This is a genomic window from Sphaerotilus microaerophilus, assembly GCF_023734135.1.
Classification (GTDB): Bacteria; Pseudomonadota; Gammaproteobacteria; order Burkholderiales; family Burkholderiaceae_C; genus Sphaerotilus; species Sphaerotilus microaerophilus.
In genome coordinates this window covers 281,091-335,573 of the sequence record NZ_AP025730.1, presented here as the reverse complement: position 1 = coordinate 335,573, position 54,483 = coordinate 281,091, and the positions used below count along the sequence as shown (strand labels likewise).

56 protein-coding genes (2 of these 56 running past the window's edge) are annotated in these 54,483 nt (G+C 71.5%); 35 read left to right on the top strand and 21 right to left on the bottom strand.

What is annotated here, in order from left to right:
* Positions 1-179 carry the 5' end (the start) of a serine/threonine-protein kinase gene (locus tag NGK70_RS01540; RefSeq protein WP_251971628.1) on the bottom strand. The gene continues 1,156 nt to the left of window position 1, outside the view, so 179 of the gene's 1,335 nt are visible here — the first part of the coding sequence; it begins with the start codon at positions 177-179; its stop codon lies off the left edge, out of view.
* A gap of 103 nt (positions 180-282) precedes the next feature.
* Here NGK70_RS01540 and argS point away from each other — a divergent pair, with 103 nt between their 5' ends.
* From argS to NGK70_RS01505, 7 genes are all read left to right on the top strand, one after another.
* A complete protein-coding gene (gene argS, locus NGK70_RS01535; protein WP_251971627.1) occupies positions 283-1,968 on the top strand; it encodes an arginine--tRNA ligase in 1,686 nt (561 codons plus the stop codon).
* A 53-nt stretch (positions 1,969-2,021) separates the two neighbouring features.
* On the top strand, positions 2,022-2,678 hold the full coding sequence (locus NGK70_RS01530; RefSeq protein ID WP_251971626.1) for an SPOR domain-containing protein: 657 nt from the start codon (positions 2,022-2,024) through the stop codon (positions 2,676-2,678).
* An 86-nt stretch (positions 2,679-2,764) separates the two neighbouring features.
* The gene (locus NGK70_RS01525; RefSeq protein ID WP_251971625.1) at positions 2,765-3,439 is read left to right on the top strand and encodes a thiol:disulfide interchange protein DsbA/DsbL; all 675 of its coding nucleotides are present in this window, start codon (positions 2,765-2,767) and stop codon (positions 3,437-3,439) included.
* A gap of 114 nt (positions 3,440-3,553) precedes the next feature.
* A complete protein-coding gene (lptA, locus tag NGK70_RS01520; RefSeq protein ID WP_251971624.1) occupies positions 3,554-4,135 on the top strand; it encodes a lipopolysaccharide transport periplasmic protein LptA in 582 nt (193 codons plus the stop codon).
* 53 nt (positions 4,136-4,188) lie between these two features.
* Positions 4,189-4,947 carry an LPS export ABC transporter ATP-binding protein gene (gene lptB, locus NGK70_RS01515; protein WP_428985599.1) on the top strand — a complete coding sequence of 253 codons (759 nt, stop codon included), beginning with the start codon at positions 4,189-4,191 and terminating at the stop codon, positions 4,945-4,947.
* Between the two features lie 54 nt (positions 4,948-5,001).
* A complete protein-coding gene (locus NGK70_RS01510) occupies positions 5,002-6,630 on the top strand; it encodes an RNA polymerase factor sigma-54 (RefSeq protein ID WP_251971623.1) in 1,629 nt (542 codons plus the stop codon).
* A gap of 158 nt (positions 6,631-6,788) precedes the next feature.
* Positions 6,789-7,103: a hypothetical protein gene (locus tag NGK70_RS01505; RefSeq protein WP_251971622.1), complete on the top strand. Its 315-nt coding sequence runs from the start codon at positions 6,789-6,791 to the stop codon at positions 7,101-7,103.
* A gap of 60 nt (positions 7,104-7,163) precedes the next feature.
* On the opposite strand, the gene hpaR is transcribed toward NGK70_RS01505, so the two are convergent.
* A complete protein-coding gene (gene hpaR, locus NGK70_RS01500; protein WP_251971621.1) occupies positions 7,164-7,706 on the bottom strand; it encodes a homoprotocatechuate degradation operon regulator HpaR in 543 nt (180 codons plus the stop codon).
* A gap of 50 nt (positions 7,707-7,756) precedes the next feature.
* Here hpaR and NGK70_RS01495 point away from each other — a divergent pair, with 50 nt between their 5' ends.
* The 9 genes from NGK70_RS01495 (at position 7,757) to NGK70_RS01455 (ending at position 15,879) form a co-directional block, all read left to right on the top strand.
* Positions 7,757-8,515 (top strand): fumarylacetoacetate hydrolase family protein, encoded by a 759-nt coding sequence (locus tag NGK70_RS01495; protein ID WP_251971620.1) that lies wholly within the window; start codon positions 7,757-7,759, stop codon positions 8,513-8,515.
* Entirely contained in the window at positions 8,512-9,291 is a 780-nt protein-coding gene (locus tag NGK70_RS01490; RefSeq protein ID WP_251971619.1) for a fumarylacetoacetate hydrolase family protein, read from the top strand. Before NGK70_RS01495 ends, NGK70_RS01490 begins: the two co-directional genes overlap by 4 nt.
* A 13-nt stretch (positions 9,292-9,304) precedes the next feature.
* Positions 9,305-10,774, top strand: coding sequence for a 5-carboxymethyl-2-hydroxymuconate semialdehyde dehydrogenase (hpaE, locus tag NGK70_RS01485; protein WP_251971618.1), 1,470 nt, complete (start codon positions 9,305-9,307; stop codon positions 10,772-10,774).
* A 151-nt stretch (positions 10,775-10,925) separates the two neighbouring features.
* Positions 10,926-11,849, top strand: a complete 924-nt coding sequence (gene hpaD, locus NGK70_RS01480; RefSeq protein WP_251971617.1) for a 3,4-dihydroxyphenylacetate 2,3-dioxygenase — start codon at positions 10,926-10,928, stop codon at positions 11,847-11,849.
* 34 nt (positions 11,850-11,883) lie between these two features.
* On the top strand, positions 11,884-12,330 hold the full coding sequence (locus NGK70_RS01475; RefSeq protein WP_251971616.1) for a 5-carboxymethyl-2-hydroxymuconate Delta-isomerase: 447 nt from the start codon (positions 11,884-11,886) through the stop codon (positions 12,328-12,330).
* Between the two features lie 54 nt (positions 12,331-12,384).
* Positions 12,385-13,188, top strand: a complete 804-nt coding sequence (gene hpaH / locus NGK70_RS01470; RefSeq protein WP_251971615.1) for a 2-oxo-hept-4-ene-1,7-dioate hydratase — start codon at positions 12,385-12,387, stop codon at positions 13,186-13,188.
* Positions 13,189-13,202: 14 nt separating this feature from the next.
* Positions 13,203-13,973, top strand: a complete 771-nt coding sequence (gene hpaI, locus NGK70_RS01465) for a 4-hydroxy-2-oxoheptanedioate aldolase (protein ID WP_251971614.1) — start codon at positions 13,203-13,205, stop codon at positions 13,971-13,973.
* A gap of 45 nt (positions 13,974-14,018) precedes the next feature.
* On the top strand, positions 14,019-14,792 hold the full coding sequence (locus NGK70_RS01460; protein ID WP_251971613.1) for a class II aldolase/adducin family protein: 774 nt from the start codon (positions 14,019-14,021) through the stop codon (positions 14,790-14,792).
* Position 14,793: 1 nt separating this feature from the next.
* Complete coding sequence (locus NGK70_RS01455; RefSeq protein ID WP_251971612.1) at positions 14,794-15,879, top strand: 2-dehydropantoate 2-reductase; 1,086 nt, start codon at positions 14,794-14,796, stop codon at positions 15,877-15,879.
* 19 nt (positions 15,880-15,898) lie between these two features.
* On the opposite strand, the gene NGK70_RS01450 is transcribed toward NGK70_RS01455, so the two are convergent.
* Both NGK70_RS01450 and NGK70_RS01445 read right to left on the bottom strand, forming a co-directional pair.
* Entirely contained in the window at positions 15,899-16,318 is a 420-nt protein-coding gene (locus NGK70_RS01450; protein ID WP_251971611.1) for a magnetosome magnetite crystal formation protein family, read from the bottom strand.
* Between the two features lie 76 nt (positions 16,319-16,394).
* Positions 16,395-17,183, bottom strand: a complete 789-nt coding sequence (locus NGK70_RS01445; RefSeq protein WP_251971610.1) for a 2-keto-4-pentenoate hydratase — start codon at positions 17,181-17,183, stop codon at positions 16,395-16,397.
* Positions 17,184-17,361: 178 nt separating this feature from the next.
* Between NGK70_RS01445 and NGK70_RS01440 the strand changes: the two genes are divergently transcribed.
* From NGK70_RS01440 to NGK70_RS01430, 3 genes are all read left to right on the top strand, one after another.
* Positions 17,362-17,940 carry a DUF3455 domain-containing protein gene (locus tag NGK70_RS01440; protein WP_251971609.1) on the top strand — a complete coding sequence of 193 codons (579 nt, stop codon included), beginning with the start codon at positions 17,362-17,364 and terminating at the stop codon, positions 17,938-17,940.
* A 95-nt stretch (positions 17,941-18,035) separates the two neighbouring features.
* Positions 18,036-18,593: a sigma-70 family RNA polymerase sigma factor gene (locus tag NGK70_RS01435; RefSeq protein ID WP_251971608.1), complete on the top strand. Its 558-nt coding sequence runs from the start codon at positions 18,036-18,038 to the stop codon at positions 18,591-18,593.
* Positions 18,590-19,330 carry an anti-sigma factor gene (locus NGK70_RS01430; RefSeq protein WP_251971607.1) on the top strand — a complete coding sequence of 247 codons (741 nt, stop codon included), beginning with the start codon at positions 18,590-18,592 and terminating at the stop codon, positions 19,328-19,330. Before NGK70_RS01435 ends, NGK70_RS01430 begins: the two co-directional genes overlap by 4 nt.
* A gap of 36 nt (positions 19,331-19,366) precedes the next feature.
* Here the strand turns inward: NGK70_RS01430 and NGK70_RS01425 are convergent, their stop codons facing one another.
* The 6 genes from NGK70_RS01425 to NGK70_RS01400 all read right to left on the bottom strand — a co-directional run bounded on the left by NGK70_RS01425 (position 19,367) and on the right by NGK70_RS01400 (position 26,867).
* Complete coding sequence (locus NGK70_RS01425) at positions 19,367-19,846, bottom strand: DUF4411 family protein (RefSeq protein WP_251971606.1); 480 nt, start codon at positions 19,844-19,846, stop codon at positions 19,367-19,369.
* Positions 19,833-20,981: an ImmA/IrrE family metallo-endopeptidase gene (locus NGK70_RS01420; RefSeq protein ID WP_251971605.1), complete on the bottom strand. Its 1,149-nt coding sequence runs from the start codon at positions 20,979-20,981 to the stop codon at positions 19,833-19,835. The genes NGK70_RS01425 and NGK70_RS01420 overlap by 14 nt, the downstream gene beginning before the upstream one ends.
* 149 nt (positions 20,982-21,130) lie before the next feature.
* Positions 21,131-22,198 carry a toll/interleukin-1 receptor domain-containing protein gene (locus NGK70_RS01415; protein WP_251971604.1) on the bottom strand — a complete coding sequence of 356 codons (1,068 nt, stop codon included), beginning with the start codon at positions 22,196-22,198 and terminating at the stop codon, positions 21,131-21,133.
* Entirely contained in the window at positions 22,195-24,261 is a 2,067-nt protein-coding gene (locus tag NGK70_RS01410) for a tetratricopeptide repeat protein (protein ID WP_251971603.1), read from the bottom strand. Before NGK70_RS01410 ends, NGK70_RS01415 begins: the two co-directional genes overlap by 4 nt.
* 197 nt (positions 24,262-24,458) lie before the next feature.
* Positions 24,459-26,339, bottom strand: a complete 1,881-nt coding sequence (locus NGK70_RS01405) for a tetratricopeptide repeat protein (RefSeq protein WP_251971602.1) — start codon at positions 26,337-26,339, stop codon at positions 24,459-24,461.
* Between the two features lie 96 nt (positions 26,340-26,435).
* Positions 26,436-26,867: a DUF1810 domain-containing protein gene (locus tag NGK70_RS01400; RefSeq protein ID WP_251971601.1), complete on the bottom strand. Its 432-nt coding sequence runs from the start codon at positions 26,865-26,867 to the stop codon at positions 26,436-26,438.
* A gap of 61 nt (positions 26,868-26,928) precedes the next feature.
* On the opposite strand from NGK70_RS01400, the gene NGK70_RS01395 reads away from it, so the two are divergent.
* Together NGK70_RS01395 and NGK70_RS01390 are read left to right on the top strand one after the other, a co-directional pair.
* The gene (locus NGK70_RS01395; protein ID WP_251971600.1) at positions 26,929-28,281 is read left to right on the top strand and encodes a class I SAM-dependent methyltransferase; all 1,353 of its coding nucleotides are present in this window, start codon (positions 26,929-26,931) and stop codon (positions 28,279-28,281) included.
* 70 nt (positions 28,282-28,351) lie between these two features.
* Entirely contained in the window at positions 28,352-29,461 is a 1,110-nt protein-coding gene (locus NGK70_RS01390) for a calcium:cation antiporter (protein WP_251971599.1), read from the top strand.
* Positions 29,462-29,495: 34 nt separating this feature from the next.
* On the opposite strand, the gene NGK70_RS01385 is transcribed toward NGK70_RS01390, so the two are convergent.
* The 4 genes from NGK70_RS01385 to NGK70_RS01370 form a co-directional block, all read right to left on the bottom strand.
* Positions 29,496-30,599 (bottom strand): thioredoxin family protein, encoded by a 1,104-nt coding sequence (locus tag NGK70_RS01385; RefSeq protein WP_251971598.1) that lies wholly within the window; start codon positions 30,597-30,599, stop codon positions 29,496-29,498.
* A gap of 61 nt (positions 30,600-30,660) precedes the next feature.
* On the bottom strand, positions 30,661-31,215 hold the full coding sequence (locus NGK70_RS01380; RefSeq protein WP_251971597.1) for a methyltransferase family protein: 555 nt from the start codon (positions 31,213-31,215) through the stop codon (positions 30,661-30,663).
* Between the two features lie 192 nt (positions 31,216-31,407).
* Positions 31,408-32,583, bottom strand: coding sequence for a GGDEF domain-containing protein (locus NGK70_RS01375; RefSeq protein ID WP_251971596.1), 1,176 nt, complete (start codon positions 32,581-32,583; stop codon positions 31,408-31,410).
* A gap of 89 nt (positions 32,584-32,672) precedes the next feature.
* Positions 32,673-33,704: a Gfo/Idh/MocA family protein gene (locus NGK70_RS01370; RefSeq protein ID WP_251971595.1), complete on the bottom strand. Its 1,032-nt coding sequence runs from the start codon at positions 33,702-33,704 to the stop codon at positions 32,673-32,675.
* 219 nt (positions 33,705-33,923) lie between these two features.
* Between NGK70_RS01370 and NGK70_RS01365 the strand changes: the two genes are divergently transcribed.
* Entirely contained in the window at positions 33,924-34,499 is a 576-nt protein-coding gene (locus tag NGK70_RS01365; RefSeq protein WP_251971594.1) for a superoxide dismutase family protein, read from the top strand.
* 17 nt (positions 34,500-34,516) lie between these two features.
* On the opposite strand, the gene NGK70_RS01360 is transcribed toward NGK70_RS01365, so the two are convergent.
* Positions 34,517-35,221 (bottom strand): dienelactone hydrolase family protein, encoded by a 705-nt coding sequence (locus tag NGK70_RS01360; protein ID WP_251971593.1) that lies wholly within the window; start codon positions 35,219-35,221, stop codon positions 34,517-34,519.
* A 151-nt stretch (positions 35,222-35,372) separates the two neighbouring features.
* Between NGK70_RS01360 and NGK70_RS01355 the strand changes: the two genes are divergently transcribed.
* A complete protein-coding gene (locus NGK70_RS01355; RefSeq protein WP_251971592.1) occupies positions 35,373-35,813 on the top strand; it encodes a hypothetical protein in 441 nt (146 codons plus the stop codon).
* Positions 35,814-35,834: 21 nt separating this feature from the next.
* Here NGK70_RS01355 and NGK70_RS01350 read toward each other — a convergent pair whose 3' ends face one another.
* From NGK70_RS01350 to NGK70_RS01340, 3 genes are read right to left on the bottom strand one after another with little or no spacing between them, the layout of a single operon-like run.
* Complete coding sequence (locus tag NGK70_RS01350) at positions 35,835-36,110, bottom strand: hypothetical protein (protein WP_251971591.1); 276 nt, start codon at positions 36,108-36,110, stop codon at positions 35,835-35,837.
* Entirely contained in the window at positions 36,107-36,856 is a 750-nt protein-coding gene (locus NGK70_RS01345; RefSeq protein ID WP_256490737.1) for a 3'-5' exonuclease, read from the bottom strand. Before NGK70_RS01345 ends, NGK70_RS01350 begins: the two co-directional genes overlap by 4 nt.
* The gene (locus NGK70_RS01340; RefSeq protein ID WP_251971590.1) at positions 36,853-40,329 is read right to left on the bottom strand and encodes an SNF2-related protein; all 3,477 of its coding nucleotides are present in this window, start codon (positions 40,327-40,329) and stop codon (positions 36,853-36,855) included. The genes NGK70_RS01345 and NGK70_RS01340 overlap by 4 nt, the downstream gene beginning before the upstream one ends.
* Positions 40,330-40,486: 157 nt before the next feature.
* On the opposite strand from NGK70_RS01340, the gene NGK70_RS01335 reads away from it, so the two are divergent.
* The gene (locus NGK70_RS01335) at positions 40,487-41,140 is read left to right on the top strand and encodes a hypothetical protein (protein ID WP_251971589.1); all 654 of its coding nucleotides are present in this window, start codon (positions 40,487-40,489) and stop codon (positions 41,138-41,140) included.
* A 13-nt stretch (positions 41,141-41,153) separates the two neighbouring features.
* On the opposite strand, the gene NGK70_RS01330 is transcribed toward NGK70_RS01335, so the two are convergent.
* Complete coding sequence (locus NGK70_RS01330; RefSeq protein WP_251971588.1) at positions 41,154-43,370, bottom strand: diguanylate cyclase; 2,217 nt, start codon at positions 43,368-43,370, stop codon at positions 41,154-41,156.
* A gap of 155 nt (positions 43,371-43,525) precedes the next feature.
* Here NGK70_RS01330 and NGK70_RS01325 point away from each other — a divergent pair, with 155 nt between their 5' ends.
* The 10 genes from NGK70_RS01325 (at position 43,526) to NGK70_RS01280 (ending at position 52,915) form a co-directional block, all read left to right on the top strand.
* Positions 43,526-43,876 (top strand): antibiotic biosynthesis monooxygenase family protein, encoded by a 351-nt coding sequence (locus NGK70_RS01325; RefSeq protein WP_251971587.1) that lies wholly within the window; start codon positions 43,526-43,528, stop codon positions 43,874-43,876.
* 133 nt (positions 43,877-44,009) lie between these two features.
* Positions 44,010-44,753: a phosphate/phosphite/phosphonate ABC transporter substrate-binding protein gene (locus NGK70_RS01320; protein WP_251971586.1), complete on the top strand. Its 744-nt coding sequence runs from the start codon at positions 44,010-44,012 to the stop codon at positions 44,751-44,753.
* 292 nt (positions 44,754-45,045) lie between these two features.
* Complete coding sequence (locus tag NGK70_RS01315; RefSeq protein ID WP_251971585.1) at positions 45,046-46,293, top strand: substrate-binding domain-containing protein; 1,248 nt, start codon at positions 45,046-45,048, stop codon at positions 46,291-46,293.
* A gap of 73 nt (positions 46,294-46,366) precedes the next feature.
* Positions 46,367-47,158, top strand: a complete 792-nt coding sequence (locus NGK70_RS01310) for an ABC transporter ATP-binding protein (RefSeq protein WP_251971584.1) — start codon at positions 46,367-46,369, stop codon at positions 47,156-47,158.
* On the top strand, positions 47,155-47,892 hold the full coding sequence (locus NGK70_RS01305) for an ABC transporter ATP-binding protein (protein WP_251971583.1): 738 nt from the start codon (positions 47,155-47,157) through the stop codon (positions 47,890-47,892). The genes NGK70_RS01310 and NGK70_RS01305 overlap by 4 nt, the downstream gene beginning before the upstream one ends.
* Positions 47,889-48,989 (top strand): branched-chain amino acid ABC transporter permease, encoded by a 1,101-nt coding sequence (locus NGK70_RS01300; RefSeq protein ID WP_251971582.1) that lies wholly within the window; start codon positions 47,889-47,891, stop codon positions 48,987-48,989. The genes NGK70_RS01305 and NGK70_RS01300 overlap by 4 nt, the downstream gene beginning before the upstream one ends.
* Positions 48,990-48,999: 10 nt before the next feature.
* Entirely contained in the window at positions 49,000-50,073 is a 1,074-nt protein-coding gene (locus NGK70_RS01295) for a branched-chain amino acid ABC transporter permease (protein ID WP_251971581.1), read from the top strand.
* 60 nt (positions 50,074-50,133) lie between these two features.
* Positions 50,134-50,970, top strand: coding sequence for an alpha/beta fold hydrolase (locus NGK70_RS01290; RefSeq protein WP_251971580.1), 837 nt, complete (start codon positions 50,134-50,136; stop codon positions 50,968-50,970).
* Positions 50,971-51,049: 79 nt separating this feature from the next.
* The gene (locus NGK70_RS01285; RefSeq protein WP_251971579.1) at positions 51,050-52,030 is read left to right on the top strand and encodes a Bug family tripartite tricarboxylate transporter substrate binding protein; all 981 of its coding nucleotides are present in this window, start codon (positions 51,050-51,052) and stop codon (positions 52,028-52,030) included.
* 186 nt (positions 52,031-52,216) lie between these two features.
* The gene (locus tag NGK70_RS01280; RefSeq protein WP_251971578.1) at positions 52,217-52,915 is read left to right on the top strand and encodes a class I SAM-dependent methyltransferase; all 699 of its coding nucleotides are present in this window, start codon (positions 52,217-52,219) and stop codon (positions 52,913-52,915) included.
* Here NGK70_RS01280 and NGK70_RS01275 read toward each other — a convergent pair.
* Entirely contained in the window at positions 52,903-53,310 is a 408-nt protein-coding gene (locus NGK70_RS01275; protein ID WP_251971577.1) for a PIN domain-containing protein, read from the bottom strand. The two genes, NGK70_RS01280 and NGK70_RS01275, sit on opposite strands and share 13 nt — an antisense overlap.
* Positions 53,307-53,564: an antitoxin gene (locus tag NGK70_RS01270; protein ID WP_251971576.1), complete on the bottom strand. Its 258-nt coding sequence runs from the start codon at positions 53,562-53,564 to the stop codon at positions 53,307-53,309. Before NGK70_RS01270 ends, NGK70_RS01275 begins: the two co-directional genes overlap by 4 nt.
* Positions 53,565-53,781: 217 nt before the next feature.
* Here NGK70_RS01270 and uvrA point away from each other — a divergent pair, with 217 nt between their 5' ends.
* Positions 53,782-54,483 carry the 5' end (the start) of an excinuclease ABC subunit UvrA gene (gene uvrA / locus NGK70_RS01265; protein ID WP_251971575.1) on the top strand. Its footprint extends 5,217 nt past the window's final position, so only the first 702 of its 5,919 coding nucleotides appear in the window; the start codon lies at positions 53,782-53,784; its stop codon lies beyond the right edge, outside the window.

Below are 54,483 nucleotides of genomic sequence, written 5' to 3'. Positions count from 1 at the left end.
ACGTGGCCGTCCACGGTGTCGGCCAGCGCCTGGGCGCGCACGCGCTTGACGGCCACCGACCGGTCATGGAACTCGTCGTGGCAGAGGAAGACCTCGGCCGTCGTGCCCTCCCCCAGCCGGCGCACGACGCGGTACTTGCCGATGCGCTCGGGCAGCACGGGAACGGTGGGATCGAACATGCCGGCATCGTAGCCTCGTGCGGGGCGTTTTCGGCTTCGGTTTCAATTGAAGCCATTGCCGTGGCGGCGCGGTCGTGGAATACCCCCCCTTTAGAATCGCCAGATGATCCAAGCCAAAAACGAGTTGCTGGGCGCGCTGGGTGACGCGCTGGCCGAGCTGGTGCCGGGCACGACCCTCCAGGCGGTGTTCGAGAGCCCCAAGCAGGCGGCGCATGGCGACCTCGCCTGCACCGCGGCGATGCAGCTCGCCCGCCCGCTGAAGAAGAACCCGCGCGAGCTGGCGCAGGCGCTGGTCGAGGCGCTCGGGCGCCGCGAGGCGGTGCAGCGCTGGGTCGATGCGATGGAGATCGCCGGCCCGGGCTTCATCAACTTCCGCCTCAAGCCGGCGGCCAAGCAGGCCGTCGTGGCCGAGGTGCTGGCCGGTGCCGAGCGTTTCGGCCGCCAGGCCGCCAACGGCCGCAAGCTGATGGTGGAGTTCGTCTCCGCCAACCCCACCGGCCCGTTGCATGTGGGTCACGCCCGTCAAGGGGCGCTGGGCGACAGCCTGTGCCATCTGTTCGAGACGCAGGGCTTCGAGGTCCTGCGCGAGTTCTATTACAACGACGCCGGCGTGCAGATCGCCACGCTGGCCAACTCGACCCAGTGCCGCCTCCGGGGCCTCAAGCCCGGTGATGCCGACTGGCCGGAGACCGCCTACAACGGCGACTACATCGCCGACATCGCGGCCGACTTCCTGGCGAAGAAGACCGTCAAGTCCGACGACCGCGAGTTCACCGCCAGCGGCGACCCGGACGACCTCGACGGCATCCGCCAGTTCGCGGTGGCCTACCTGCGCCACGAGCAGGACCTGGACCTGCAGGCCTTCGGCGTGCAGTTCGACAGCTACTACCTCGAGTCCAGCCTGTACACCTCCGGGCGGGTCGAGCAGACGGTGCAGCGGCTGGTCGACGCGGGCAAGACCTACGAGAACGAAGGCGCGCTGTGGCTGAAGTCGACCGACTACGGCGACGACAAGGACCGCGTGATGCGCAAGTCCGACGGCAGCTTCACCTACTTCGTGCCGGACGTGGCGTACCACATCGCCAAGTGGGAGCGTGGCTATGGCAAGGTCATCAACTGCCAGGGTACCGACCACCACGGCACCATCGCCCGCGTGCGCGCCGGCCTCCAGGCAGCCAATGTCGGCATCCCGTCCGGCTACCCGGACTACGTGCTCAACACGATGGTGCGGGTGGTGCGCGACGGCGCCGAGGTCAAGATCAGCAAGCGCGCTGGCAGCTACGTGACGCTGCGCGACCTGATCGAGTGGACCAGCCGCGACGCGGTGCGCTTCTTCCTCATCAGCCGCAAGGCCGACACCGAGTTCACCTTCGACGTCGACCTGGCCCTGAAGCAGAACGACGAGAACCCGGTCTTCTACGTGCAGTACGCCCACGCGCGCATCTGCTCGGTGCTGGACACCTACGCGGGCGAACGTGGCGGTGACCTCTCCACGCTCGGCGGGGCCGACCTGGCGCCGCTGGTGGCGCCCACCGAGCTGGCGCTGATGCTGCGGCTGGCCGACTACCCGGCGATGCTGGCCGACGCGGCCCGCGACCTGGCGCCGCACGACGTGGCCTTCTATCTGCGCGACCTGGCGGCGTCCTTCCACAGCTACTACGCGGCCGAGCGCTTCCTGGTCGACGACGCGGCGCTGATGCGTGCGCGCATGGCCCTGCTGGCGGCCACCGCCCAGGTGCTGCGCAACGCGCTGGCGTTGCTCGGCGTGGGCGCACCGCGCAAGATGTGAGCGCCGAGCGGACGTTCCCGACCCCATTTCCCAGGTAATCAGGAGTGACCTCGATGGTGGCAACCCCCAATCGCAGGCAGCGCGGCGGTTTCGCGCTGGGCTTGATCGTGGGCCTGCTGGTCGGGCTGGCCCTGGCGCTCGGCGTGGCCCTGTACGTCACCAAGGTGCCGGTGCCCTTCGTCGACAAGGTGCCGCAGCGCACCGCGGAGCAGGACGCCGCCGAGGCTGAGAAGAATCGCCACTGGGATCCCAACGCGCCGCTGGCCAGCAAGGGCGCCCCGCCGCGCCCGGCGCCAGGTGAGCCGGGGGCGTCCAGCCCCCCGCCGGTCGGGGCGACGGTCGGTTCGGTGCCGGGCGCGCCGGTGCCTGTGCTGGCGCCGCCGCCCGTCGTCGCGCCGGCGGCTTCGGCCCCGCGCCCGGTCCCTCCGGCCAGCGGCGCCTCGGGCGTGTCGGCCAAGCCGGGGGCCGAACCGTTGGTGTACTTCGTGCAAGTGGCCGCCTTCACGCGGGCCGAGGAGGCCGAGCAGCTGCGTGCCAAGCTGGCCCTCAGTGGCCTGATGGCGCGCGTCACCGAGCGGGAGCAGTCCGGGCGCATCATGTACCGCGTCCGCCTGGGCCCCTACGACGTGCGCGAAGATGCGGATCGCGTGAAGACGCAGGCCGTGGACGTGGGCTATTCGGAAGCGACGCTGGTGCGCGTGAATCGCTGAAACCGTTGAACCTGCCGGTCGGCTTTGAGTCACATGCCGGCGGCATTCAGCCAAGCTTCAGCCAAGTCAAGGATCAAAGGACAGACATGGATCGACGTGATTTCATCGGGCAGGCCGGCGCGGTCGCCCTGCTGGGCAGTGTGGGCACCCTGAGCGGGGCGGCCCGGGCGCAGGCCAGCTTCCAGGAGGGCAAGCACTACGTGCGTCTGGCGCAGCCGGTGTCGGTGTCCGCGCCTGCCGGCAAGGTCGAGGTGCTGGAGTTCTTCTCCTACGGCTGCCCGCACTGCAGCGCCTTCGAGCCGGTGCTGGAAGCCTGGGTCAAGAAGCTGCCCGCCGACGTGGCCTTCCGCCGCGTGCCGGTGAACTTCCTCGCCAGTGCCGAAGTGCTGCAGCGCATGTACTTCTCGCTGGAGGCGCTGGGCCAGGTGGAGGCGCTGCAGCGCAAGGTTTTTGCGGAGGTGCAGGCGCTGCGTGGGCGCGTCGGCGGTGCGGAGGTCGCCGCGGACCTCGTCGCCAAGCACGGTGTCGACCGCGCCAAGTTCCTGGAGCTCTATGGCTCCTTTGGTGTGCAGACCAAGGTCGTGCAGGCCAAGCAACTGGTCGAGCGCTACAAGATCGACGGCGTGCCCGCCCTGGGCATCCATGGCCGCTTCTACACCTCGCCCTCGCTGGCCGGTGGCGACAATGTGCCCGAGACCGAGAGCCAGGCCCGTGCGCTGGCCCTCACCGACCAGCTCATCGCGCGGGTGCGCAAGGGCTGACGGCGGCTCGGACAGAGGCGATGAAGTCTCTGGCGGATGGACGCGACACCCTATCCTTTTCGGGTGTCGCGGAGCTAGAATCAAAAGCAAAATCCATGCCCCAAAGAGTCCGCCTTGCCGACCCATCACACGCCTCTGGGTGATTTCCGCCGCACGAGCCGCCACGACGGCGGTCTGCGGTATGCGGTTCTGGCGCTGCTGCTGGTCACGGCGGCGGCCCAGGCCGAGCGCGGTGACCGTACCCAGCCGCTGCAGTTCGACGCCGGCCAGGTGCGCATCGACGGCAAGCGCCGGGTGCAGCTGCTCAGCGGTGGCGTCGAGGTCAACCAGGGCACGATGCAGATCAAGGCTGCCCAGGTCGAGTTGCGCGAGACGCCGCAGGGCCAGGTGGCCGTCGCCGAGGGTTCGGCCGCGGCGCCGCTGGTGCAGTTCCGCCAGAAGCGCGACGGCGTGGACGAGTGGATCGAGGGCCAGGCGCAGCGCGTCGAGTACGACGCCGGTGCGCAGGTGGTGCGCCTGCTGCAGCGCGCCCAGGTCCGCCTGCTGCGCGCCGGCGTACTGGCCGACCAGGTGAATGGCGAGCTCATCGTCTACGACAACGCCCGCGATGTCTTCGAGGTGCAGGGCGGAGGCACAGGCGGTAGCGGCCGCGTGCGCGGCACCGTGACGCCGCGTGCAAGCGAGGGCGGCCGTTGACGGCGGCACTGCCGGCGGCCGGTGCAGCCGCATTGCCTGCCGGGGCCGGCGCCATCAGCGCGCCCAGCGGGGCCACCCGACTGGAGGCCGAGGGCCTGCAGAAGCGCTACGGCGCGCGGCTGGTGGTCAAGGACGTGCACCTGGCGGTGCACAGCGGCGAGGTGGTCGGCCTGCTCGGGCCCAACGGCGCGGGCAAGACCACGAGCTTCTACATGCTGGTCGGGCTGGTGCGTGCCGATGCCGGGCAGATCCGCATCGACGGCCTGCCGGTGGAGCGCCTGCCGATCCACCAGCGTGCCCGCATGGGCCTGTCCTACCTGCCGCAGGAGGCGTCGATCTTCCGCCGCCTGACGGTGGAGGAGAACATCCGCGCCGTGCTGGAGCTCCAGCTCGACGAGCGTGGCCGGCCCTACCCCGCCGCGCGCATCGAGCAGCTGCTCGATGCCCTGCTGGCCGACCTGTCGATCGAGCGGCTGCGCAACAGCCCGGCGCCGGCGCTGTCGGGCGGCGAGCGCCGCCGCGTCGAGATCGCCCGGGCGCTGGCCACCCAGCCGCGCTTCATCCTGCTCGACGAGCCCTTTGCCGGCGTCGACCCGATCGCGGTGATCGAGATTCAGCGCATCATCGGCTTCCTGAAGGCGCGCGGCATCGGCGTGCTGATCACCGACCACAACGTGCGCGAGACGCTGGGCATCTGCGACCGCGCCTACATCATCAGCGAGGGCCGCGTGCTGGCCGAGGGCACGCCCACCGACATCGTCGACAACCCCGATGTGCGCAAGGTCTACCTGGGCGAGCACTTCCGCATGTGAACGTGCAGCGCTGTTCCCAGACCCCACTGAATCCGTGAAGACGAGGACCCCTTCGTGAAACCCTCCCTGCAGGTCCGCCTGTCACAGCACCTGGCGCTGACCCCGCAACTGCAGCAGTCGATCCGGCTGCTGCAGCTCTCCACGCTGGAGCTGCACCAGGAAGTCGAGCAGATGCTCGAACAGAACCCCTTCCTGGAGGTCGACGACGACGGCAGCGCCACGGGCGACAGCAGCGCCGCAGGGGCGACGCCGGCCGAGGTGGCGGCGCCGTCCGCGCCGGCCGAAGGAGCCGCCGACACGCCCTGGGACGGCGGCAGCGACACGCTCGGCAGCGAGGCCGCCAGCCCGGCCGACGGCGATGCCCCGGGCATGGAGCCGCTGGACTTCAACGGTGGCGACCGTGAAGACTGGGAGAACGGCACCGAGCGCGAGGACTTCGACGGCCGGGCCGAAGCCCCCGCCAGCCGCAATGCCGCCCCCGACGACGAGGACAGCGACTGGACCGAGCGCAACACCGTGGCCCCCAGCCTGCCCGACCACCTGCGCGAACAGCTGCTGGGCATGCGCCTGGCGCCCGAGGACATGCTGCTGGTCGAGACGCTGATCGACTCGCTCAACGAGGACGGCTACCTGGCCGACGCGCTCGAAGAAGTGGCCGAGCGTCTGGCGCTGATCCTGGAGCTGGGCAACCCGGCCGACCCTGCGGCCGATCCCCAGGCGGCGGCCGAGGCAGCCCTGACGCTGCGCGAGGACCTGCTCGACCGCCTGCGCTGCGCGCTGGGCTGGCTGCAGAACCTGGAGCCGGCGGGTGTGGGCGCACGCGACCTCTGCGAGTGCCTGCAGCTGCAGCTGCGTGACCTGCCCGATTCCGAGGCGCGCGACGCCGCCCTGGCGATCTGTCGCGGCCAGCTCGAAGCGCTGGCCAAGCGGGACCTCAAGCGCCTGATGGCCATCACCGGCGCCAGTGAAGACACCGTGCGCGAGGCGCAGGCGCTGATCGTTGCGCTGGAGCCCAAGCCGGGGCGGCGCTTCACCCGCGCCGAGGCCAACATCGTCGTGCCCGACGTGATCGTGCAGAAGTCCGGCCGCGGCTGGAAGGTGGTGCTCAACCCGGACGTGATGCCCAAGCTGCGCATCAATGACCTCTACGCCCAGGTGCTGCGCCAGCACCGCAGCCAGCGCACCGGCGACGAGGGTGGCGCCAACCTGTCGGCCCGGCTTCAGGAGGCGCGCTGGTTCGTCAAGAACATCCTGCAGCGCTTCGACACCATCCAGCGCGTCTCGCAGGCCATCGTCGAACGGCAGAAGGGCTTCTTCACCCACGGCGAGATCGCGATGAAGCCGCTGGTGCTGCGCGAGATCGCCGACGAGCTGGGCCTGCACGAGTCCACCATCTCGCGGGTGACGACGGCCAAGTACATGAACACGCCCTTCGGCACCTTCGAGCTGAAGTACTTCTTCGGCTCCTCGCTGAACACCGAGGCCGGTGGCAACGCCAGCTCCACGGCGGTGCGTGCGCTGATCAAGCAGTTCGTCAGCGCCGAGGACGCCAAGAAGCCGCTGTCGGACAGCCAGCTCAGCCAGATGCTGGAGGAACAGGGCATCCAGGTGGCGCGGCGCACGGTGGCCAAGTACCGCGAGGCGCTCAAGATCGCGCCCGCGAACCTGCGCAAGGCGATCTGAACCTCTCGACGGGTCGGCAGCCGCCGGCCCGTGCAGATGCCACACCGCGCCCGACGCAGGCATCGCCCGGATACGGATTGCTTCAAATTTGCGTGTTTGCCTCAATGGCGCGGCACGCCACCTGCATGGAACCATGGCTTTCGGGAGCACAACAAGCCATGGAACCTTCTGCCCAGAACCGCCTGCGCATCGCCCAGCGCATCCACGACCTGCTGCTGCACGAGCTCGGCGAGGCCGTCGACGTGGGGCTGCTGCTCGGCCCGCCCGAGTACGCCCGGGCGGTGCTGAGCCTGTGCCGCTCCTGCGGCAGCACCGAGCTGGTGCAACTGGGGAACGATTTCGTGCACGCAACCGATGCCGAGGCGCGTGTCCAGCGGCAGGCCGGGCAGGCCCGATCGGCGCCCGAGTGGCGCGTCCCCACCGCGGGCGAGCTGCCCATCGGTCGCACGCCAGCCCCGCCAGCGGGCTTCTGACCCGCGTTTGACCTGCTCTTGACCTGTGCCGGCAGACCGGCGGCGGGCCGGCTGCGCCGATCAGTCGGCGTCCACGGGCGGCAGTTCGCCGAGCAGGCCGATCAGCTCGTCGAGCGTGGTGTAGAAACGTTCGATGAAATCGCGCCCGATGTGCGTCTCGATCGCCTCGTAGACCGCCTCGATCTGCGGCGCCAGCGTGGCGGCCAGCACGCGGGCGCGTTCGGTCAGGCTCACCCGCACACGGCGCTGGTCATGCGCCAGGCGCTCGCGCGTGACCAGCCCCAGGTCGTCCATGCGCGCCAGCACCCCCGCCAGGCTGGGGCTGGAGATGCGGCAGACCTCGCCGATCTGGCGCGGCTCCAGCGGCCCGCGCTCCAGCAGCGCGCGCACGATGCGCCACTGCTGCTCGGTGATGCCGTGCGCGTTCAGGACCGGGCGGAAGTGCCCGATCACGCTCTCGCGTGCATGCAGCAGCAGCAGCGGCAGGTTGCGATGGGTGAAGCCGGCGCGGCGCAACTCGGCCGGACCGGCCGGATCGGCGGCTGCGGCGGGCGACGGAGCGGGATCCGCGCCGGGCGATAAGGGTTGGCCAGCGGTTGACATGCTCACATCTTAGTGAATAATGGAATCACTAAGAGGTTAGTGAATTGCCGATGAGCCCCACCCAGCCGACTTCACCCCCCGCTTCGACCGCGTTCCCGCCGACGGACGGCGCCGCCCGCGTCCGGATGGACGTCGCCCCCTGGCGGCTCAGCGGCGTGGTCGTGGCGGCACAGATCAACCACCGCCCGCAGCTCGCCGCGCTGGCCGAGGCTGCCCGGCGCGCGCCCTACAAGGCGCTGCCGGGAGCGCCGGTGTTGGCGGTGCAGTCGCGCAACACCCTGGCCCTGGACGGTGACGAGGTGCCCGCCGGCGCCGACGGCCTCGACGTGGGCGCGACGCTGGGCATCGTCATCGGCCGGGTGGCCTGCCGCGTGTCTGCGGCCGACGCGCTGGCCCACGTGGCCGGCTACCTGGTGGCCAACGACCTAAGCGCGCCGATCCCCGGTGACACGCCGCACTACCGCCCCGGTGCCCGCTTCAAGCTGCGCGACCGCTCCTGCCCGCTGGGCGCCGAGGTGGTGCCCGCCGCCGCGGTGGCCGACCCCGACGCCCTGGCGGTGCGGGTGTGGATCGATGGCGCGCTGGCGCAGGCCACCGACACTGCCGAGCGCCTGCGCGGCGTGGCGCAGCTGATCGCCGACGTCAGCGAGTTCATGACGCTGAACCCCGGCGACGTGCTGCTGCTGGGCATCTCGCAGGGGGCGCCGCGGGCCCTGCCCGGGCAGACGGTGAGCATCGAGATCGACGGCGTGGGCCGGCTCACGAACCGCCTCGTCCACGATGACCCATCCACCGGGAGCGCCGCATGAAGACCGCCCGCGTTGCCTATGCCGGCGCCATCCACACCGCCTTCGAGCAGGACCTCGGCTCCAGCAAGGGCCTGCGCCTGGCCGATGGCCGCGTCGTCGCGGAGGACCAGGTCGTCTGGCTGCCGCCCTTCGAGGTCGGCACGGTGATCGCGCTGGGGCTGAACTACGCCGACCACCTCAAGGAGCTGAGCAAGGAGCTCACCGTCACGTCCAAGGACGAGCCGCTGGTCTTCCTGAAGACGCCCGGTGCGGTGATCGGCCACCGCGGCCAGACCCGCCGCCCGCGCGGCGTGGCCTTCATGCACTACGAGTGCGAGCTGGCGGTGGTGATCGGCCGCACGGCGCACCGGGTGGCCCGCGCCGACGCGATGGCCCACGTGGCCGGCTACACCGTCTGCAACGACTACGCGATCCGCGACTACCTCGAGAACTGGTACCGCCCCAACCTGCGCGTCAAGAACCGCGACGGCGGCACGGTGCTGGGCCCCTGGTTCGTGCCCGCCGAGGAGGTGGCCGACCCGCACGCGCTGGGCCTGCACACGCTCGTGAACGGCCAAGTCACGCAGCAGGGCACGACCGCCAACATGGTCAATCACATCCCGGCGCTGATCGAGTACCTCAGCGCCTTCATGACCCTGCAGGCCGGCGACGTGATCCTCACCGGTACGCCGGAAGGCGTCGTGAACGTCAACGAAGGCGACGAGGTGATCACCGAGATCGACGGCATCGGCCGGCTGGTGAACACGATCGTCGGCGACGAACTCTTTGGCAGATAACCAGGACACCCCCATGCGCATCGACCACCTGATCGACGGCCGGGCCGTCAGCAGCTCCGACTATTTCGAGACCGTCAACCCCGCCACGCAGGAGCTGCTGGCCGAGGTCGCCCGCGGCGGCGAGGCCGAGGTGAACGCCGCCGTGGCCGCCGCCAAGGCCGCCTTCCCGGCCTGGGCCGCGCGGCCTGCCACCGAGCGCGCGGCCTTGATGCGCAAGCTCGGCGAGCTGATCACGAAGCATGTGCCCGAGCTGGCGCAGACCGAGACGAAGGACACCGGCCAGGTGATTTCCCAGACCGGCCGGCAGCTGGTGCCGCGTGCGGCGGACAACTTCCACTACTTCGCCGAGATGTGCACCCGGGTGGACGGCCACACCTACCCCACGCCCACGCACCTGAACTACACGCTCTTCCACCCGGTGGGCGTGTGCGCGCTGATCTCGCCGTGGAACGTGCCCTTCATGACGGCCACCTGGAAGACCGCGCCCTGCCTGGCCTTCGGCAACACCGCGGTGCTGAAGATGAGCGAGCTGTCGCCCCTGACCGCCGCGCGCCTGGGCGAGCTGGCGCTGGAGGCCGGCATCCCGGCCGGCGTGCTCAACGTGGTGCACGGCTACGGTGCCGAGACCGGCGAGCCGCTGGTCAGCCACCCGGACGTGCGCGCCATCAGCTTCACCGGGTCGACGGCCACCGGCAACCGCATCGTCAAGAGCGCCGGCCTGAAGAAGTTCAGCATGGAGCTGGGCGGCAAGAGCCCCTTCGTGATCTTTGCCGACGCCGACCTGGACCGCGCGCTGGACGCCGCGGTCTTCATGATCTTCTCCAACAACGGCGAGCGCTGCACCGCCGGCAGCCGCATCCTGGTGCAGAAGTCGATCTACGCCGACTTCGCCGCCAGGTTTGCCGAGCGCGCGAAGCGCATCACCGTGGGCGACCCGCTGGCCGAGCAGACCCTCGTCGGCCCGATGATCAGCCCCGGGCATCTCGCCAAGGTGCGCAGCTACATCGAGCTGGGCCCGAAGGAAGGCGCCACGCTGCTCTGCGGCGGCATCGATCGCCCGAGCTACGCCGCCCAGCTGCCCGCCGGCATGGACAAGGGCAACTTCGTCTGGCCGACCGTCTTCGCCGACGTGGACAACCGCATGCGCATCGCGCAGGACGAGATCTTCGGCCCGGTGGCCTGCCTGATCCCTTTCGAGGACGAGGCGGACGCGGTGCGCATCGCCAACGACATCGCCTACGGCCTGTCGAGCTACGTCTGGACCGAAAACATCGGGAAGGCCCACCGCGTGGCGGCCTCGATCGAGGCCGGCATGTGCTTCGTCAACAGCCAGAACGTGCGCGACCTGCGCCAGCCCTTCGGTGGCACCAAGGCATCGGGTACCGGCCGCGAGGGCGGCACCTGGAGCTACGAAGTCTTCCTGGAGCCGAAGAACGTGGCGGTGAGCATGGGCGCGCACCACATTCCGCATTGGGGCGTCTGAGCAAGCGCCGTGTCTTCCTTCCCCCTTTGAAAAGGGGGACCGAGGGGGATTTCGGGCGGTGGCATCCGGGGAGGGACTGCAAATCCCCCCCGGCTCCCTTTTTCAAAGGGGGGAGCAAGAGGGCTGTACACAGTTCAACAGGAGACACACCATGGGCAAATTGGCTCTCGTCGGCAAGATCACCCACGTCCCGTCCATGTACCTGAGCGAGCTGCCCGGTGAACGCCAGGGCTCGCGCCAGGACGCCATCGACGGCCACATCGAGATCGGTCGGCGCTGCCGTGAGCTGGGCGTGGACACCCTCGTCGTGTTCGACACCCACTGGCTGGTCAACGCGAATTACCACATCAACTGCGCGCCGCACTTCAAGGGGCTGTACACCAGCAACGAGCTGCCGCACTTCATCTCCAACATGCCCTTCGAGTGCCCCGGCAACCCGGCGCTGGGCAAGCTGCTCGGCCAGGTCTGCAACGAATACGGCGTCGAGACCCTGGCGCACGACGCCACCACGCTGGACCCGGAGTACGGCACCCTGGTGCCGATGCGCTACATGAACGCCGACCAGCACTTCAAGGCCATCTCGGTGTCCGCGCTGTGCACGGTGCACTACCTCAACGACAGTGCGCGGCTGGGCTGGGCCATGCGCAAGGCGGTGGAGGAGCACTACGACGGCAGCGTGGCCTTCCTGGCCAGCGGGTCCTTGAGCCACCGCTTCGCCCAGAACGGCCTGGCGCCAGAGTTCGCCTTCAAGATCTGGAGCCCCTTCTTGGAGACGCTGGACAAGGAAGTGGTCGCGATGTGGCAGCGCGGCGACTGGGCCACCTTCTGCGAGATGCTGCCCGAGTACGCCGTCAAGGGCCACGGCGAAGGGATGATGCACGACACCGCGATGATGCTGGGCGCCCTCGGCTGGTCCGAGTACGAAGGCCGGGCAGAGATCATCACGCCCTACTTCGGCGCCTCCGGCACCGGCCAGCTCAACGCGGTCTTCCCGGTCACGCCGGTGAGTGGGAAGGCGATTCCGGCGGCCCAGGCTTCTGCTGCGGACGGCTACCGCGCCTTCCCCCGGCTGTAAGCTGACCGGCATCGACCTGCCGGAGACCGCCGCCATGCCTCACCTCGTCATCCTCTACACCGCCAACCTCGATGCCCCCGCCGACCAGGGCGGCACGGACATGTCTGCGCTGTGCCGCCGACTGGCCGATGAGATGCTCGTCCAGCGCGACGAGGCGGGCGGCAACGTCTTCCCGCCCGGCGGCGTGCGCGTGCTGGCCTACCCGGCGCCGCACTTCGCGGTGGCGGATGGCGGGGCGGCGGGGCGCGCCGCGGGTGTGCCGGGCGAATACGCCTTCGTCTACCTCCACCTGCGCATGGCCCGGGGCCGCTCCGCTGCTGTGCAGCAGGGCGTGGGCCGGGCGCTGGAGGCGGTCTGCAAGGCGCACTTCGCCAGCCAACTCGCCAGCCGCCCGATTGGCGTGACGCTGCAGATCGACGAAGGCCCGGAGGTCTTCGACGCCAAGAACAGCTCGCTGCACCCGCTGTTCCGAAAGAACTGATCCACCCGCCTCGGCTCCGCAGTGGGGTCGAGGCAATAGACAAGACCTGACCCCATGCTGGAACCTGCCCTGATCCAACAGCTTGCCCGCCAGCTCTACGAGGCGCGCAAGACCCGCACGCCGCTGCGCCACTTCTCGAAGCAGCACCCCGGCATGACCATCGAGGACGGCTATGCCATCCAGCGCGAGTGGGTCAAGCTGGAGCAGGCCGACGGCCGCGTGATCAAGGGCCGCAAGATCGGTCTGACCTCGCGGGCGATGCAGATCTCCAGCCAGATCACCGAGCCGGACTACGCGCCGCTGATGGACGACATGTTCTTCGAGACGGGATCGGACCTGCCCTTCGACCGCTTCATCGCCCCGCGCGTGGAGGTCGAGCTGGCCTTCATCCTTGGCAAGCCCCTGAAGGGCCCGGGCCTGACGATGTTCGACGTGCTCGCCGCCACCGAGTACGTGACCCCGGCGGTGGAGATCATCGACTCGCGCATCGAGCAGTTCGACCGCGACACCAAGGTGATGCGCAAGGTCTTCGACACCATCAGCGACTTCGCCGCCAACGCCGGCATCGTGCTGGGCGGGCGGCCCGTCCGGCCCGATGCGCTGGACCTGCGCTGGGTCGGCGCGATGCTGTTCAAGAACGGTGTCATCGAGGAAACCGGCCTGGCCGCCGCGGTGCTCAACCACCCCGCCACCGGCGTGGCCTGGCTGGGCAACAAGATCGCGCCCTACGGCGAGCAGCTCAACGCCGGCGACGTGGTGCTGGCCGGCTCCTTCACCCGGCCGACGGCGGCCGAGCGCGGCGACACCTTCCACGTCGACTACGGCCCGCTGGGCGCCATCGCCTTCCGTTTCGCCTGATCCGGAGACGCGCCATGCAGATCCCCCGCAACACCTTCCGCGATGCGCTGCGCGCCGGCCAGGCCCAGATCGGCTTCTGGCTGGGCTACACCGACCCGAATGTGGCCGAGTCGCTGGCCCTGTGCGGCTACGACTGGCTGCTGATCGACGGCGAGCACGCCCCCAACGACGTGCGCCAGGTGCTGGAGCAGCTGCGCGCGGTGGCGCCCTACCCGGTGCACCCGGTGGTGCGGCCGGTGCAGGCCGACGTGGCGCTGGTCAAGCAGCTCACCGACATCGGCGCGATGACCCTGCTGGTGCCGGTGATCGACACCGCCGAGCAGGCCGCCCTGATGGTGCAGGCGATGCGCTACCCGCCCGAGGGCATCCGCGGTGTCGGCGCGGCGCTGGCGCGCGCCTCGCGCTGGAACCAGGTGGACGGCTACCTGAAGGCCGCCAACGAGCAGATGTGCCTGCTGGTGCAGGCCGAGACCACCACCGCGATGGCCAACCTCGCCGCCATCGCCGCGGTCGAGGGCGTGGACGGCGTCTTCTTCGGCCCGGCGGACCTGTCGGCCTCGATGGGGCTGATCGGCCAGCCCGGCCACCCGGAGGTGCAGCGCGCCATCCTGGACGGCATCGCCACCGTCCGTGCGGCCGGCAAGGCGCCGGGCGTGCTGGCGGTGGACCCGGCGCTGGCGCAGCGCTACCTGGACGCCGGCGCGCTCTTCGTTGCCGTGGGCGTGGACACCAGCATGCTGGTGCAGAACGCCCGCGAACGCCTGGCGCTGTTCAGGAAGAGCTGAAGCCGACAAGAGCCGACCGAGAAAGCCGACCGAGGAGACAACCCGATGACCGCTGCCTTCATCCGCCCCGAACGTTTCAGTGCTGAAGAGTGGGAGGCCCGCGTGCAGCTCGCGGCCTGCTACCGCATCTTCGACCACCTGGGCTGGACGGAGCTGATCTACAACCACATCTCGCTGCGCGTGCCCGGCCCCGAGGGCGACGCCGGCTGCTACCTGATCAATCCCTTCGGCCTGCACTACCGCGAGGTGCGCGCCTCCAACCTGGTCAAGGTGGACCGCGAGGGCCGCATCGTCGGCAACTCCGATTGGCCGGTGAACCCGGCGGGCATCACCTTCCACGGCCAGATCCACGCCCAGGTGCCGGATGCGCACTGCGTCATGCACGTGCACACCACGCCGACGCTGGCGGTGTGCTGCCAGGAGGAGGGGCTGTCCTTCACCAACTTCTACTCGGCGCAGCTCTGGGGCCAGGTGGCGTACCACGACTTCGAGGGCATCACCGTGCGCGCCGACGAGGGCGGCCGCATCCTCGACAGCGCCGGCGACAAGCGCGTGCTGCTGCTGCGCAACCACGGCCCGGTGGTGATCGGCCAGACCCTGCCGCACGCCCTGTCGCTGATGTGGCTGGTGCAGCGCGCCTGCGAGGTGCAGCTGGCCGCGCAGTCGATGGGCGGCGCGCTGCGCCCGATCCCCGTGCCGGTGCTGGAGCGTTGCGTGGCCGACTCGCTGAACTTCAACCCCAGGTTCGGCGCCGGGGCGGACAGCTTTGCCGCGTTGCAGCGCATCGTCGACGGGATCGATCCGAGCTACCGGAGCTGACATGTCGCTGCCCGCCCAGAAGAGCCCTCAGAAGATCTGCATCGTCGGCGCCGGCGCCATCGGCGGCCTGATCGCCGGCTGGATCGCCCATCGCATTCCGGCCGTTGAGGCCGAGGTCAGCGTGCTGGCGCGCGGCGAGACGCTCGCGGCCCTGCGCACGCGCGGCCTGCGCATCGACGAGGCCAGCGCGCCCGAGGCTGCGCCGATCGTCGTCCACCCCCGCGCCGAGTCGGACCCCGCCGCGCTAGGCGTGCAGGACGTGGTGATCGTCGCCGTCAAGGCGCCCGCACTGGCGGCCGTCGCGCCGGCGGTCTCTCGGCTGATTGGCCCGCGCACCCAGGTCGTGGTGGCGATGAACGGCGTGCCCTGGTGGTTCTTCGACGGCCAACCCGGTCCCTGCCGGGGCCTGCGCCTGGCCAGCGTGGATGCGGGCGACGCGGTGCGAACGGCCCTCCCCAGCCGCCACGTCATCGGCTGCGTGGTGCACCTGGGCTGCAGCCACCTGGGCCCGGCGCACCTGCGCCACGGCATGGGCAACGGCCTGATCCTCGGCGACCCCTTTGGCGCGGCGCGGGCAACGGGCGCCGTGGGCGACGCCATCGCACCGGCGCTGACCGGGCCGGACGATCCGCAATCGCCCGAGCGCCTGGCCGCCCTGGCCGACCTGCTGCAGCGCGCCGGCTTTGCCGCCAGCGTGGCGCCGCAGATCCAGCGCGAGGTCTGGTACAAGCTCTGGGGCAACATGAGCATGAACCCGATCTCGGTGCTCACCCGTGCCACGCTGGACCGCATCCTCGACGAGCCGCTCACCCGCGGCTGGGCCAGCACCCTGATGCGCGAGGCCCAGGCCCTGGGCAACGCCTTCGGCTGCCCGATCGACCAGGACCCGGAGGAGCGCCACCTGATGACCCGCAAGATCGGCGCCTTCAAGACCTCGATGCTGCAGGACTACGAGGCCGGCCGGCCGATGGAGATCGACGCCCTGGTCGGCGCGGTCAGCGAGATCGGCCGCCACCTCGGCCTGCCCACGCCCAACATCGACGCGCTGCTCGGGCTGGTGCGGCTGGCGGATCGGTCGCGCGGCTGAGTAGCTGAGCCGCGGCGCCTCAACTTTCCCGCGGCCCCACCAGCGGGTAGCGCCAGGGCTGCCCGGCCATGGCCTTGGACAGCGCGAAGATGCCCATCGTCACCAGCGCGCCGTGGATGCAGACGAAGTAGGTCAGCACCACCACCCAGGTCCAGGCGGCGTGCAGGCCGCCAGCGGCCATCAGCAGCGCCGACAGGCCGGCGATCAGCACGCCCGCCACCACGCTCACCCACAGCGCCTGCCGCAGGTGCTGGCGCGCCAGCGGCGGCGCGCTGTCGCGGTGGCGCCGCCACAGCCAGACCAGCGCGACAAAGGCCAGGCCGGGGGCGACCAGCAGGTTGATCAGGTACAGCGCCTGGGCCAGCACCGCCAGGGATTGGCCAGATGCCTCCGCGGGTAAAGGGCTGTGAGCGGCCGGCAGGCGGGCAGCGTGTTCCATGGTGGATGAACCGTCTTGTTGGGTGAGAGATCTGATCCTGTCAGGATCGCTGGCGGGGTGACTTCGGGAGGCACCGTCAGAGGAATCTCAGCGCGACTTCGCCACCACCCTGCGCCGAGTCACTGACTCGTGCCGAGAAGCGCATGCCGGGTTGGGCCGCGTATGCGCGCGTCAAGCCACCCGTCAGCACCACATCGCCAGTGCGCAGCATCGCGCCGTCCTGAAGCAGGCGTTCGGCCAACCAGGTCAGGGCGGCCAGCGGGTGGCCCAAGGCGTCTGCGCCGCTCTCGCCGAGCAGATCGCCGTCTGCCCACAGCCGTACCGGCAGCGCGGCGAGGTCGGTGCCCTGGGGCAGCGCCATCGCCGGGCCGATCACGAACCGCGCTGCCGACGAGTTGTCCGCGATGTTGTCCGGCGCCTTGAAGCGGTAGGCCTCATAGCGGGTGTCGACGATCTCCAGCGCCGCATGCACGCTGGCCACCGCCGCCCCGGTCTGTTCGGGATCGGGCACGTCCGCGGCCATCACGAAGGCGATTTCCGGCTCCACCAGCGGGTGGATCAGCTCCGCCATCGGGAGTACCCCACCGTGAACCACCCGGGTCGGTGCGGTCAGCACGCCGTAGTTCGGCTGGTCCACGCCCATCTGCGCGCGCATCGCGGCGCTGGTGTAGCCCAGCTTGTAGCCCACCCGCGGCTCGGCCAGCAGCGCCTCGGTGGCCCGGGCGATGGCATAGGCGTCGGATTCGTTCAGGTCCGGCCAGTGCGTCGTCAGGGTGGGGATCGGCCGGCGGCTGCGCCGGGCGGCCACCAGGGCATCGGCGGCGGCGGCAACGCGCTCGGAAAGGCAGGTCGGGGCGTCGGGCATGTGGGCTCCTCGGCGGCACGAAAAGCCCAGCATAGGCCAGAAGCGCCGAGCGCGTGAGCGTCGGGGTGGTTTCAATTGCTTGCATCTGGGCTGCATCCAGCCGGCGGGCGGCGGGCTAGTGCCAGGTGTGAGGCCGCCATTCCGGCGTGCCGAACGCCCCAACCCGCAGGAGCTCCTCATGTCGACCCTTCGCCTTGCCCCGCTTTCCCTGACCCTCGTGACCGCCGGCCTGGCTGCCTGCGGTTCGATGTCCGGCACCGGATCGATGCCGATGGCCGCACCGTTCAGCCAGGAGATCCTCCCCGATGCGGTCAAAGTGCCCACCGGCCACCGCGTGGCCTGGGAGACCGTCGGCGTCGGCGAGATCACCTACGAGTGCCGCGCCAAGGCGGGTGCGGCCGATGCCTTCGAATGGGTCTTCGTCGGTCCGAAGGCCGATCTGCGCTCGCGCCAGGGCCGGGTGGTGGGCAGCTACTTCGGCCCGCCGGCCACCTGGGCCGCACAGGACGGTTCGAGCCTCACCGGTGCGCAGCTGGCGGTCGCCCCGGCGGGCAGCGGCAACATCCCGCTGCAACTGGTCAAGGCCAATCCGGCCAAGTCCCTGGACGGCAAGGGCGATCTGCTGGGCGTGAGCTACATCCAGCGCGTGGCCACCCGGGGCGGCGTGGCCCCGGCGACGGCCTGCAACGGCATGGCGCAGGGCAGCCGCCAGGTGGTGCAGTACCAGGCCGACTACATCTTCTGGAAGCCCGTCTGAACCCGGGCCTTTGGCGGTGTGGGAGAGTGACGGCGGCGCGGCGCTGAGCCCCGCGCTGCGGCACGGGCCGCTGCCCCCGCACCCCTCCCGCGCCCATGCCCCAACGCTCCGAGCCCCTGGACCACGAAGCCGCCCTGGCCGCCTGTGCCCGCGGCGAGCGCTTTGCCCTGCGGGTGATCTACGAGCGCGAGGGCCGCTGGCTGCTCGGCGTGGTGCAGCGCATCGTGCGCGACCCGGCCCGCGCCGAGGAGGTTTTCCAGGACGCGATGCTGCAGGTCTGGAGCCGTGCGGCCACCTTCGACCCCAGCCTGGGATCCGGCCGTGGCTGGATCTACACGGTGGTGCGCCACCAGGCGCTCAAGGCGGTGCGGCGTGAGGGCATCGAGGACGTCCTGGAGCCGCAGGCGTTGGGTGACCTGGCCGACGCCCGCCAGTCGGCGCAGCACGAAGCCCTGGAGGCGAACCCGTTGGACACCGATCGTCTGGAGCGCTGCCTGGAGCGTCTGGAGCCCGAGCGCCGCGCCTGCGTGCTGCATGCCTTCGTCGACGGCTACACCCACGACCAGATCGCCCGGCGCCTGGCCACCCCGCTGGGCACCGTCAAGGCCTGGATCCGCCGCTCGCTGCTCGCGCTGCGGGAGTGCATGGCATGAAGCTCGACACCGCTGAGGACCGCAGCGCCGCCGCTGGCGAGTATGTGCTCGGCACCCTCACACCCGATGAGCAGCAGGCCTTCGAGCGCACCCTGGCCGGCGATGGCGGGCTGCGCGCCGAAGTCGGCTACTGGCAGGACCGCCTGCTCGGCCTCACCCGGCGCAGCCCGCCCGCCGAACGCCTGCCGATCGGCGGCTGGGCACGCCTGGAGGAGCGGCTCATCGCGCTGGCGTCCCGGCCGGCCGGGCCAGGTCCGGCGTGGCCGCGCTGGTGGCAGCGCCTGGGCCTCTGGCAGGGCCTGACCAGCGTGGCGGTGGCCGCGGTGCTGGTGCTGGGCAGCACCCTGGCGCTGCGTGAAGCCCTGCCGCCGGCCCCGGAGATCCGCTATGTCGCGGTGCTGCAGGATCCGCGCGGCGGCGGCAACGGCTGGGTGGTGGAGATGACCCAGGTGCGCGGCAGGGATGGCGAGTTGCGCCTGGTGCCGCTGCGCGCGGACTTCCAGGTGCCACCCGGTCGCGTGCTGCAGTTCTGGACCAAGGCCCCGGGTGCGGCCGGCCCCCGCTCGCTCGGCTTGGTACCGGCCGGCGGAGTCACCTCCCTGCCCCTGCAGCAACTGCCGGACCTGCAGCCCGACCAGCTCTTCGAGATCACCCTCGAACCCCCCGGCGGCTCCACCCTCGGCCGCCCGACCGGCCCGGTGCTCTACATCGGGCGGGCGGTGGCGTTGGGCACTTGAGAGCAGGCCCCCGGCTGGAGCACGGCGCTCGGATGCCTACCTGAAGACTCGCCCCGACCGCTTAAGGTACTCCAGGAAGTTCAGGCAACGCACATCGACTTGTGCCATCGCGCAGACCGCCGGGATCTTGCACTTGGCGGGAACTTGTTGCCCGGCCTGACGCGCCTCGTTGGAGATCAGCTCGCTGCCGAACAGCCGTGCCGAGGCGACGATGATCAAGTCGTTCTCGTCCACCCCCTTGGGGTTGTAGCGCTCACCGTCGACGCCGATCAGCGTCTTGAGCCGCAGGGCCTCCAGCAGCACCGCCTCGCTGGTCGGCAGGATGTGGATCTGCTGCGCCCTCAGCCATGCCCGGCATTCGGGAATTTTGTGCCCAACCTCATCCAAGGCCACATCAGGGATCACCAGCCGTGTCTGGCGGATCTCTTCGGCGAGCCAGTCCCATATGCCCGGCAGCTGTTCGGGCGGATAGTTGTCCCAGGCGTAGATGACTGCTGACGCGTCAAGCACCTGCACAGTGGCGCTCCAGCTTGTGCAGGTCGGCGATCTTCAGTCCGTCCAGGTAGCTGCTCGCCTTGGGCAGGCTGATCTGGTGGGCGGCCAACGCGTCCAGCACCGAGCGCACGAAGCGGTCGCCGAAGATGTGCCGGGGCTCCCGGTGCCGCCAGGTCCGGTTGCCGCCGTCGTCTTCCGCAAAGGTCTGGGCGGCCTTCCAGCCGCGGTAGGCCCGGTAGTCCTCGGGCGATAGCCGACCGGCATCGAGCAGTCGGCGCACGATCACCTCGCCGCTCACGCCCCAGGCGCGGCGATGCGGCTCCAGCCAGCGGTCGAACTCCTCCACCGCCGCGGGCTGGCCGGTGGCGTCGATGCGGCGCAGGAAGGTGTCCGGCACAAGCAGGTGCCCGGCGAAGGCATTGGCCTCGCGTTCGTCTCCGTGCGCCACATGCAGGTCGTGGTCATCGTCGATCGAGCTGGCCTGGCGCAGCAGCAGGTGCCCCAGCTCGTGCATCAGCGTGAACACCTGCTGGGCCTCGGCCGCCTGCTTCTTCACCACGATGACAGGGCATTCGCGGTGATACAGGCAAAAGCCCAGGATCGGGCTGTCCTTCGGGATCTGCCACTGGCCCGCGTAGCCATTGCTGCGGAACACCAGGATGCCCTGCGCCTCGATGGCCTGTCGGTAGCGCTCGAAGTCGTTGCGCTCACCCAGGCCCAGCCAGCTGCGGGCCACGGCTGCAGCCGCGGCGGGTTGCCGGCGGCCCAGCGCGGGCGGGTCGAAGGCCGGGAAGTCCTCCACATCGAGGTCCTCGCGCAGGCTCAGGTAGATGTCCCGCTGGCGCTCGGTACGTTCGATCAGCGCTTTGAGCGTCGCAGACAGGTCCGGCTTCTGGTTCGCCAGCGTGCGGAACTCCGGGGTGTGCACCTGCTCGGCCTGCACCGGCGCCGGGTCGAGGAAGAACAGCAGTCCGCGGCCGAAGTACGCGGCCACCTTGCGCAGCTGGGCCAGCGTCAGCCCTTCACCCCCTGTCAGTGCCCGCTCCAGGGTGGTCGCAGCCAGGCCCAGGTCGGCCGCCATCGTCTCCGGGGTGATGCCGCGGTCGGCACAGCACCAGAGGATGCGGTCGGGATTGATGGCCTGGATGCGTTCCATGGTTCAGAAGGGCCGGCGCGTCGGCTGGCAGGAGCTTGTGCGTCGGACGGAGATTGTCCCATTCGTCCCTGATTTCGTCTGCAGTGCCGTCGCGGCAGGCCGTGCGAAGCGGCGCCAACGACGGCCGTGGATTGCGCTCTCGCCGCGCCTCACCCGCCCCCGCAGCGCTCCAACTCCGTCTCCACCCGCTCCTCCATCCGGCAGACCGCCGTGCCCTGCGCGCGGCAGAACCAGCCGGCCGCTTCGCGATGGCAGCTCCAGTCGCCCGCCTCGGCCACCGCGCCGACGAAGCGGTGGTGGCCGCCCGGGTAGAGCCGGCAGCGCTGCTCGGCGTCACGCTGGCCGGCGGCCAGGGCCTGTTCGCGGGCGCGGGCTTCGGTGGTGGCGCCGGTCTTGTTGTCGCTCAGGTACTGCGAGATCCGCACTTCCTTCGGCTCCCAGCGCTCCGTGCGTGTGAGGCTGCGGGCGGTCAGCCGCGCATCCGCCTCCGGCCGGTGCAGGCCGCCGGGCCAGTCGCCGACGAAGCGCCGCAGGGCCGCACAGTCGCCCGCCGGCAGCGCGGCCCAGGCCTGCTGCTCCTTCTCCTGGGCCAGGCGCAGCGCCTGGTGCGGCCGGCCGCCCAGCCCGGCCGCACCGCAGGCATCCGACAAACCCGGTTGCGCCAGGGGCAGCGTGCACAGGTGCTGCTGCAGGTTCAGCGCGTTGGTGGCAAAAGCCCCGGCCGCCAGCGCCAGCCCGGCGCTGATCCCGCCGGCCATGGCCCGGTGCAGCAGGCGCTTCATCGGCCCCTGCGGCTTCGGCGCCGGCTGGCCGTCCAGCTTGGCGCGGATGGCTGCGGCCAGATCGAGCACGAAAGGGTCGCGTGCCGAGCGCCGCAGGCCCTGGCCCCAGCCGATCAAGTCGATCGCCTGTTCCTCCCCGAACCCGACGGGCAGCTCCACCCGGTCCAGCAGCACCTGCACCAGCGCCCGGCGCCTGAGCCCGCGGGTGGCCTCGTCCTTCACGAAGCCGCCCTCTGGCCCCACCGAGGCGTGGGTCCACAGCACCACCACACAGCGCGCCGCAGCCAGTTCGGCCTCGATCTGCGCGCGCCAGCTCCCGCCAGCCTGCAGCCCCCGGTCCCACCAGACCTCCAGCCCCTGCGCCTGCAGCGCCTGCACCACACGGCCGGCGCGGGCTTCGTCGTCGCGTTTGTAGGAGAGGAAGACGTCGGTCATGGCTGTTTGCTGCTTCCGTCCTGTTCGGCCGCCTCTTTGCGCGACTCCTCCACCATCCAGATATCGCCGGGCGCGAGGATGCCCCGCAGGCGCATCCGTTCGACCTGCTCGGCCACCTGTCTCCAACGTACACCGCTGCCCGGAACCTGCGCCAATTTCACCAGAGACACCACCAGATCCCGCTGCGACTCTGCCGAACTGGGGTCGGCTTCGGCCAGTCGCTTGCGTATGTCCAGGCTGTCCTGAAACCGCGTGCGGGCACCGGCGAGGTCGCCCTGGGCGATGTGCACGTCGCCAAGTTTGATCAGGCTGATGCTGACAGCGCGCTGCAACTCGGCCGAACTGGGGTCGGCGGCGGCCAGGCGCTTGGCGATGTCCAGGCTGTCCTGAAACCGCGCGCGGGCGCCGCCGAGGTCGCCCTGGGCGATGAGCACATGGCCGAGCCGGTTCAAACTGATGCTGACATCGCGTTGCAAGCTGGCTGAACTCGGGCTGGCGGTGGCCAGGCGCTGGCGGATGTCCAGGCTGTCCTGAAACCTCGCGCGGGCACCGGCCAGATCGCCCTGGGCGATGAGTACGTCGCCCAGGCTGTCCTGACTGACGCTGACATCGCGCTGCAGGCTGGCCGAACTCGGGTCGGCAGCGGCCAAACGCTTGAGGATGTCCGAGCTGTCCCGAATGTGTGCGAGGGCGCCGGCCAAGTCGCCCTGAGTGATGAGTACATAGCCGAGCCTGTCCAGGCTGACACAGACATCACGCTGGATGCTGGCTGAACTCGGGTCGGCGGCGGCCAGACGCTGGCGGATAGCCAGGCTGTCTTGAAAACGCGCACGGGCGCTGTTCAGATCACCTTGGGCGGCCAGCACGTCGCCGAGCCTGATCAGGCTGACACTGACATCGCGTTGCAGGTTGGCCGAACTCGGGTCTGCCGCAGCCAGGTGCAGGTGGATGTCCGAACTGTCCTGAAAGCGCGCGCGGGCGCCAGCGAGATCCCCCTGGGCGAAGAGCACATCTCCGAGCTTGATGAGACTGACACTCACGTCGTGATGCAGGGTGGCCGAACTGGGGTCGGCAGCGGCTAGGCGCTTGGCGATGTCCAGGCTCTCCTGAAACCACGCGCGGGCGCCAGCGAGGTCGCCCTGGGTGAACATCACCCGACCGAGTTCGTTCAATGCGACAGAGCGGTCCCGGTCTGTACTGGATGCCTCCACCGACCGCTGGGCGGCGGTCTTGGCCTTGTCCAACTGCCCAGCGTCGTTGTAGAGCCGCCCCAGCTCCACCCAATCCCAGTGAAGTCCGGGATCGAGCTGGGTCACTTCCTCGAACTTGGCGATCACGTCCCGTGTGGTCAGCTTGCCCTTGTTGCGGGCGTCCAGCGCCAGCATGGCTTCCTTGCGGTAGTCGGCGGCGGTCTCGATGTTGTTGCGCACCTCCCGGGCTTGGCGGCGGGCGTCGGCGAGCCGGCGCAGCATGCCCAGGGCCTTGACCTCCTCGCCGGCGTTGTAGACGCGCAAAGCTTCGGCCCCTTCGGGTGTGGCGGCGATGTCCTCGACCGTGCGGCGGAACACCGCGATCTCGCGGGCGTAGGCGCGGTCGCGCGCGGCCAGTTCGGCGACGAAGCGTTCCTGGGCCTGGGCGAGTTCGCTGCGCAGGGCGGCGATGTCGGTCTGGCGCTGCGCCTCGGCCGTCTTCAGCTGGGTCTGCAGGCCTTCGATCTGGCGGCGCTGGCCGCGCAGGCGGTCGTCGGCTTCGCGCTTGAAGGCGTCCAGCGTGGCGGCGGCGTTGAAGACGGTTTCGGCGGCGGCGGCCTTGGCGTCGGCGCTGAGGTCGCGGGTGGCTATCGATGTGGCCGCAGCGGTGGCGGCCAGGGCAGTGCCGGGGGCCAGCGCTGCCGTCAGCCAGGGCAGGCCAGTGGTCAGCAGGCAGCTACTGAGGGCCAGGGGCAGCGACGCCTGGAACCGATGGCCGTGGCGCCAGGCGACGAACCGGGGGCGGCCGCTGGGCCGATCGGTCGGGTGGCTGAGGCTGTCGCTGCTGCTGCTGCTGCTGCTGTGGCTGGCCATGCCGGGCTCCTCCGCTGCGGGGTGCGGGCGCTGTCGGGTGGGCGCCTTGGGGGGCAGCTTAGCGGTAAACCGGGTGAAATTGCCGGTTTCGACGGGCGATGTGGCGGCACGGGCGGTATGCGCGGCCCGAGCGGCATGAGCGGCCAGGGTGGCCGGTGCGCCGGCGCCGGGTTTGGGGGCAGGCGCGGGCGCAGCGGTCAGGGCGGCTTGGCGCTCGGGGCCTGTTCGCGCTGGGCGCGTTGCCGGGCGTCGTCGAGGTAGCGCTGGTCCCCCGGCAGGAGCGTGCCGCGCGCCTGCTGGGCCTCGATGGCCTGGGCGATCTGCGCCCAGGTGATACCGCTGTCCGGCAGCTGCCGCAGCCGCCACATCGTCAGCCAGACTTCGCGTTGCGCCTGCGCCTGCGCCGAGCTGGGGTCGGCGGCGGCCAGGCGCTGGGCGATGGCGAGGCTGGCCTGAAAGTGGGTGTGGGCGCCGGCGAGGTCGCCCTGGCCAAACAGCAGGTCGCCGAGCCTGTTCTGGTTGATTCTGACATCGCGCTGTGCGGTCGCCGATGCGGGGTCGGCGGCGGCCAGGCGCTGGCGGATGGCCAGGCTGTCCTGAAACCGCGCGCGGGCGCCTGAGAAGTCGCGTTGGGCGAGGAGCAGGTCACCGATCTTGTTGAGGCTGACACTGAGGTCGCGCTGCGCGCTGGCGGAGCCGGGGTCGGCCGCGGCCAGGCGCTGGGAGATGGCCAGATCTTCCTCGAAGAGCGCACGGGCGCCGGCCAGATCCCGCTGGGCGAGGAGCCGGTCGCCGAGCCGCTCCAGACCGATGCTGAGGTCGCGCTGCGCGTTGGCCGAGCCGGGGTGTGCGGCGGCCAGGCGCCGCGTGATGGCCAGGCTGTCCTCGAAGTGCGCTCGGGCGGCAGCGGGATCACCCTCGGCGAGCAGCAGGTCGCCCAGCTTGCTCAGGATGAGGCTGTGGTCGCGTTGGTCATCGGCCGAACCGGGGTTGGCGGCGGCGAGGCGCTGGCGGATCGCCAGGCTGCCTTGCAGGTGCACGCGGGCGGCAGCGAGCTCACCCTGGCGGATGAGCAGGTCGCCCAGCCTGCGCAGCATGTGGGCGAAGTCGCGCTGGTAGACGTCGAGGCTGGGGTTGACCGCGGCCAGGTGCCGAAAGATGTCCAGGCTCTCCTCGAAGCGTGCGCGGGCGCCGACGCCGTCGCCCTGGGCGGCGAGTAGCTTGCCAAGTTCGTCCAGCGCGACCGCCAGGTCGCGGTTGTCTTGAGCGGTGTCCGCCGAGCGCTGCGCCGCAGCCTGGGCCTGCTGGAGACGGTTGGCCTCGGCGTACAGGCGGCTCAGTTCCACCCAGTCCCAGTGCCAGCCGGGGTCGAGGCGGGTGACTTCCTCGTAGCGCTTGATTACCGCCAGCGTGTCGACCTTGCCCTTGTCGCGGGCATCCAGCGCGAGCGTGGCGATGCGGCGGCGCTCGGCGGCCGTCTCCAGCGCGGCGCGCGCCTTGCGCGCCTGCTCGCGGGCGTCGGCCAGGCTGTCCAGCACCGCCAGCGCACCGGCTTCGTCCCCGGCGTTGTACTGCCGCAGGGCTTCAGCGCCTTCGGGCGTGGCGGCGATGTCCTCGACCGTGCTGCGGAACACCGCGATCTCGCGGGCGTAGGTGCGGTCGCGTGCGGCCAGTTCGGCGACGAAGCGTTCCTGGGCCTGGGCGAGTTCGCTGCGCAGGGCGCTGACGTCGGTCTGGCGCTGCGCCTCGGCCGTCTTCAGGCGGGTCTGCAGGCCTTCGATCTGGCGGCGCTGGCCGCGCAGGCGGTCGTCGGCTTCGCGCTTGAAGGCGTCCAGCGTGGCGGCGGCGTTGAAGACGGTTTCGGCGGCGGCGGCCTTGGCATCGGCGCTGAGGTCGCGCGCTGCAGCCGGGGTGGCTGCGAGGGCGGTGGCGGGGGCCAGCCAGGCCGTCGCCAGTGGCAGACCGGCGGTCAGCAGGCAGCTGCTGAGGGCCAGGGACAGCGCGGGGTGGAGCTGCCGAGCGCGGCGCCAGGGGCGGCCGGTGGACCGGTCCGACGGGTCGCTGGGGCGGTAGGCCATGCCGTGCTCCTTCTCCGCAGGGTGCGGTTGCCGTCGAGGGACGCCTCGCTGCGCAGCTTAACGGGAATGGAACGAATTTGCCGGTTTTTCGCCCGCTCAGGCGGCGCCCAGCCGTTCCTGCGTGGCCGCATCCCGCCGGCCTCCGTACCAGCGTGCCAGCAGCACACCCAACACCGCCTCCTCGGGCGCCACCGCCTCGAACAGCGTCAGGCAGGAGCGCAGCTTCAGCGCATCCACCGGGCCGAGCACTTGCTCGGCACTGAGCGTCGACGGCAGCGCGGCCAGCAGGCCGAAGGCCTCGCGCAGGCGCGGGCCCAGCAGCGGGTGGGCCCACCAGGCGCGGGCTTCGTCCAGGTCGCCGATACCGTAGAAGCGCGCCGTCTCGCTGCGGCCCAGGCCGCGCAGCTGCGGGAAGATGAACCACATCCAGTGGCTGCGCTTGGCGCCCGCGGCGAGTTCGGCGTGCACCTGCGGCCAGACGGGGGCCTGGGCGTCGACGAAGCGCTGGAGCGTGTGCGGATCGGGCATGGGTTTCTCCGCGGCGGGAGGCTTCAGTCTAGGGCGCGGGTGCGGGGAGGACAATTGCACCATGCATTCGCCCACCGCCGAATCCCGCCCCGCTGCCGCGGTGTCGCTCACCGAGCCGCAGAAGTTCATCGTCCGGCTGCGCCAGAGCCTGGCCGACGGCAGCTTCCAGCGGCTGGTGCTGGGCCGGCCGCACGATGCCGAGCCCTCGCTGGAAAAGCTGCTGGCGCGGCGGGTGCTGCTGCGCGGGGTGGAGCACCTGTCGATGGTCTGGCGGCATCGGACCAAGGACATCACCAAGAACCTGCCGCTGGACGAGGCGGTGGAGGAGGTGGCGCGGGGGGTGGCGCAGCAGTTCCACCACGCCCACCTGGTCACCCGCGGGCACGACATCCAGCTGATGATGAGCCGCAAGGGACAGTGGGGGCTGCGCATCGGCAAGGTCGCAGCGCCTGCGGCGGGGGCTGGCGCTGCGTCGGACGAGGGTGTCGCCGATGAGGGGGCCACCACCGTCACCGCGCACGACCGGGCGAAGCGCCATGCGCTGTCGCTGGACACACCCTTCCTGGCCGAGCTGGGCGTCACCGACGCGCAGCAGCGCCTGGTGCCGGCGATGGCGCGCAAGTGGCGGCAGATCAACAAGTTCGTCGAGGTGCTGGAGCACGCCATCGCCCAGTCGCCGCTGGCGCAGCGCGATGCTGCTCAGCCCGTGCGGGTGCTGGACTTCGGTGCCGGCAAGGGCTACCTGACTTTTGCGGTGCACCACATGCTGCGCGGCGCCGGCCGGGTGCCAGAGGTCATCGGCGTCGAGCTGCGGCCGGACCTGACCACGCTGTGCAACGACGCTGCGGCGCGACTCGGCATGGCGCCGGGGCAAAGTGAGGACGGCGGCTCGCTGCATTTCGCCACCGGCGATGTGCGCAGCTTCGCGGCCCGGCCGATCGACATCATGATCGCGCTGCACGCCTGCGACACCGCCACCGATGTGGCGATGCACCGCGGCGTGCTGGCGGGCGCGGCCATCATCCTGTGCTCGCCCTGCTGCCACAAGGAGTTGCGCCCGCAGATGAAGGCGCCGCCGCTGCTGCAGCCCATGCTGCGCCACGGCATCCACATGACCGAGCAGGCCGAAATGCTCACCGACACGCTGCGCGCCCTGCTGCTGCAGGCCAGCGGCTACGACGCCCAGGTCTTCGAGTTCATCTCGCCCGAGCACACCAGCAAGAACAAGATGGTGCTGGCGGTGCGCCGCGCCCAGCCACTGCCCGAGTCACAACGGCAGGCGTTGCTCGCGCAGGTGCAGGCGCTGAAGGCGCACTACGGGGTGGCGCATCAGGCGCTGGAGGCGCTGCTCGCAGGGGCACCGGCCGAACCGGCGGGGATCCTGGCCGCGATGGCCCGGGAGGCGCAGGCCTGAGGGGCGCAGCACCCGCCGCCGAAGCACCCGCCGCCGCGCCTGCTTTGCCTCCGCCCGCATACTGCGGCGCATGCGTCGGCCCCACCTGAACCTCCCGCCCGCCCTGCCGCTCTGGAGCCTGCTGCTGCCGGGGCTGGGGCTGCTGGCGCTGGGCCTGGCGGGCGCCTTCGACGGGGCCTGGACGCTGATGGCGGCGGCGGTCGGGCTCATCGCCGCCGTGTTGGCGGCGGTGCACCACGCCGAGGTGGTGGCGCACCGCGTCGGCGAGCCCTTCGGCACCCTGGTGCTTGCGCTGGCGGTCACGGTGATCGAGGTGGCGCTGGTCGTCTCGCTGATGCTGGCCGGCGGCGCGCAGGCGGCCGCGCTGCCGCGCGACACGGTGTTCGCCGCGATCATGATCGTCACCAACGGCGTCGTCGGGCTGTGCCTGCTGCTGGGCGGGCTGCGCCACCGGGTGGTGGCCTTCCGCGTCGACGGGACCGGGCCGACGCTGGCGGTGCTGCTGGCGCTGTCGGTGCTGACGCTGGTGTTGCCGGTGTACACCACCTCGTCGCCCGGGCCGACCTTCTCGCCCGCGCAGCTGGCGCTGGCGGGGGTGGCTTCACTCGTTCTGTACGGTGCCTTCGTCTTCGTGCAGACGGTGCGGCACCGCGACTACTTCCTGCCGCTGCCCGACGCGGATGGCACCGCGCCCTCCAGCAGCGAGCACGCTGCGCCGCCGTCCAACGCGGCGGCGCTGGCCGGGCTGGCGTTGCTGATGCTGTCACTGGTGGCGGTGGTGGGGCTGGCCAAGGCGCTGGCGCCCACGCTGGAGGCCGGCGTGCGCGCCGCCGGGGCGCCGCCCGGGGTGGTGGGTGTGCTGGTGGCGCTGCTGGTGCTGGCGCCAGAGACGCTGGCCGCTGCCCGTGCGGCGCTGCACAACCGGCTCCAGACCAGCCTGAACCTGGCGCTGGGCTCCGGGCTGGCCAGCATCGGCCTGACGGTGCCGGTGGTGGCGGCGCTGAGCCCCTGGCTGCCCTTTCCGCTGCAGCTCGGGCTCGGCGGCAAGGACATCGTGCTGCTGGTGCTCAGCTTTGCCGTGGCCACGCTGACCCTGGCGGGCGGGCGCGCCACGGTGCTGCAGGGCGCGGTGCACCTGGTGCTGTTCGTGGTGTTCCTGTTCCTGGCGGTGGTGCCCTGACGGCCGGCCGCCAGCGCCGCTCGCGCTGGGTGAGCTACTTCCAGAGCTCGACGCGCTGGCCCTGCTCGCGCAGGCGGTCGGCCTTGTCGCGCAGGTAGCGCTGGAACTCGGGCTCGCGCCGCCAGCTGCCGCTCGCGACGTAGTCGAAGGCGCTGGCGAGGTGGAAGGCCCGCGTGTAGCCGTCGACCCGGAACACCTCCCGGCCGGCCGCTGCGGGGCCGGCGGCGTCGAAGAACACCAGCGTCGGCGTGAAACCGACCTGCAGCTCGCGGGCCCAGGCCTCGGCGCTGAGCCGGCGGCCGTCCGGGGCGATCAGACCGCTGCGGTCGTTCAACGCGAAGCGCACGATGTCGACGCGGCGCAGCTGCGCCTGCACCTCCGGGCGCGGGAAGCCCTGCTGGTGCATCTCGTCGCAGGGCGCGCAGCGGCGCGTCTCGAACAGCACCGCCAGCGGCCGGCTGCCGGGCGCTCGGCGCAGGTCATGGGCCTGGCCGCCCGCGGGTGGGCGCAGGAAGAAGGGCTGTTCATTGAGCTGCGCACGGGCGGTCTCCCGGACGTGGCTGGCCAGGTAATCCGCCAGTGGCTGGCGCCGCTCGCCGCGGGCGATCACGTGGTCCAGCGCGGCCGAGAAACGCTCGGGCGGCTGGTAGCCGTTGAGCCGGCCGACCACCTGGCCGCTGGCGGGGTCGAGGAAGAGCAGCGTGGGCGTGAACTGCACCTTCAGCTCGCGCGCCAGGGTCTTCTCGCTGTAGCGGCGGCCGTCCACCCAGGTCACCTCGCGGTCGCCCCAGAGGTTGAGCGCGATGGCGACGAAATGGGCGCGCGTCTTCTCGACGATGGTGCGCTGGCTGAAGTTGGTCTGCATCAGCTCGCGGCAGTAGGGGCAGCCGTCCTGGCCGATGTAGACGAGCAACCGCTTGCCGGCGCGTGCGGCGTCGGCCATCTCGTCCTTGAAGTCGAGGAAGCTGTCGCTGAACCAGGGCGGGATGTCGATCGGATGGGGCGCTTCGGCCGTGGCCACCTTCGGCGCTGCCTGTCCGGGCGTCGGCGCCTGTGCCTGCGCGGTGGCACTGGTGGCCCAGGTGCCGGCCACCAGCAGGGCGGCCAGGGCGGCGGGGAGCCGATTCGCGATCTTCATGGCCTGTCTCCTCGGTGGCCGGGTGCCGCTGCGCTTCGTCCGGAGCCCGTCCGGACCGTGTTCAGAACACGAAGGGCACGAAGCGCTTGCTGGTCTTCATGTACGCATCGTAAGCCGCGCCGAAGTGGGCGCGGCACTCGGCCTCGTCGCGCAGGGCGGTGAGCAGCAGCAGCACGGTGGCCGCGCCCACCAGGGCGATGCCCAGCGGCGCGGCGGCGTCCTTCAGGTAGGCGCCCCAGGCCAGGTAGATCAGCGCCGCGTACATCGGGTGGCGGATGTAGCGGAACAGGCCGCTGGTGACGAGCCGGGAGGTGCGCTCGAAGCCGAACAGCTCGGCGTCGCTGCGCGTGGCATCCGGGCGGCCCTGATGCTTGAGCTGGCGCACGGCCTGGATGGCGAGCGCGGGCGACACCAGCAGCAGCACCCAGGAGGCGAGCTGGTGCGGCGCGAAGGGGTCGCGCTCCCAGACGGGGAAGTTCAGCAGCACCAGGCCCAGGATGCATTCCCAGGCGAAGAAGCGGTAGAAGCCGTGCGCACGCGGATTGCGCAGGGCGTGCCGGGACACCCAGAGCAGGGCGGCGGTGCCGGCGATGAAGGCGAGGGCGGTGGGGACCATGACCGGGCGAGGAGACGCAGGGCGCGAGGCGGATCGCGAAGCCTGCAGTCTCGCTCAGGCCGGCCGCGGGATCGCCGCCTTGGTTCGCAACGGGGCCGAGACCAGGTGAAAACCCTGGTTGCCGATCGGTTGCGTTGAATGGCCCTGATGGCAGGAGGGATGTGCGGCGCACCTGCGCAGGTGCCGAGGCCCTCAGCCCATCACCGCCCGGCCGCGCCCGCTGCGCTTGGCCTGGTAGAGCCGGGCGTCGCTGCGCTCGACCAGCATGGCCAGCGAGGCCACCCCGGGCTCGCTGGACAGGGCGCCGCCGATGCTGAAGGTGACCACGTCGCTGCCGTCGGGGCGGTGCCCGTGGGGGATGGCCAGCTGTGCCACCGCGTCCACCAGGCGCTGTGCGACGGTGGCGGCCAACTCCGGGCCGGCCGGGGTGAGCAGCACGGCAAACTCCTCGCCGCCCCAGCGGCCGGCCAGGTATTCGCCCTCGCGCATGTGGCTGGCCAGCAAGCCGGCCACGCGCCGCAGGCAGGCGTCGCCGGCCGGGTGGCCGTAGTGGTCGTTGTAGGGCTTGAAGTGGTCGATGTCGATCATCAGCAGCGCCAGGGAGTGGCCGCGCTGCCGGGCGTGGTACCAGGCGCGCTCGGCCTCGGCGTCGAACTGGCGGCGGTTGGGCAGGCCGGTGAGGGCGTCGGTATCGGCCAGGGTGCGCAGGCGGCCGTTGGCGTGCAGCAGCTCCTGGAGGGTCAGCTCGTCGAGCTGCGCGAGCAGGAAGCTGCGCCGGCCGTGGTGCGTGGCCGTCCAGCTGATGAAGAGGCTGAAGAACAGCACCGGCAGGTAGACCAGCGAGAACACCAGCGTGGCCTCGTTGAATCCGCCGGCCAGCCGCACCACGCCCTGGCCCGTGGCCGCGGAGATCGCCAGCGACCAGAACAGCGCAGGGGCGTAGTGGACCCGCACGCCGAGGTTGGCCAGCACGATGAAGATCACCGAGGCGTACTGGTAGGTGGCCACGTTGGGTGAGCGGCTGTGCGTGAGCAGCTCGAACCAGATCAGCGCGGCCAGGGTGATCAGCGCCGGCAGCAGCATGTCCAGCAGCCGCATCGAGCGGGCGCGGCGAAACAGCAGCAGCACGACGGGCAGCGTCAGGAGCAGGAAGGCCGTGCGGGTGGCCAGCGAGAGCGCCGCGATGTCGGGCACCGCCAGCAGGTCGGCCAGCGCGTAGGAGAAGTACGCGGCCTGCCCCAGCAGGTTGATCACCAGCAGGAAGCGCAGGTTGTGCGCGCGGTGGAAGGCGTGGAAGCGGCTGCGCAGCGTCGGCGGGATGGGCGCGTGGCGGGCCGCGAGGGCCGCTTCGATGAGCGGGTGTTCCATGGGTGAGTGGATTGTCCCGATATGAATCAACCCCTCCGGCGCGCCATGCGCAGGGATGGTGACTTGTGCACGCCGGCCGGCACTGCCGTTCAGGCCGGCAGGCCCGCCAGCAGCTGCGCCATCACCCGTGCGGTGCGCAGCGCACTCTCGCCCGTGCTGGGGCAGCGGCCCAGGCCGTTCCACTCGTGCACGATGGCCTGCACCAGCGGCTGGTGCACATGCGGCGGGTCGGGGATCGGCAGCAGCTGGGTCCGGCCGTCGACGGTCAGCTCGATCGGCGAGCAGCGGTTGACCGACCAGCGCAGGCGCCCGCGGCTGCCGACGATCTCGGTGGATTCCTCCTCGATGCCGGCGGCGTGGCACCACAGCACACTGCCGACCACGCCGCGGCCGGTGCCGCGGTAGGGGTCGCCTTCGCCGCCTTCGTCGCTGCCGGCATGGCGCCAGGTGCCGGCCACGATGTCTTCCGGCGCCCAGGCGCCGGCCTGGTTGGCGGCCAGGCCCTGCACCTGCTCCAGCGGGCCGAGCAGCCAGTCCAGCGCATCCAGGCCGTGGCAGGCGGCCTCGAAGAACAGCCCGCCACCCGAGCGGGCCGCATCGACGCGCCAGCGGTGCGCCTGGCTCGCCTGGCGCTCGGTGCTGGGCAGCGGCCGGAACTGCCGCACCACGACGGCGCGCAGCGCGCCCAGCGCCTCGCCGGCCAGCGCCTGGCGGATCGCCAGGAAGCGCGGCAGCGCACGGCGGTAGTAGGCCACCCAGAGCGGCACGCTGGCGGCGCGGCAGGCTTCCACCATGCGCAGGCACTCGGCGGGGTCCAGCGCCATCGGCTTTTCGACCAGCACGGCCTTGCCGGCGGCCGCGGCGCGCAGCGTCAGCCCGCAGTGGCTGTCCGGGTGGGTGGCGATGTAGACGGCGTCGATGTCCGGCGCGGCCAGCAACTCATCGACGCTGGCGTGCCAGCGCGGCACGCCGTGGCGCCGGGCCCAGTCGGCGGCGCGTTCGGGGTGGCGGCTGGCCACCGCGACGAGCTGCGAGCCCTCGGCGCGCTGCAGCGCCGGGCCGCTCTTGACTTCGGTGACGTCGCCGCAGCCGATCAGGCCCCAGCGCAGGGTGCGGTCCATGGGGAATCCTCCATCTTGCCGGTGCCCTGTGGCCGTGGCGGGTACGGCGCCAGCGTGCGGCGGCTGCGGGCCAGTCTAGCGGTGGGCGGCCCCGATGTGCGGGCGGTTGCGTGGGCGTGTGTCGGCGTCGGGGTCTTGCGCGCTGGCCTAGGATGTACCGGCCGGCGCGTGTTCCTGCGCATGGCACCCGGATCCAGACCGCTCAAGAGGAGACTCGTCATGCGCCCAGCTGCCCTGCTGCTGCCCCTCGTCATTGCCACCGTGGCCCTCACCGGCTGCACGGCGATGCACCGCCATGGTGACCACGAGGGACACGGCCACCACGACCATGCCCACCACGGCGGCAGCCCGGCGGCGCATGCCAAGCTGGAAGCCACCCGCGGCCACAGCGTCAGCGGCATGGTGATGTTCCACCAGGAGGAGGGCGGCGTGTTCATGCACGCGCGCCTCAGCGGCCTGACGCCAGGCCAGGAGCACGGCTTCCACATCCATGAGAAGGGCGATTGCTCCAGCGGCGACGGCCTCAGCGCCGGCGGCCACTTCAACCCCGCCGGCAAGCCGCACGGCCCGCAGGATGCCGAGCACCACGCCGGGGACCTGCCCGCGCTGAAGGCGGACGCCAATGGCAAGGCCGACCTGCGCGTCAAGCTGCCCGGCCTGGGCATCGGCAGCGGCGTGGCGGACATCGTCGGCCGTGGCCTGATCGTGCATGCCCAGCCGGACGACTACCGGACCCAGCCGACCGGCAACTCCGGCGCGCGCGTGGCCTGCGCGGTGATCGCCAGGATGGACTGAACCTGCCGGCCGGTGCTTCAGCCCAGCTGCTGGCCGAAGAAGCGCAGCGTGCGGTCCCAGGCCGCCTGCGCCCAGGCGGCGTCGTACTGGGTGAATGGGTAGCGGCGCGGGCCCTGGGCGTTCTCGTTGGCAAAGGCGTGGTGCGCCAGGTAGCGGTGGCCGGTGTAGGCCACGCCAGCGGCACGCAGCTTCTCCTCCAGGGCATCCACGCCGGCGATCGCGAAGACGCTGTCCTGCTCGCCCCAGTGCGCCATGACCGGCGCGGTGATCTTGCTGGCGTCGACGTACTCGATCGGCGGGTAGCCGTACCAGATCACGCCGGCATCGGCCTCGGGCACCATCGTCAGCGACAGCACGGTCAGCGCGCCGCCCATGCAGAAGCCGGTCACGCCCACCTTGCCGGCGCTGCGCGCCTTGAGTGCTTGCACCGCGCCGCGGATGTCCTGCGAGGCGGCGGCGCCGAAGTCCAGCCCGGTCATCAGGTGGTGCGCCTCCTCGGCCTCCACGGTGGACTGGCCGCGGTAGAGGTCCGGCACCAGCGCGGTGTAGCCGGCGCGGGCCAGGCGGTCGGCCACGCCGCGGATCTGGTCGTTCAGGCCCCACCACTCCTGGATCACCACCACCGCCGGGCCGCCGCTGCTGCCGGCTGCTTCTGCGAGGTAGCCCTGCACGCTCTGCCCGTCGGGGCGTTGGAAGGTGATCATGCTGCCCATCGTGTTCATCTCCTGAAGGCGGCGGGGCGCAGCGCCCCACCCGGTTGGTGGATGCGCCAAGGGTAGAGCACAGCCGTGGCGCAGGGAAGCCGGCCCGGGTTGACCCGGACGGTGCGGGGTCGGTGCCGGGCGGGTGCCACCGCTGCCCTAGACTGCCCGCATGGCTGCCTCGACCCGCTGGGAAGTCCTCCTCGCCGCGCTCGTCCTGGGCATCGGCGCCCTCGTCCTGGGGCTGCCCTGGGCGCTCTACGCCCTGGGCTTGCAGGCGGTCGAGGGTCGACCCGAGCCGCCGCAGCGCATCGCGGCGCTGGCGGTGCAGCAGCAGGTCTGGCAGCGTGCCGGCAGCGCCGGGCCGCCCGAGGCGGTGGCGCTGGACCCGGTGACCTACCTGCTGTCCGCCTCGGTGCAGGCCCGCCCGCCGGACATCGTGGCCTTCGCCTGGCGGGTGGCCTCCGACCACAGCCGCGAGCATCTGCAGCGCGATGCCGGGCCGTTGCGCCGGCACCTGGCGGGTGCCGCATTGACGATCTGGCTGACGCGCCACTGGAGCGTCGAGCAGCTGCTGACGCGCGTGGCGGAGCTGGAGCGGCCGGTGTCCTGAGCCGCCGCCCCGGGCGAGCCGTCAGGAGGCAGGTGGGCGCCACCGCCGCCCGACCAGGGCGCCCACCCAGGCCAGGGCGCCGACAGCCGGGATGGCGATGCTGGCCAGGCCGAACAGCGTGGTCGCCGTCGGCTGCTGCAGCCAGGCGCTGGCGATCATGCCGCTGACGGCGGCGCCAAAGGCGATCACCGTGGCGATCACGACCGGGGCCAGCGAGCGTGGGCGCAGCAGGGCGCCGAGCAACCCGCCAGCCAGCAGGCTGGCGGCGGCCACCAGGAACCAGCCGGTCAGGCTCACCGGCGCAGCGCCGTTGCCGCGCCCCGGCTGCGCAGGTGCCTGGTCACGCAGCGCGGGAGCTGGTCCTTGCTGGCGCGCTGCAGGGCGGCCAGCAGCCCGTGGTCGACCGGCTGGTCCGCCAGCTCGGCGGAAAAGCGGTCACTCACATCCTGCTGGATGCGCAGCAACAGGTGCGCGGTGGTGAGCGCGTCGGCCAGGGCGCGGTGGGCGCGGCCCTGGTCGGGCAGGTGGTGCCAGCGCGCCAGGCTGCCGAGGCGGTGGTTGGGCGCGTCGGGGTAGAGGCGGCGTGACAGCAGCACGGTGCAGGCGAAGTCGGCGGCCGGGTTGGTGACGGGCGCGGGCTCGCCCGGCACCGGCAGGGTGACCGGGCAGCCGGCGCGCTCGCGCTCGGCCAGCCAGAAGCCGCGGTCGAAGCTGGCGTTGTGCGCCACCAGCGGGCAGCCGCGGGTGAAGTCGGCCACCTCGCGCATCACCTGCTCGGCCGGCGGCGCGCCGCGCAGCATCGCATTGCTGATGCCGGTGAGCTGCTCGATGAAGGCGGGAATGCGCACCCCGCTGTGCATCAGGCTCTGGTACTGGCCGACGATGGCGCCGCCGCGCACCAGCACGGCGGCGATCTCGGTGGCGCGTGCGCCCTGGGCGGGCGTCATCCCGGTGGTCTCGAAGTCGATCACCGCGATGGTCTCGGCGCCCGGGCTGCTGCCCGGTGCCTGGTCCGGAGTGCCGGGGGGCCGCGGCGCGCTCATATCCCCCGCAGCAGCTCGCGCACCTGCTGCACCAGCGCCGCCAGGGCCGCACCGGTCAGGAAGGCGCCACCGTCCGGCTGCGCCAGCAGGCTGGCCAGCGCCGCACCGGACGGGGCCATGCCCAGCGCCGCGGCGGTGGTCTGCGCGTCCAGCAGGGCCTCCTCGATGCTCGCCTCGGCGATCAGGTGCAGCACCGGCACGCTGGCTTCGGCACCAGGCCCGGTCGCGGCCCCGGCCGAGGCGTCGGTGCCCGAACGGGGCAGCACGCTGGCCAGGCGCTCGGCCAGCCGGCGCGGCAGCCAGGGGCGGTCCAGGTGCACCACGCCGGCATGGGCGTGCTCCAGCTGAAGGCGCGGCAGCACCTCATCGGCCACCAGCGCGACGCGGCAGCGCGCATCGGCGCGGAAATGGGCTGCGGCATCGGCCAGCGCCGCATCGCTCAGCTCGGCCTGGAAGGCCAGGCTGCCAATGCCACGTTGCGCCAGCGCCTGGCCCAGCGCTGCCAGGGCGGCCGGCCACTGGCTGAACACCACCAGCTGCGTGTCCGGTGCCTGTGCGGACACCTCGTCGATCAGCGCCAGCAGGGCCGCGGCCTTCGGGTCGGGGCCTTCGCCCGCAGCGCTGGCTGCACCGTTGCCCGCAGCGCCGATGTCGTCGGCCACGGCCACGCAGGCCTGGCTCATGCCCCGCACAGCGGCCAGCAGCTCACGCTGCTCTCGGCTGGCGAGGTCGCCCACGCGTTCCCAGCGGGCGACCAGGCGGGCAGCACGTTCACGCTGGGCCTGGTGGCGCGCCGCCTGGCCAGTGGTCAGCGCCAGGGTGTGGACGTCGTCATCGGCCGGGTGCGGCTCGGGTGTGGCACCCGCGGCCAGCGGGGCACGGCGACGGCGCAGCAGCAGCGGCAGCAGGGTGTCGCCGAGGCGGTCGAGGTCATGCCAATCCTGCACGGACGCGCCCGCTGCAGCGTCAGGTGCCGGGCCGGCGTGGGCCTCCAGCAGGCGGCGGGTGGGCCCCAGGCGCAGCGGGTCGAGCCAGCGCACCAGCGCCGCCACGGCGTCGGGCCGTGCTTCGGCCGGGCGGCGCAGCACGACCAGGGTGGCGCCGGGGTTCAGCCGCTGCAGCGCGGCGGCGGAGTCGCCCAGCCAGGGCGGGGGGGCCAGCGGGCCTTCGTCGATCACCAGCACGTCCGGCGCCCAGGCGGCCACGGCGTCAGCCTGGCGCAGCAGCTCGTCCAGGCTGACCAGACGCAGCACCGGCTCCGACGAGGTGGCCAGCTCGTCCAGCCCCAGGCGCACGGCCAGCGAGGTCCAGCGACCGATGGCGCGCTGCCAGCGGCGCAGCCACTCGGTGGGCGCGGCGACCAGCAGGCGCTCGGCACCGAAGTGGCGGCGCTGCAGCGCCAGCGTGGCCAGCACCTGGGCGATCTTGCCCAGGCCGGGCTCGTCGGCCAGCACGCAGCGGCCGGCGCAGGCGGCCAGCAGTGCGGCCTCGACCTGGTGCGGCGCCAGCGGCTGGCGCAGCAGGCCCTGCAGCAGCGAGGGATCGGCCGGGCCGGCCGGGTAGGCGGCTTCCAGGGCCATCACGCGGCGCTGGGCATCGTGGGCCTCGCCCAGCTGGGCCCAGACGGCCGGCTCGACCTGCAGGCGGTGGCCCAGCTCGGCCGCGCGCTGCACCAGTTGCTGCACGGTCGCCGCAGCGCTGCGGCCGAGGTGGCCCTGCGCATCGAGGGCCGCCGCGGCCAGGCTGCGCAGCTCGTCCGGGCAGCTGCTGCCGGGGCGCCAGGCGATGTGGCGCTCGGCGCCGTAGCGCAGGTGCACCTCGCTGTGCGGCGGCTGCGCGCCCTGCAGCAGGGCGGCATGGGCGGCATAGGCTGCTTGGGCATCAGGCCCGCCATCGAGCAGGGTGGCCAGCCGGGTGTCGAGGTGCGGGCAGCGGCCGTGGTCGCTGGCGGCAAAGTCGGCACAGCTGCAGTGGTTTTCACCCTCGCCAGCGCCTTCGCCCAGGCCGCGCAGCAGCAGTTCGTGCACCGCGCCGGTCTGGCGGTCGGTGACGCGGTGGCGGCCCCACAGTGCTCCGGGATCCAGCGCCTCGCAGGTGAAGCGGGCCGGGTCGGCCAGCGCCAGCACGGGCCGCGGGGGCAGGGCGGGGGGGGCCGGCGGGGCCAGTTCGATGGCGGCGGGCTCGGCGGGCGGCTCCGAGGCCACCGCCCGTTCGGCGGCAGGCGCCTGGATGGCGACGTCGGCCTCGACCGGCGGTTGGTCCGCCCCGGGCTCGATGCCGGTGGCCTCGGCCGTCTCGGCCGCAGCGCGATCCGAGCGCCCGCGGCGGCGGCGCCGGCGCCCGCGCGGCGCCGCCTCGTCGGCAGGGGGGCCTTCGCCCGGAGGGGCGGCGGTTTCGGCTGTGCTGTCGGTCGCAGGTACGTCGACCGCCGCGGCCGTTGCGGCGGCGGATGCAGGGGTGGAAGCGAGCGGGACCTCGACGGCCGGGGTCCCGGTCACGGCCGCAGTGGCCTGGTCATCGGCGGAGGCGGACCCCACCTTCTGGCCGCGGCGACGGCGGCTGGCCGGCTTGGCGGGCGTCGGGGTGTCGGTTGCGGCTGTGCTGTCGGTCGCGGGGGCCTTGCCCCGGCGCGACGGCTTGGGGGCCGGCGCGGTGGGCGGCACGGCCGGTGCGGCGGGTTCGGTGGGCGTGGCCGGAATGTCGGCGGCCGCGCGCGAGCGGCGCTTGGCGGGCGCTCGTGCGGGTGTAGCGGCTTCGGCCGCCACCGGCACGGCAGGCACAAGCGTCTCGACCACCGCAGGGGTGGCGGCCTCGGCCGGGGCCTTGGCGGCAGCACGCGGCTTCGGTGCGGTCTTCTTGCTGGCTGCCTTCTTGGCCGGAGGCTGTTCCGGTGCCGGAGCGGCGACGGGTGCCGCCGCTGCCTTCAGCGCCTTCTTGGCGGCGCTCTTCGGGGCAGCGGGTGGGGCGGCGTCCTGTGCCTCGGCCTGCCTGGCAGCCTTCTTCGCGATCGGTTTGGCGACCGGCTTGGCGGCCGTCTTTGCCGCTGTTTTCGCTGCCGCCTTGGCTGTCTTCTTGCCGGCTGCCGGTTCGGTTGCCTTCACGGTGGGTTGCTCGGCCGGCATCGTGGCCGGCGGCTCCGCAGCCTGTGCGGCGGCCTTTGGCACGCGCTTCGTTGCCGTTTTTACCGCCGCTTTCCTGGCCGTCCGTGCGGGAGTGGCCGGTGGCGCGGTGGGCGGCTCGATCGGCGCCGGCGCCACCGGGGTGCTTGGGCGGGTCTTCTTCCGTGCCGCAGTGGGGGCGGGGTCGACCGCAGGGGCCGTGACAGGCGCAGCAGCAGGCGCAGCGGCCACCGCTGCCGCGGCGGCCGGCTTGCGGCGGCGGGCAGGGGCCGGTGCAGCGGCGGGGGTCGGAACGGATTCGATCGGCGCGGCGGCCGGCGGGGTGCGGGGGCGGCGCGAGGAGGCGGTGGGCATCGGCGGTATCTTGTTCGGGCGGGCCAGGCGGCGCGCCGAGTGCGCGCACGGGCCTTGGGCCGGCCGCGCATCCTAGCCGCTGCAGACGGGCCTGCCGCAGCGCAGCCCGGCTGGTACGGCGCCGGACGCGGCCGCACTGCACTAGCATGCCGCCACGATGCTGGATCTGAGCCTGGCCGCTGTGGCCGTGACGTTGGCGCTGTGGCTGCGGCCATGGCGGGTGGTGGGGCCGTCCGGGCCGCCCTGGCCCTGGCTGTTCTGGTGCGCCGCCCTGCCACTGGTGTGGGGGGTGGATCGCTACGTGGGCAGCGCGGTGGTGCAGCCCTTGTCGGGGGCGACGCTGCTGCTGCTGATGGCCGGCTGGCCGCTGGCGGTGCTGGCGCTGCTGCCGGTGGCGGTGGTGACGGCGGTGATGGCGCAGCTGGACTGGCTGGAGGCGCTGCACCGCTACGTCTGGCTGGGGTTGGTGCCGGCCACCCTGGCGCTGGGCATCGGCGCCGGGCTGCGGCGGTGGCTGCCGCACCACCTGTTCATCTACATCCTGGGCCGGGGCTTCATCGGCACGGCGGTCGCGGCGGCCTGTGCCGGCTGGCTGTCGGTCTGGCTGCACGGCGCGCCCCCCGGCGTGGACGAGGCCGAGCTGATGGTGGCGCGCTGGCTGGCGGCCTGGGGGGACGGCTTCCTCGCCGGGATGCTGGTGGCGATCTTCGTGGCCTTCCGTCCGCAGTGGCTGGCGACCTACTCGGACCGTCTGTACCTGCAGACCCCGCCGCCACCGCCACCATCGCCACCGCCGTCGGGAAGGCGTTGAGCGGCCGGGGTCCTCAGCCGGTGCAGTCCGGGTGGTCGATGCGGTCGCCGGGCTCGCCCACCCAGCGGTTGCGCCCGGCGGCCTTGGCCTGGTACAGGCGCTGGTCGGCGCGCTCGACCACGCTGACCCAGTCGGCCTCGCGCGGCTGCAGCGGGTCGGGCGGGAAGGGCGCGTAGCCGATCGAGCAGGTCTGCGTCAGGGCGCCGCCACCAGGCAGGACGAAGGGCTGCTCGGCGACGTGCCGGCACAGCCGCTGCGCCAGCGCGGCGGCACACTCGCGCCGGCTGCCGCGGGCGACGACGAGGAACTCCTCGCCACCCCAGCGCACGATGTGGTCCGAGTCGCGGAACACCGCCTGCAGCCGGTCCTTGAACTGGCGCAGCACCTCGTCGCCCGCAGCGTGGCCGTGCGTGTCGTTGACGGCCTTGAAGTGGTCCAGGTCGACCAGGAAGAACAGCAGGTCGGGACGGCCGTTCGAGCGGGCATCGGCGCGCGCCTCGCCCTGTTGGGCGCGCAGCGCGCGGGTCTCGTGCTGCCGCACCGTGTGGGCGATGTCCTGGTCGATGGTCTGGCTGAGGAAGCGGCGGTTGCGCAGGCCGGTGAGCGGGTCGGTGAGGCTGAGGTCCTTCATCGCCGCGTAGGCCTCGCGCAACTCGGCGTTGCGCCGGGTGAGCAGGCCCTGCGCGGCCTCCAGCTCGGCCAATGCGCCCCGCAGGCGGTCGTTCACCTGGGCCAGCTCCTCGGCCCGGCGGGACTCGGCCTCGGCCAGCTCGCGCTGGCGCTGGGCGTCGGCCAGGGCGCGCTCGGTCTTGAAACGCACCTCCAGCGCCACGGCACGCCGGCTGGCGTCGTGCCGGCCCTGCGCGTCGCGGGCGGCCACGGCGCGCTGCCAGGTCGCGCAGGCGCCCTCGAACCGCCCTGCCTGCTGCTGCTCGGCGGCCAGCTCGTCGAGCAGGGCCGGCGGCAGGGTGATGTCCGGGTGGTTCTCGGCGATCTCCAGCGCCCGCTGCAGCGACTCCAGCGCGCCTGGCTGCGTGTGCGCATGGCTGCGCCGGGCGATGCGCGCCAGCACCCGGTGCGCATCGATCTGCGCGGTCAGGTCGCCGCTGTGGATCGCCAGGTCGAGCGCCTGGGCCGCATGGTCGTGTGCCGCGCTGACCTCGCCCTGGCCCAGCAGCGCCTCGGCCAGTGCCTGGCTGGCGAAGCGGCGCATCTCGATCATGTCGCCCTGCATCGGCGCGGCCAGGATGGTCTTGCACAGGCGGCGGGCGGTGGCCCAGTCGCCCTGGTCGATCGCGATGGTGGCGCGTGCCTGGGCGGCGATGTACCAGGGCTTGGCATGCCGGCTGCCCGCGAGCACGGCGAGCGCCTCGTCGGCCACCTCGACGGCCATCGCGTGTCGGCCGGCCTTGAACATCGCCAGCGCGACATTGGCCAGGGTGACCCCGGTGGTCTGTGGCCAGCCGGTGGCCCGGGCGCGCACCAGGTTCTCGTTCAGCAGGGCGAGCGCGGCATCGACGTCGTTCAGGTCCAGGTAGACCGTCGCGGCGTTGGTGGTGTCGATCAGGGCGCGCCGCACCTGCCCGGTCTGCAGCGCCAGCTCCGCGGCATGCAGGCCGTGGGTGATGGCCTCGGCATAGCGCCCCACCGCCGCCAGCCCGTGGTGCATGAAGCTGTGCGCCAGTGCGGCGACGGCCGGTCGGGGGTCGTCCAGCCGGGCCCGCACGGCGTCACCGTGTTCGGACAGGGCTGCGCCGGGGTCGCCGAACGCGTCGAAGCACTGCAGCGCCAGCCGGGCCAGGTCGGCCCGTTCGGCATCACCCGCCGCCGTGGCGCGCTCGCCGGAGCGTGCGATGGCCACTTCGCGCTGGTCGTAGCGGCCGCGGTCATTGACCAGCGAGGCATCGAGCCAGTCGGCATCGCCCTGCACCGCGGCATCGGCGGGGGCGTCGCCGCGCGCCTGGCCGAGCCAGCGCTCGGCGGCGTCCAGGTCACCCAGCAGCCACGCGCCTTCGGCGCGCACCAGCTGCAGCCGGGCGCGCGTCGGGCCGCTGGCCTGCGTCGGCAGGCAGGCCTCGGCCTGGGCCGCCAGGTCCAGGGCGCGCTGCGTATCGCGCTGGCGCAGGTGCCAGGCCAGTTCCACCAGGGCAGCGGCCAGCGCCTCACCCGTCAGGCTCCCGATCCGGGCCTGTGCGGATGCAAGCACGTCGTCGGTGGTAAATCGCTGCACGGTGGGCGGCACGGGGAACAGGGCGAAGGAGCGAAGTGGCGATGCGGGCGGCTTCGGAGGCGCGGCACGGCATCCGCCGCAGATGGGTGCCCGCGGCGCGAGCGACCGGCATTGTCGGCGCAAGATGGGCATCTGCATCACTTGCCCGCACCGAAATGAAACTCCCTGAGCCGCCCTACTACGCAGTGATCTTCGGTTCCCTCCGCACGCCCGTGGACGCCGAGGCCTATGCCGCCGCTGCCGAGCGCATGGTCGAGCTGGCCGCGCAGCAGCCTGGCTACCTCGGTGCGATGAGCGCGCGCGGCGCGGACGGCTTCGGCATCACCGTCAGCTACTGGGCCAGCGAGGCGGACATCGCGCGCTGGAAGGCCCACGCCGAGCATGTGGTGGCACGCGAGCGTGGGCGCCGTGACTGGTACGAGGCCTACACGCTGCAGGTGGCGCGGGTGGAGCGCGCCTACGGCTGGCAGGCCGCAAAAGAGCGATACCAGGGCAGTACCGAATGAAGCGGCGGCGGCCGTGAAATCCGGCCCGTGCTTGACCTTGTGCCGGGTGGGCCGGGTGCAGCGAGGAGCAGGGGCCGTCTCGCAGAATGGTGCCGCCTCCAACCAACACCGCGGGTGACCCCCCGATCCGTGCATGGCTGCCCAATTCCGCCTGTCCGTATGTCCGCACGACACCGCCAAAAACCTCGCCGGCTGGTTCCTGCTCAACACCTACCTGCAGCGCAAGCTCGGCATCACGATGCACTTCGAGCCCAGCGACCACTTCAACACCGAGCGTGAGCAGGTGCTGGCCGGTGGCTACCAGATGGTGTATGCCAACCCGTTCAGCGCCTTCCAGTACCACCGGCAGCTCGGCTTCGTGCCGGTGGCGCGGCCGGTGGGGCTGTTCGACGAGACCTTGCTGGTGGCGCGCGCCGGCACGTCGCCCGATCCGCAGGCCGAGGCGGGCCTGACGATCGCCTCGGCCACCGACAAGCTGATCGTCCACTTCCTGGGCCTGACGGTGCTGCATGACCTGGGCTGGCCGCTGCCGCGCATGCGTTACGAATTCGTCGGCAACCACCTCAAGGCGGTGCAGGCGGTGGTGGCCGGCAAGGCCGACGCCGGCTTCGTGTTCAACGAGACCTGGCTCGGCCTGGCGGAAAAGACCCGCGCCGGCCTGCAGGTGCTGGGCCAGACGCACGCCCAGCAGGCCTACCACTGCTTCTGTGTCGGCCCCGAGTTGCTGGGGCGACTGTCCGACATCCAGGCAATCCTCGGCGGGATGCGCCAGGACCCCGCGGGAGCCCGGGTGCTGGATGACCTGCGTTTCCAGGCGTTCGAGCCGCTGGATGCCGAAGCGCTGACCCGGTTGGCGGCCTTGGTCGAGCCTCTTTGAGGCTGGATTGACTGAATTCTAGGCAACTTGTCTGGGATTCAGTCGGATGTGGGCGGTGATGTGGTCGGCCCGAGCGCTGCCAAGGCCTCGCGCGGGCCCCTTGGCGTGATGAACGGGGCTGCGGCCGGCTCAACGGGGGTGGTTGATCAGGGTTTTCACCAGGTTGTCGCGTTCTGGCATGCGGTCTGCAACCGCGGGCTGCACGCAGGCCCGGCCGGGTCTGCCTCGAACCGACCGGCCACCGCGCTGAAAGGCAGCCAGGTGCGGCCGGCGCCCCGACGGAGACTCGCCCATGACCGAACGCTCGCCCCAACGCTCGTCCCTGAATCCCGCTGCCGCCACAGACCGCCGCGGCTTTGCCCTGGCCGGCCTCGCCGCCGCGGCGTTCGCCGCCTGCCTGCCTCTTGGCGCCCACGCCGCCGGCGAGGTCAAGATCGCCCTGATCGCCAGCAAGACCGGCCCGCTGGAGGCCTACGCCAAGCAGACCATCGTCGGCTTCAACCTCGGCCTGCAGTACGCCACCGGCGGCACCATGACCGTGGCGGGCAAGAAGCTGGTGGTGATCGAGAAGGACGACCAGGGCAAGCCCGACGTGGGCAAGGCCGCGCTGGCCGCCGCCTACGCCGACGACAAGGCCGACATCGCCGTGGGCCCGACCGCCAGCCCGGTGGGCCTGGCCATGCTGCCGGTGGCCGAGGAGTACAAGAAGATCCTGCTGGTGGAGCCGGCGGTGGCCGACTCGATCACCGGCGACAAGTGGAACAAGTACATCTTCCGCACCGGTCGCAACAGCTCGCAGGATGCCGCGGCCAACGCCGCCGCGCTGGACCAGCCGGGCAACGTGATCGCCGTGCTGGCCAACGACAACGCCTTCGGCCGCGACGGCGTGAAGGCGGCCAAGGAATTCACCAAGAAGGCCAAGATCGTCCACGAGGAATACCTGCCCGTGGGCACGACGGACTTCACCGCCGGGCTGCAGCGCATCATCGACAAGCTCAAGGACCAGCCGGGCAAGAAGTACATCTCGGTGGCCTGGTCGGGCGCGCCCACGCCGTTCGGCAAGATCGCCGACCTGGACCTGGAGAAGCGCTTCGGCATCAAGCTGGCCACCGGCGGCAACATCCTGCCGGCGATGGTGGCCTACAAGAACTTCCCCGGCATGGAAGGTGCGCTGTACTACTACTTCGGCATCCCGAAGAACCCGGTCAACGAGTGGCTGGTGGCCAACCACTACCGTCAGTTCAAGGCCCCGCCGGACTTCTTCACTGCCGGCGGCATGAGCGCGGCGATCGCGGTGGTCGAGGCGCTGAAGAAGACCGCCGGCGACACGACGACCAACAAGCTCATCGCCGCGATGGAGGGCCTGAGCTTCGAGACGCCCAAGGGCAAGATGACCTTCCGCAAGGAAGATCACCAGGCGATGCAGGACATGTACCACTTCCGCATCAAGAGCGACCCGGCCTTCGCCTGGGGCGTGCCGGAGCTGGTGCGCGTGATTCCGGCAGCGGAACTCCAGATCCCGATCCGGAATACCCGCTGATCGGCTGACGCCGCTCCCGACCTGACCTTTCCTGTTCGTGCCGGGCACCCCGCGTGCCCGGCTGGGCGAAGCCATGCTTGAAACCCAGGATCTCACCATCCGCTTCGGCGGCCACGTGGCGGTGGACCATGTGTCCTGCCGCTTCGAGCCGGGCACGCTCACGGCCATCGTCGGCCCGAACGGTGCGGGCAAGACCACCTACTTCAACCTGATCTCCGGCCAGCTGCCGGCCAGCGAGGGGCGGGTGCTGCTCGGTGGTGAAGACCTCACCGCGCTGCCGGCGCCGCTGCGCACCCGGCGCGGGCTGGGCCGGGCCTTCCAGCTCACCCAGCTGTTCCCCAACCTGAGCGTGCGCGAGAACGTGCGCCTGGCCATCCAGGCCCGCGAGGCCGGGCGCGGCCGGGCGGGCGGGATCGGTGGCATCGACTTCTTCCGCGTCTGGCTGGACCGCCAGGCCTGGATCGACGAGGCGCAGGCCATCCTCGAACAGGTGCGCCTGGGCGACAAGCACGACGTGCACGCCAGCGCGCTGCCGCACGGCGACCAGCGCAAGCTCGAGGTGGCGCTGCTGATCGCGCTGGACCCGAAGGTCTTCATGTTCGACGAGCCCACCGCCGGCATGAGCGTGGACGAGGTGCCGGTGGTGCTGGACCTGATCCGATCGCTGAAAGCCCGGCGCGACGTGACCATCCTGCTGGTCGAGCACAAGATGGACGTGGTGCGCGAGCTCAGCGACCGCATCATCGTGCTGCACAACGGCCAGCTGGTGGCCGACGGCGAGCCGGCCACGGTGATCGCCTCGCCTGTGGTGCAGCAGGCCTACCTCGGTCAGGCGGCGCAAGAGCCGGAAGGAGCCGCCGCATGAGCAACCCGATCCTCGAACTCAGCGGTGTGCACACCCACATCGGCGCGTACCACATCCTGCACGGTGTGGATTTCGCAGTGCCGGCCGGCGAGGTGACGATGCTCCTGGGCCGCAATGGCGCGGGCAAGACCACCACGCTGCGCACGATCATGGGCCTGTGGCGCGTCTCGCAGGGCGATGTGCGATTCCAGGGCCGCAGCCTGAAGGCGCTGGCGACGCCGGAGATCGCCCACCAGGGCATCGCCTACGTGCCGGAGAACATGGGCATCTTCACCGACCTGACGGTGAAGGAGAACATGCTGCTGGCGGCCCGCTCGGCGCGCAACGCCAGCGAGCTGGACACGCAGCGGCTGGAGTGGATCTTCGGCTTCTTCCCGGCGCTGCGGAAGTTCTGGCTCTACCCAGCCGGCAAGCTCAGCGGCGGGCAGAAGCAGATGCTGGCCGTGGCCCGCGCGATCTGCGAGCCGCGCGCGCTGATCCTGATCGACGAGCCCAGCAAGGGCCTGGCGCCGTCGATCATCCAGAACCTGGTCACCGCCTTCAATGAGCTGAAGCGGCAGAAGACGACGATCCTGCTGGTCGAGCAGAACTTCATGATGGCCAAGGCCCTCGGTGACAGCGTTGCGGTGATGGACAACGGCCGCGTCGTCCACACCGGTGCGATGCGCGAGCTGGCCGAGGACGACATGCTGCAGCAGCGGCTGCTCGGCCTTTCACTGGGAGCCCACCAATGAGCGCGAACACCACCGCCGCCACGAGCCCGGCGCCGGGCCGTCCCAAGCCGGGCGAGCCCCCCGCGGGGGGGCGTCCGCCGTACTCGGCGGGCGGGGGGCAGCAGGTACCGAAGGCGGATTTCGACTGGAAACCACTGCTGATCCTGCTGGGCCTGATCGTGTTGGCGCTGCCGGCCATCGGCAGCCCGTCGTCCTGGCTGACGCTGACCGCCGCCGGCATCGCGATGGGGCTGATCATCTTCGTCATCGCCTCGGGCCTGACGCTGGTGTTCGGCCTGATGGACGTGCTGAACTTCGGCCACGGCGTGTTCATTGCGCTGGGCGCCTTTGTGGCCACCAGCGTGATGGGCGGGCTGAGCGGCTGGGCGGGCGACAACGGCCTGGCGCAGTTCGCCAGCGTCTTCGCCGCGATGGCAGTGGCCATGGCGGTGGCCGGTGCGGTGGGCTGGGCCTTCGAGCGCGTGATCGTGCGCCCGGTCTACGGCCTGCACCTCAAGCAGATCCTGATCACGATGGGCGGGATGATCGTCGGCGAGGAGATCATCAAGGTGATCTGGGGCCCGCTGCAGATCGCCCTGCCGCTGCCGGACGTGCTGCGTGGCGCCTGGTACGTCCCGCTGGGCAACGGCGATGCGGCGATCGAGAAGTACCGCGTGCTGGCCGCCGTGATCGGCCTGGGGGTCTTCGCCGCGATGGGCCACGTGCTGGCGCGCACCAAGGTCGGCCTGCTGATCCGCGCCGGCGTGCAGGACCGCGAGATGGTCGAGAGCCTGGGCTACCGCATCCGGCGCCTGTTCGTCGGCGTGTTCGCGGTGGGCTCCGGCCTGGCCGGGCTGGGCGGCGTGATGTGGGGGCTGTATCAGCAGAGCGTGACGCCGCAGATCGGCGCACAGGTCAACGTGCTGATCTTCATCGTCATCATCATCGGCGGGCTGGGCTCGACGCTGGGCTGCTTCGTCGGCGCGCTGCTGGTGGGGCTGATGGCCAACTACACCGGCTTCCTGGCTCCGAAGGTGGCGCTGTTCTCCAACATCGGCCTGATGGTGGCGGTGCTGCTGTGGCGCCCGCAGGGGCTGTACCCGGTCACGAACCGCTGAGGGCAGGATCATGCTGAGTCGACTCCTCTCTCACGACCTGCCGCGCAGCCGCCTGCTCGGCTGGGCCCTGGTGCTGATCGTCCTCGCGCTGGTGGCGGCGCCCTTCCTGTTCCCCGGCGCCAAGGCGCTGGCGGTGGCGGCCAAGACGCTGGTGTTCATCCTGCTGGTGGCCAGCTTCGACCTGCTGCTGGGCTACACCGGCATCGTCAGCTTCGCGCACACCATGTTTTTCGGCATCGGCGCCTACGGCGTGGCGGTGGCCAGCACGCGGCTCGGCCCGGGCTGGGGTAGCGTGCTGCTCGGGTTCGCGGGGGCGCTGGGCATCTCGCTGGCGCTGTCGATGCTGATCGGGCTGTTCTCGCTGCGGGTCAAGGCGATCTTCTACGCCATGATCACCCTGGCGGTGGCGTCGGCCTTCATGACGCTGGCCTCGCAGTTGTCGGACATCACCGGCGGCGAGGACGGGCTGACCTTCAAGAACCCGTTGTGGATCAGCCCGGCCTTCGAGCCCTTCGAGAACCCGGTGCTGGGCCTGGCGGTGGACGGCAAGGTGTTCGCCTACTACCTGATCCTGGGGGTGGTGGCCCTGCTCTTCCTGCTGCTGCTGCGCATCGTCAACTCGCCCTTCGGCCGGGTGCTGCAGGCCATCCGCGAGAACGACTTCCGTGCCGAGGCGATCGGCTACCGCACCGTCGTCTACCGCACCTGGAGCAACGTGCTGTCGGCCGCCTTCGCCACCGCGGCGGGCGCGCTGCTGGCGCTGTGGCTGCGCTACGTCGGGCCGGACACCACGCTGAGCTTCGAGATCATGCTGGACATCCTGCTGATCGTGGTGATCGGCGGCATGGGCACGATGTACGGCGCGGTGGTCGGCAGCGTGGCCTTCGTGCTGGCGCAGAACTACCTGCAGGACCTGCTCAAGCTCGGCGCCACGGCACTGGACGGCGTGCCGCTGCTGTCGCAGATCGTCTCGCCCGACCGCTGGCTGCTCTGGCTGGGCGTGCTCTTCGTGCTCTCGGTCTACCACTTCCCCACCGGCATCGTCGGCCGGCTGAGGGCGATGGCGCTGCGGCTGAAGGCCTGAGCCCCACCGCAAAACCACAAGATCACAAGACCACAAGACCACAAGACCACAGGGGACCCGATGTCGCCCACCTCGAACTACCTGACCTGCCTCGGCCGCGAGCTCCACTACATGGAGTGGGGCGCGCAGCACAGCGAAACGGTGATCGCCTGGCACGGCTTGGCGCGCACCGGCCGCGACATGGACGACCTGGCGGCGCACCTCGCGCAGCGCTGGCGCGTGATCTGCCCGGACACGATCGGCCGCGGCCTGAGCCAGTGGAGCCCGGACCCCGTCGGGGAATACAACCTGGCTTTCTACGCGCAGTTGGCCACTTCGTTGCTGGACCAGCTGGGCATCGAGCAATGCCTCTGGGTGGGCACATCCATGGGCGGCGCCATCGGCACCAAGGCCGCCGCGGGTGCGCTTCGCGGGCGCATCCGCCGCCTGGTGCTCAACGACAACGGCCCGAGCCTGGCGGCCGCGGCCATCGAGCGCATCCGCAGCTACGCCGGCAGCCCGGCGTCGTTTGCCACCGTCAGCGAGCTGGAGGCCTACTTCCGTACCGTCTACAAGCCCTACGGCTGGCTCAGCGATGCGCAGTGGCGTCGTCTGACCGAGACCTCCGTGCGCCGGCTGCCGGACGGCCGTGTCACGCCGCACTACGACCCCGCGATGGTGCAGCAGTTCATCAGCCACCCGGACGACTACGAGCTCTGGGACGAATGGGACACCCTCGACCTGCCGGTGCTCTGCCTGCGCGGCGAGACCAGCGACCTGCTGCTGCTCGACACCGCCGAGGCGATGCGCGAGCGCGGCCCGCGCGCCGTGGTGGTCGAGATCCCCGGCTGCGGCCACGCGCCCGCGCTGAACACGCCCGAGCAGTTCGCGCTGGTGGAGCGCTTCCTGGCGGGCTGACGGACGCCCGCCGGTGCCGGACCGGCAGGCGACCGGGCGGAGTGATACTCGCTGGATAATTTATCCAGCTGCTCTCGCCATGCAACGCCGCCGCCTCCTGCCGCTCCTCCTTGCCGCCGCCCTGCCTCTGCTCGGGGGGCCGGTCGCCCACGCCCAGGCCGGCCGGCCGATCAAGCTGGTCGTCCCGTACCCGCCCGGCGGCCCGCTGGACGCGATCGCCCGCATCCTGGCCGAGAAGGTGCAGCCGACGCTGGGCACGGTCATCGTCGAGAACCGGCCCGGGGCCGGCGGCAACCTGGGCGCCGACGCGGTGGCCAAGGCCGCGCCGGACGGCCACAGCATCGTGATGGGTGCGGTGGCCACCCACGCGATCAACCCCTGGCTGTACGCGAAGCTGCCCTACGACCCGGTCCGCGACTTCGCGCCGATCACGCTGGTCGCCCGCGTGCCGAACGTGCTGGTGCTCAACGTCGAGACGGCCGACAAGCTGCAGATCCGCAGCGTGGCCGACCTGGTGTCCTACGCGCGCAAGAACCCCGGCCGGCTCAACTACGGCTCGGGCGGCAATGGCAGTGCCGGCCACCTCGCGGGCGAGATGTTCAAGGCCCAGGCCAAGGTCAGCCTGGTGCACATCCCCTACGCCGGTGCGGCGCCCGCCCAGCTCGGCCTGCTCGGCGGCCAGGTGGACCTGAACTTCGACAACCTCGCTGCGGCCGCGGCCAACATCCGCGCCGGCAAGCTCAAGGCCCTGGCGGTGACCACCGCGCAGCGCAGCGCGGCGATGCCCGAGCTGCCGACGCTGGCCGAATCCGGCCTGCCCGGCCTGGTGGTGGACACCTGGTTCGGCCTCTTCGCCCCGGCCAGGACGCCCGCCGAATCGGTGCAGCAGCTCAACGCCGCCTTCACCGCCGCGCTGAATGCGCCGGACGTGCGGGAGCGCCTCGCCAAGTTCCTGGCCGAGCCGGCGCCCACCTCGCCGGCGCAGTTCGGTGACTTCGTCAAGGCCGAGCTGGCCAAGTACGAGAAAGTCGTCAAGGCGAGCGGCGTCAAGTTGGACTGACGCGGGAAAACCCGGCCCGCTACACTCGGCCGGCCCGGTGGCGTTCGCGCTGCCGGGTTTCGCCGTCTTGCCTCGCCTGTCTGCCGCCCCCGATGCCCTGCATCCGGATGCGGCCGGGATGCGGTCGCATTGCGACCATCCATCCGTCCCGGTGCCCTCTGCCGGGGCTGTGCGAGGACCGCCCCGATGCCGGGCTACCTGACCCAATTCCACCAGATCGCCGTGGCCGGCGTGGCCGACCTGCAGATGCGCGCGCTGCTCGACCGCCAGCAGTTCGCCGACCCGCTGGGCGAGGCCGCGGCGCTGGGCATTTCGGACGCGGCCTGGCCGCTGTTCGGGCTTGTCTGGCCGGCCGGCAAGGCGCTGGCCGCCGCGGTGGCCGACCGGCCAGTGCGCGAGGACGAGCACATCCTGGAGATCGGCTGCGGCCTGGCGCTGGCCAGCCTGGTCTGCCACCGGCGCGGAGCGCAGGTGACCGCCAGCGACTGCCACCCGCTGGCCGGTGCCTTCCTGAGCGAGAACGTGCGCCTGAACGACCTGCCGCCGCTGCGCTACCGCCACGGCGACTGGGCCGCGCCGCAGGCGGCCGAGCTGGCGCCGGTGTGCGCCCAGGGGCCGCGCCTGCAGGGCCGCTATGACCTGATCATGGGCAGCGACGTGCTCTACGAGCGTGATGAGGCTGGCGTGCTGCCGCGCTTCATCGAGCGCCACGCCACCGAGCGGGGCGAGGTGCTGATCGTCGACCCCAACCGGGGTAACCGCGCCGCCTTCACCCGCCGCATGCGCACGCAGGGCTACCGGCTGGACGAGGTGCTGCTCACCGGCCCGGCCCTGGTGGAAGGCGGCCCGCTGTGGCGCGCACGGCTGTTGCGCTACCGGCGCTGAGCCCAGTTCTCCACCCGCAGCCCCGCGACGCGGCGGAACTCCCGTTCGTTGTTCGTCACCAGCGTCGCGTTCAGGCTGAGCGCGTGGGCGGCGATCAGCAGGTCCATCGGGCCGATCAGTTCGCCGCGCGCCTGCAAGTCCAGGCGCGTGGTCGCATAGGCGTCGGCGACCTCCGCCATCAGCGGCAGCACCTCGAGTTGTGTCAGCAGGGCCTCCACGCGCCTGGCATAGGCGGTGTGAGAGGCGCGACGCGCACCCACGGTCAACTCCAGCGCAGTGATCACCGACACCGCCAGTTCGCCCGCCTCGAAGTCGTTGAAGCGCGCCAGGACTTCGGCTGGCCGCGCCTTGATCACATAGACACAGATGTTCGTGTCCAGCAGGGTCAGGTTCACGTCGACCCCTCGAACAGGTCACTGCCGCGCTCCAGGTCACCCTGGTCCGGGCGGCTGAAACTGCCGTCGTCGTCCACCGGCCACGCATCGAACGCGGCGGCCAGCGCATCGCCCAGCTTCTGCCCCGTCTTCGGAATCAGCAGCACGCCCTCTGGCGTGCGGCGGATCCACACCTCGTCAGACTGGAAACGGTAGGCCTTGGGCAAGCGCACTGCCTGGCTGCGGCCGGTCTGAAAGATCTTGGCGGTGTCCATGAGGCTTGTCGAAAAGATATACCAACTGCAGGATACCAATTGCTCGACGGCCCGACAAGCGTCCGGTGAACGGCAACGGCGCCCCAGCCAACCCCATTGCAGGACAACGGCGACACGGCAGTGTGGGCCGCGCCGTTGTCCACCGATTCCCCCATCCACCGGGCTACCCGCGACGCCTTCCTAGAATGCCCGGTTGCCTCCAGGAAAGCGCCCTGCCATGCCCACCGGCCCCCGTGCTCCCGCGTCCGTCGCCGACGCGCCTGCCGCCCCTGCCCGGCGCGATGCCGGCCTGATCCGCATCCGCGGCGCGCGCCAGCACAACCTCAAGAACCTGGACCTGGACCTCCGCACCGGCGAGCTGACGGTGGTGACCGGGCCCAGCGGCTCGGGCAAGTCCAGCCTGGTGTTCGACACGCTGTATGCCGAAGGGCAGCGCCGCTACGTCGAGACCTTCAGTGCCTACGCGCGCCAGTTCCTCGACCGCATGGACCGCCCGGCGGTGGACGCGGTGGAGGGCGTGCCGCCGGCGATTGCCATCGACCAGACCAACCCCGTGCGCACCAGCCGCAGCACGGTCGGCACGATGACCGAGCTGAATGACCACCTGAAGCTGCTGTTCGCCCGCGCAGCGCAACTCTTTGACGCGCAGACCGCGCAGCCGGTGCGCGAGGACGACCCGGAGAGCATCTACCTGGACTTGCAGCGCCGTGCCGCCGAGGCGGGCGACCCGCGGCTGGTGGTGACCTTCCCGGTCGAGCTGCCGGCCAGCACCACGCCGGAGGAAATCGAGCAGTGGTTGGCCGCTTCGGGCTACACCCGGGTGCAGGCCGAGCGCGAGGTGGCCACCGTCACCGGGCCGCGCAAGGTGCTGGACGTGGTGGCCGACCGCTTCCGCTTCTCCGCCGCCGAGAAGGTGCGC

Bases quoted from the DNA above. Each gene is read 5' to 3' on its own strand.
- argS (WP_251971627.1), top strand. From the start codon at position 283: ATGATCCAAGCCAAAAACGAGTTGCTGGGCGCGCTGGGTGACGCGCTG.
- NGK70_RS01530 (WP_251971626.1), top strand. From the start codon at position 2,022: ATGGTGGCAACCCCCAATCGCAGGCAGCGCGGCGGTTTCGCGCTGGGC.
- NGK70_RS01525 (WP_251971625.1), top strand. From the start codon at position 2,765: ATGGATCGACGTGATTTCATCGGGCAGGCCGGCGCGGTCGCCCTGCTG.
- NGK70_RS01505 (WP_251971622.1), top strand. From the start codon at position 6,789: ATGGAACCTTCTGCCCAGAACCGCCTGCGCATCGCCCAGCGCATCCAC.
- hpaR (WP_251971621.1), bottom strand. From the start codon at position 7,706: ATGTCAACCGCTGGCCAACCCTTATCGCCCGGCGCGGATCCCGCTCCG.
- NGK70_RS01495 (WP_251971620.1), top strand. From the start codon at position 7,757: ATGAGCCCCACCCAGCCGACTTCACCCCCCGCTTCGACCGCGTTCCCG.
- NGK70_RS01490 (WP_251971619.1), top strand. From the start codon at position 8,512: ATGAAGACCGCCCGCGTTGCCTATGCCGGCGCCATCCACACCGCCTTC.
- hpaE (WP_251971618.1), top strand. From the start codon at position 9,305: ATGCGCATCGACCACCTGATCGACGGCCGGGCCGTCAGCAGCTCCGAC.
- hpaD (WP_251971617.1), top strand. From the start codon at position 10,926: ATGGGCAAATTGGCTCTCGTCGGCAAGATCACCCACGTCCCGTCCATG.
- NGK70_RS01475 (WP_251971616.1), top strand. From the start codon at position 11,884: ATGCCTCACCTCGTCATCCTCTACACCGCCAACCTCGATGCCCCCGCC.
- hpaH (WP_251971615.1), top strand. From the start codon at position 12,385: ATGCTGGAACCTGCCCTGATCCAACAGCTTGCCCGCCAGCTCTACGAG.
- hpaI (WP_251971614.1), top strand. From the start codon at position 13,203: ATGCAGATCCCCCGCAACACCTTCCGCGATGCGCTGCGCGCCGGCCAG.
- NGK70_RS01460 (WP_251971613.1), top strand. From the start codon at position 14,019: ATGACCGCTGCCTTCATCCGCCCCGAACGTTTCAGTGCTGAAGAGTGG.
- NGK70_RS01455 (WP_251971612.1), top strand. From the start codon at position 14,794: ATGTCGCTGCCCGCCCAGAAGAGCCCTCAGAAGATCTGCATCGTCGGC.
- NGK70_RS01450 (WP_251971611.1), bottom strand. From the start codon at position 16,318: ATGGAACACGCTGCCCGCCTGCCGGCCGCTCACAGCCCTTTACCCGCG.
- NGK70_RS01445 (WP_251971610.1), bottom strand. From the start codon at position 17,183: ATGCCCGACGCCCCGACCTGCCTTTCCGAGCGCGTTGCCGCCGCCGCC.
- NGK70_RS01440 (WP_251971609.1), top strand. From the start codon at position 17,362: ATGTCGACCCTTCGCCTTGCCCCGCTTTCCCTGACCCTCGTGACCGCC.
- NGK70_RS01435 (WP_251971608.1), top strand. From the start codon at position 18,036: ATGCCCCAACGCTCCGAGCCCCTGGACCACGAAGCCGCCCTGGCCGCC.
- NGK70_RS01430 (WP_251971607.1), top strand. From the start codon at position 18,590: ATGAAGCTCGACACCGCTGAGGACCGCAGCGCCGCCGCTGGCGAGTAT.
- NGK70_RS01420 (WP_251971605.1), bottom strand. From the start codon at position 20,981: ATGGAACGCATCCAGGCCATCAATCCCGACCGCATCCTCTGGTGCTGT.
- NGK70_RS01415 (WP_251971604.1), bottom strand. From the start codon at position 22,198: ATGACCGACGTCTTCCTCTCCTACAAACGCGACGACGAAGCCCGCGCC.
- NGK70_RS01410 (WP_251971603.1), bottom strand. From the start codon at position 24,261: ATGGCCAGCCACAGCAGCAGCAGCAGCAGCAGCGACAGCCTCAGCCAC.
- NGK70_RS01405 (WP_251971602.1), bottom strand. From the start codon at position 26,339: ATGGCCTACCGCCCCAGCGACCCGTCGGACCGGTCCACCGGCCGCCCC.
- NGK70_RS01400 (WP_251971601.1), bottom strand. From the start codon at position 26,867: ATGCCCGATCCGCACACGCTCCAGCGCTTCGTCGACGCCCAGGCCCCC.
- NGK70_RS01395 (WP_251971600.1), top strand. From the start codon at position 26,929: ATGCATTCGCCCACCGCCGAATCCCGCCCCGCTGCCGCGGTGTCGCTC.
- NGK70_RS01390 (WP_251971599.1), top strand. From the start codon at position 28,352: ATGCGTCGGCCCCACCTGAACCTCCCGCCCGCCCTGCCGCTCTGGAGC.
- NGK70_RS01385 (WP_251971598.1), bottom strand. From the start codon at position 30,599: ATGAAGATCGCGAATCGGCTCCCCGCCGCCCTGGCCGCCCTGCTGGTG.
- NGK70_RS01380 (WP_251971597.1), bottom strand. From the start codon at position 31,215: ATGGTCCCCACCGCCCTCGCCTTCATCGCCGGCACCGCCGCCCTGCTC.
- NGK70_RS01375 (WP_251971596.1), bottom strand. From the start codon at position 32,583: ATGGAACACCCGCTCATCGAAGCGGCCCTCGCGGCCCGCCACGCGCCC.
- NGK70_RS01370 (WP_251971595.1), bottom strand. From the start codon at position 33,704: ATGGACCGCACCCTGCGCTGGGGCCTGATCGGCTGCGGCGACGTCACC.
- NGK70_RS01365 (WP_251971594.1), top strand. From the start codon at position 33,924: ATGCGCCCAGCTGCCCTGCTGCTGCCCCTCGTCATTGCCACCGTGGCC.
- NGK70_RS01360 (WP_251971593.1), bottom strand. From the start codon at position 35,221: ATGAACACGATGGGCAGCATGATCACCTTCCAACGCCCCGACGGGCAG.
- NGK70_RS01355 (WP_251971592.1), top strand. From the start codon at position 35,373: ATGGCTGCCTCGACCCGCTGGGAAGTCCTCCTCGCCGCGCTCGTCCTG.
- NGK70_RS01345 (WP_256490737.1), bottom strand. From the start codon at position 36,856: ATGAGCGCGCCGCGGCCCCCCGGCACTCCGGACCAGGCACCGGGCAGC.
- NGK70_RS01340 (WP_251971590.1), bottom strand. From the start codon at position 40,329: ATGCCCACCGCCTCCTCGCGCCGCCCCCGCACCCCGCCGGCCGCCGCG.
- NGK70_RS01335 (WP_251971589.1), top strand. From the start codon at position 40,487: ATGCTGGATCTGAGCCTGGCCGCTGTGGCCGTGACGTTGGCGCTGTGG.
- NGK70_RS01325 (WP_251971587.1), top strand. From the start codon at position 43,526: ATGAAACTCCCTGAGCCGCCCTACTACGCAGTGATCTTCGGTTCCCTC.
- NGK70_RS01320 (WP_251971586.1), top strand. From the start codon at position 44,010: ATGGCTGCCCAATTCCGCCTGTCCGTATGTCCGCACGACACCGCCAAA.
- NGK70_RS01315 (WP_251971585.1), top strand. From the start codon at position 45,046: ATGACCGAACGCTCGCCCCAACGCTCGTCCCTGAATCCCGCTGCCGCC.
- NGK70_RS01310 (WP_251971584.1), top strand. From the start codon at position 46,367: ATGCTTGAAACCCAGGATCTCACCATCCGCTTCGGCGGCCACGTGGCG.
- NGK70_RS01305 (WP_251971583.1), top strand. From the start codon at position 47,155: ATGAGCAACCCGATCCTCGAACTCAGCGGTGTGCACACCCACATCGGC.
- NGK70_RS01300 (WP_251971582.1), top strand. From the start codon at position 47,889: ATGAGCGCGAACACCACCGCCGCCACGAGCCCGGCGCCGGGCCGTCCC.
- NGK70_RS01295 (WP_251971581.1), top strand. From the start codon at position 49,000: ATGCTGAGTCGACTCCTCTCTCACGACCTGCCGCGCAGCCGCCTGCTC.
- NGK70_RS01290 (WP_251971580.1), top strand. From the start codon at position 50,134: ATGTCGCCCACCTCGAACTACCTGACCTGCCTCGGCCGCGAGCTCCAC.
- NGK70_RS01285 (WP_251971579.1), top strand. From the start codon at position 51,050: ATGCAACGCCGCCGCCTCCTGCCGCTCCTCCTTGCCGCCGCCCTGCCT.
- NGK70_RS01280 (WP_251971578.1), top strand. From the start codon at position 52,217: ATGCCGGGCTACCTGACCCAATTCCACCAGATCGCCGTGGCCGGCGTG.
- NGK70_RS01270 (WP_251971576.1), bottom strand. From the start codon at position 53,564: ATGGACACCGCCAAGATCTTTCAGACCGGCCGCAGCCAGGCAGTGCGC.